The organism is Pseudomonas sp. RW407 (assembly GCF_003176655.1).
Lineage (GTDB): Bacteria > Pseudomonadota > Gammaproteobacteria > Pseudomonadales > Pseudomonadaceae > Pseudomonas > Pseudomonas delhiensis.
In genome coordinates this window covers 97,268-151,809 of the sequence record NZ_QGSL01000107.1, presented here as the reverse complement: position 1 = coordinate 151,809, position 54,542 = coordinate 97,268, and the positions used below count along the sequence as shown (strand labels likewise).

The 54,542-nt window shown below is 63.9% G+C and carries 61 protein-coding genes and 3 tRNA genes; 10 read left to right on the top strand and 54 right to left on the bottom strand.

Annotated features, from left to right (window positions below):
• Window positions 1-410: 410 nt before the first annotated feature.
• The 8 genes from DK254_RS24695 to gcl all read right to left on the bottom strand — a co-directional run bounded on the left by DK254_RS24695 (window position 411) and on the right by gcl (window position 11,121).
• Window positions 411-1,409: a sulfate ABC transporter substrate-binding protein gene (locus DK254_RS24695; protein ID WP_109935941.1), complete on the bottom strand. Its 999-nt coding sequence runs from the start codon at window positions 1,407-1,409 to the stop codon at window positions 411-413.
• A 118-nt stretch (window positions 1,410-1,527) separates the two neighbouring features.
• Window positions 1,528-2,778: a serine/threonine transporter SstT gene (gene sstT / locus DK254_RS24690; protein WP_109935940.1), complete on the bottom strand. Its 1,251-nt coding sequence runs from the start codon at window positions 2,776-2,778 to the stop codon at window positions 1,528-1,530.
• A 237-nt stretch (window positions 2,779-3,015) separates the two neighbouring features.
• Window positions 3,016-3,894 (bottom strand): urea transporter, encoded by an 879-nt coding sequence (locus tag DK254_RS24685; RefSeq protein WP_109935939.1) that lies wholly within the window; start codon window positions 3,892-3,894, stop codon window positions 3,016-3,018.
• A gap of 484 nt (window positions 3,895-4,378) precedes the next feature.
• Entirely contained in the window at window positions 4,379-5,809 is a 1,431-nt protein-coding gene (pyk, locus tag DK254_RS24680; protein WP_109935938.1) for a pyruvate kinase, read from the bottom strand.
• On the bottom strand, window positions 5,806-7,083 hold the full coding sequence (locus DK254_RS24675; protein WP_109935937.1) for a glycerate kinase: 1,278 nt from the start codon (window positions 7,081-7,083) through the stop codon (window positions 5,806-5,808). The genes pyk and DK254_RS24675 overlap by 4 nt, the downstream gene beginning before the upstream one ends.
• Before the next feature lie 343 nt (window positions 7,084-7,426).
• Window positions 7,427-8,317: a 2-hydroxy-3-oxopropionate reductase gene (locus DK254_RS24670; RefSeq protein WP_109935936.1), complete on the bottom strand. Its 891-nt coding sequence runs from the start codon at window positions 8,315-8,317 to the stop codon at window positions 7,427-7,429.
• Window positions 8,318-8,435: 118 nt separating this feature from the next.
• Window positions 8,436-9,218, bottom strand: a complete 783-nt coding sequence (hyi, locus tag DK254_RS24665; protein ID WP_109935935.1) for a hydroxypyruvate isomerase — start codon at window positions 9,216-9,218, stop codon at window positions 8,436-8,438.
• A 127-nt stretch (window positions 9,219-9,345) separates the two neighbouring features.
• Complete coding sequence (gene gcl / locus DK254_RS24660) at window positions 9,346-11,121, bottom strand: glyoxylate carboligase (RefSeq protein WP_109935934.1); 1,776 nt, start codon at window positions 11,119-11,121, stop codon at window positions 9,346-9,348.
• 109 nt (window positions 11,122-11,230) lie between these two features.
• Between gcl and DK254_RS24655 the strand changes: the two genes are divergently transcribed.
• Together DK254_RS24655 and DK254_RS24650 are read left to right on the top strand one after the other, a co-directional pair.
• Entirely contained in the window at window positions 11,231-12,145 is a 915-nt protein-coding gene (locus DK254_RS24655; protein ID WP_109935933.1) for a LysR family transcriptional regulator, read from the top strand.
• Window positions 12,146-12,331: 186 nt separating this feature from the next.
• Window positions 12,332-12,763: a heme-binding protein gene (locus tag DK254_RS24650; RefSeq protein WP_089394834.1), complete on the top strand. Its 432-nt coding sequence runs from the start codon at window positions 12,332-12,334 to the stop codon at window positions 12,761-12,763.
• A gap of 229 nt (window positions 12,764-12,992) precedes the next feature.
• Here the strand turns inward: DK254_RS24650 and DK254_RS24645 are convergent, their stop codons facing one another.
• Window positions 12,993-13,646 carry a TetR/AcrR family transcriptional regulator gene (locus tag DK254_RS24645; RefSeq protein WP_089394746.1) on the bottom strand — a complete coding sequence of 218 codons (654 nt, stop codon included), beginning with the start codon at window positions 13,644-13,646 and terminating at the stop codon, window positions 12,993-12,995.
• Between the two features lie 179 nt (window positions 13,647-13,825).
• Between DK254_RS24645 and moaA the strand changes: the two genes are divergently transcribed.
• The 5 genes from moaA to DK254_RS24620 all read left to right on the top strand — a co-directional run bounded on the left by moaA (window position 13,826) and on the right by DK254_RS24620 (window position 17,916).
• Complete coding sequence (moaA, locus tag DK254_RS24640) at window positions 13,826-14,821, top strand: GTP 3',8-cyclase MoaA (protein WP_109935932.1); 996 nt, start codon at window positions 13,826-13,828, stop codon at window positions 14,819-14,821.
• A gap of 85 nt (window positions 14,822-14,906) precedes the next feature.
• Window positions 14,907-15,425 carry a hypothetical protein gene (locus DK254_RS24635; RefSeq protein ID WP_146219644.1) on the top strand — a complete coding sequence of 173 codons (519 nt, stop codon included), beginning with the start codon at window positions 14,907-14,909 and terminating at the stop codon, window positions 15,423-15,425.
• Between the two features lie 151 nt (window positions 15,426-15,576).
• Window positions 15,577-15,972 (top strand): PA2779 family protein, encoded by a 396-nt coding sequence (locus DK254_RS24630; RefSeq protein WP_074980392.1) that lies wholly within the window; start codon window positions 15,577-15,579, stop codon window positions 15,970-15,972.
• Complete coding sequence (locus DK254_RS24625; protein ID WP_109935930.1) at window positions 15,969-16,925, top strand: PA2778 family cysteine peptidase; 957 nt, start codon at window positions 15,969-15,971, stop codon at window positions 16,923-16,925. Before DK254_RS24630 ends, DK254_RS24625 begins: the two co-directional genes overlap by 4 nt.
• Before the next feature lie 76 nt (window positions 16,926-17,001).
• Window positions 17,002-17,916 (top strand): formate/nitrite transporter family protein, encoded by a 915-nt coding sequence (locus tag DK254_RS24620; protein ID WP_109935929.1) that lies wholly within the window; start codon window positions 17,002-17,004, stop codon window positions 17,914-17,916.
• Between the two features lie 26 nt (window positions 17,917-17,942).
• Here the strand turns inward: DK254_RS24620 and DK254_RS24615 are convergent, their stop codons facing one another.
• Window positions 17,943-19,226 (bottom strand): FAD-binding oxidoreductase, encoded by a 1,284-nt coding sequence (locus DK254_RS24615; RefSeq protein ID WP_109935928.1) that lies wholly within the window; start codon window positions 19,224-19,226, stop codon window positions 17,943-17,945.
• Between the two features lie 184 nt (window positions 19,227-19,410).
• On the opposite strand from DK254_RS24615, the gene DK254_RS24610 reads away from it, so the two are divergent.
• Both DK254_RS24610 and DK254_RS24605 read left to right on the top strand, forming a co-directional pair.
• Window positions 19,411-19,487 (top strand) — tRNA-Val (locus DK254_RS24610).
• A 56-nt stretch (window positions 19,488-19,543) separates the two neighbouring features.
• Window positions 19,544-19,620 (top strand) — tRNA-Val (locus tag DK254_RS24605).
• 345 nt (window positions 19,621-19,965) lie between these two features.
• On the opposite strand, the gene DK254_RS34420 is transcribed toward DK254_RS24605, so the two are convergent.
• A complete protein-coding gene (locus DK254_RS34420) occupies window positions 19,966-20,115 on the bottom strand; it encodes a hypothetical protein (protein ID WP_177412111.1) in 150 nt (49 codons plus the stop codon).
• Window positions 20,116-20,326: 211 nt separating this feature from the next.
• Here DK254_RS34420 and DK254_RS24600 point away from each other — a divergent pair, with 211 nt between their 5' ends.
• Window positions 20,327-20,857, top strand: a complete 531-nt coding sequence (locus DK254_RS24600) for a DUF4946 domain-containing protein (protein ID WP_109935927.1) — start codon at window positions 20,327-20,329, stop codon at window positions 20,855-20,857.
• Between the two features lie 223 nt (window positions 20,858-21,080).
• On the opposite strand, the gene katG is transcribed toward DK254_RS24600, so the two are convergent.
• The 43 genes from katG to DK254_RS24385 all read right to left on the bottom strand — a co-directional run bounded on the left by katG (window position 21,081) and on the right by DK254_RS24385 (window position 54,434).
• Window positions 21,081-23,225, bottom strand: a complete 2,145-nt coding sequence (katG, locus tag DK254_RS24595; RefSeq protein ID WP_177412110.1) for a catalase/peroxidase HPI — start codon at window positions 23,223-23,225, stop codon at window positions 21,081-21,083.
• Window positions 23,226-23,484: 259 nt separating this feature from the next.
• Entirely contained in the window at window positions 23,485-23,949 is a 465-nt protein-coding gene (bfr, locus tag DK254_RS24590; protein WP_109935925.1) for a bacterioferritin, read from the bottom strand.
• Window positions 23,950-24,152: 203 nt separating this feature from the next.
• Window positions 24,153-24,542 (bottom strand): 50S ribosomal protein L17, encoded by a 390-nt coding sequence (gene rplQ, locus DK254_RS24585; protein ID WP_089393437.1) that lies wholly within the window; start codon window positions 24,540-24,542, stop codon window positions 24,153-24,155.
• A gap of 43 nt (window positions 24,543-24,585) precedes the next feature.
• Window positions 24,586-25,587, bottom strand: a complete 1,002-nt coding sequence (rpoA, locus tag DK254_RS24580; protein WP_009617182.1) for a DNA-directed RNA polymerase subunit alpha — start codon at window positions 25,585-25,587, stop codon at window positions 24,586-24,588.
• Between the two features lie 22 nt (window positions 25,588-25,609).
• Window positions 25,610-26,230: a 30S ribosomal protein S4 gene (gene rpsD / locus DK254_RS24575; RefSeq protein WP_109935924.1), complete on the bottom strand. Its 621-nt coding sequence runs from the start codon at window positions 26,228-26,230 to the stop codon at window positions 25,610-25,612.
• 16 nt (window positions 26,231-26,246) lie between these two features.
• Complete coding sequence (rpsK, locus tag DK254_RS24570) at window positions 26,247-26,636, bottom strand: 30S ribosomal protein S11 (RefSeq protein WP_003093689.1); 390 nt, start codon at window positions 26,634-26,636, stop codon at window positions 26,247-26,249.
• A gap of 18 nt (window positions 26,637-26,654) precedes the next feature.
• A complete protein-coding gene (rpsM, locus tag DK254_RS24565) occupies window positions 26,655-27,011 on the bottom strand; it encodes a 30S ribosomal protein S13 (protein ID WP_074985975.1) in 357 nt (118 codons plus the stop codon).
• 130 nt (window positions 27,012-27,141) lie between these two features.
• Window positions 27,142-27,258, bottom strand: a complete 117-nt coding sequence (gene rpmJ / locus DK254_RS24560) for a 50S ribosomal protein L36 (RefSeq protein ID WP_002555468.1) — start codon at window positions 27,256-27,258, stop codon at window positions 27,142-27,144.
• A gap of 29 nt (window positions 27,259-27,287) precedes the next feature.
• Entirely contained in the window at window positions 27,288-28,622 is a 1,335-nt protein-coding gene (secY, locus tag DK254_RS24555) for a preprotein translocase subunit SecY (protein ID WP_009617177.1), read from the bottom strand.
• Window positions 28,623-29,057 carry a 50S ribosomal protein L15 gene (gene rplO, locus DK254_RS24550; protein ID WP_009617175.1) on the bottom strand — a complete coding sequence of 145 codons (435 nt, stop codon included), beginning with the start codon at window positions 29,055-29,057 and terminating at the stop codon, window positions 28,623-28,625. It lies immediately after the preceding gene.
• Window positions 29,058-29,060: 3 nt separating this feature from the next.
• The gene (gene rpmD, locus DK254_RS24545; protein ID WP_009617174.1) at window positions 29,061-29,237 is read right to left on the bottom strand and encodes a 50S ribosomal protein L30; all 177 of its coding nucleotides are present in this window, start codon (window positions 29,235-29,237) and stop codon (window positions 29,061-29,063) included.
• A 2-nt stretch (window positions 29,238-29,239) separates the two neighbouring features.
• Window positions 29,240-29,740, bottom strand: a complete 501-nt coding sequence (rpsE, locus tag DK254_RS24540) for a 30S ribosomal protein S5 (RefSeq protein ID WP_009617173.1) — start codon at window positions 29,738-29,740, stop codon at window positions 29,240-29,242.
• 3 nt (window positions 29,741-29,743) lie between these two features.
• Window positions 29,744-30,094 carry a 50S ribosomal protein L18 gene (rplR, locus tag DK254_RS24535; RefSeq protein ID WP_109935923.1) on the bottom strand — a complete coding sequence of 117 codons (351 nt, stop codon included), beginning with the start codon at window positions 30,092-30,094 and terminating at the stop codon, window positions 29,744-29,746.
• A 10-nt stretch (window positions 30,095-30,104) separates the two neighbouring features.
• Window positions 30,105-30,638, bottom strand: coding sequence for a 50S ribosomal protein L6 (rplF, locus tag DK254_RS24530; RefSeq protein WP_109935922.1), 534 nt, complete (start codon window positions 30,636-30,638; stop codon window positions 30,105-30,107).
• Window positions 30,639-30,649: 11 nt separating this feature from the next.
• Window positions 30,650-31,042 carry a 30S ribosomal protein S8 gene (gene rpsH / locus DK254_RS24525; RefSeq protein WP_109935921.1) on the bottom strand — a complete coding sequence of 131 codons (393 nt, stop codon included), beginning with the start codon at window positions 31,040-31,042 and terminating at the stop codon, window positions 30,650-30,652.
• Between the two features lie 186 nt (window positions 31,043-31,228).
• A complete protein-coding gene (gene rpsN / locus DK254_RS24520; RefSeq protein ID WP_009617169.1) occupies window positions 31,229-31,534 on the bottom strand; it encodes a 30S ribosomal protein S14 in 306 nt (101 codons plus the stop codon).
• 13 nt (window positions 31,535-31,547) lie between these two features.
• Window positions 31,548-32,087, bottom strand: a complete 540-nt coding sequence (gene rplE, locus DK254_RS24515; RefSeq protein ID WP_089393439.1) for a 50S ribosomal protein L5 — start codon at window positions 32,085-32,087, stop codon at window positions 31,548-31,550.
• Window positions 32,088-32,104: 17 nt separating this feature from the next.
• Window positions 32,105-32,419, bottom strand: coding sequence for a 50S ribosomal protein L24 (rplX, locus tag DK254_RS24510; protein WP_009617167.1), 315 nt, complete (start codon window positions 32,417-32,419; stop codon window positions 32,105-32,107).
• A gap of 12 nt (window positions 32,420-32,431) precedes the next feature.
• The gene (gene rplN / locus DK254_RS24505) at window positions 32,432-32,800 is read right to left on the bottom strand and encodes a 50S ribosomal protein L14 (RefSeq protein ID WP_003093714.1); all 369 of its coding nucleotides are present in this window, start codon (window positions 32,798-32,800) and stop codon (window positions 32,432-32,434) included.
• 16 nt (window positions 32,801-32,816) lie between these two features.
• Window positions 32,817-33,083: a 30S ribosomal protein S17 gene (rpsQ, locus tag DK254_RS24500; protein WP_009617165.1), complete on the bottom strand. Its 267-nt coding sequence runs from the start codon at window positions 33,081-33,083 to the stop codon at window positions 32,817-32,819.
• Between the two features lie 2 nt (window positions 33,084-33,085).
• Window positions 33,086-33,277, bottom strand: a complete 192-nt coding sequence (rpmC, locus tag DK254_RS24495) for a 50S ribosomal protein L29 (RefSeq protein ID WP_009617164.1) — start codon at window positions 33,275-33,277, stop codon at window positions 33,086-33,088.
• Window positions 33,277-33,690, bottom strand: a complete 414-nt coding sequence (gene rplP, locus DK254_RS24490; protein WP_009617163.1) for a 50S ribosomal protein L16 — start codon at window positions 33,688-33,690, stop codon at window positions 33,277-33,279. The genes rpmC and rplP overlap by 1 nt, the downstream gene beginning before the upstream one ends.
• 11 nt (window positions 33,691-33,701) lie before the next feature.
• Window positions 33,702-34,388, bottom strand: coding sequence for a 30S ribosomal protein S3 (rpsC, locus tag DK254_RS24485; protein ID WP_009617162.1), 687 nt, complete (start codon window positions 34,386-34,388; stop codon window positions 33,702-33,704).
• A 13-nt stretch (window positions 34,389-34,401) separates the two neighbouring features.
• On the bottom strand, window positions 34,402-34,734 hold the full coding sequence (gene rplV / locus DK254_RS24480; RefSeq protein ID WP_003103908.1) for a 50S ribosomal protein L22: 333 nt from the start codon (window positions 34,732-34,734) through the stop codon (window positions 34,402-34,404).
• 12 nt (window positions 34,735-34,746) lie between these two features.
• Window positions 34,747-35,022, bottom strand: coding sequence for a 30S ribosomal protein S19 (gene rpsS / locus DK254_RS24475; RefSeq protein ID WP_003093734.1), 276 nt, complete (start codon window positions 35,020-35,022; stop codon window positions 34,747-34,749).
• A 16-nt stretch (window positions 35,023-35,038) separates the two neighbouring features.
• Window positions 35,039-35,860 (bottom strand): 50S ribosomal protein L2, encoded by an 822-nt coding sequence (gene rplB / locus DK254_RS24470; protein WP_089393441.1) that lies wholly within the window; start codon window positions 35,858-35,860, stop codon window positions 35,039-35,041.
• 11 nt (window positions 35,861-35,871) lie between these two features.
• Complete coding sequence (gene rplW, locus DK254_RS24465; RefSeq protein WP_009617150.1) at window positions 35,872-36,171, bottom strand: 50S ribosomal protein L23; 300 nt, start codon at window positions 36,169-36,171, stop codon at window positions 35,872-35,874.
• The gene (gene rplD, locus DK254_RS24460; RefSeq protein WP_009617148.1) at window positions 36,168-36,770 is read right to left on the bottom strand and encodes a 50S ribosomal protein L4; all 603 of its coding nucleotides are present in this window, start codon (window positions 36,768-36,770) and stop codon (window positions 36,168-36,170) included. Before rplD ends, rplW begins: the two co-directional genes overlap by 4 nt.
• A 14-nt stretch (window positions 36,771-36,784) precedes the next feature.
• Entirely contained in the window at window positions 36,785-37,420 is a 636-nt protein-coding gene (gene rplC / locus DK254_RS24455) for a 50S ribosomal protein L3 (protein ID WP_089393442.1), read from the bottom strand.
• A gap of 82 nt (window positions 37,421-37,502) precedes the next feature.
• Entirely contained in the window at window positions 37,503-37,814 is a 312-nt protein-coding gene (gene rpsJ, locus DK254_RS24450; RefSeq protein ID WP_003243886.1) for a 30S ribosomal protein S10, read from the bottom strand.
• A gap of 158 nt (window positions 37,815-37,972) precedes the next feature.
• On the bottom strand, window positions 37,973-39,166 hold the full coding sequence (tuf, locus tag DK254_RS24445; RefSeq protein ID WP_109935920.1) for an elongation factor Tu: 1,194 nt from the start codon (window positions 39,164-39,166) through the stop codon (window positions 37,973-37,975).
• Window positions 39,167-39,195: 29 nt separating this feature from the next.
• Window positions 39,196-41,325, bottom strand: a complete 2,130-nt coding sequence (gene fusA, locus DK254_RS24440) for an elongation factor G (RefSeq protein WP_089393443.1) — start codon at window positions 41,323-41,325, stop codon at window positions 39,196-39,198.
• Between the two features lie 30 nt (window positions 41,326-41,355).
• Entirely contained in the window at window positions 41,356-41,826 is a 471-nt protein-coding gene (rpsG, locus tag DK254_RS24435; RefSeq protein ID WP_009617132.1) for a 30S ribosomal protein S7, read from the bottom strand.
• A 100-nt stretch (window positions 41,827-41,926) separates the two neighbouring features.
• The gene (gene rpsL, locus DK254_RS24430) at window positions 41,927-42,298 is read right to left on the bottom strand and encodes a 30S ribosomal protein S12 (protein WP_009617130.1); all 372 of its coding nucleotides are present in this window, start codon (window positions 42,296-42,298) and stop codon (window positions 41,927-41,929) included.
• Window positions 42,299-42,448: 150 nt separating this feature from the next.
• Window positions 42,449-46,648: a DNA-directed RNA polymerase subunit beta' gene (rpoC, locus tag DK254_RS24425; protein WP_109935919.1), complete on the bottom strand. Its 4,200-nt coding sequence runs from the start codon at window positions 46,646-46,648 to the stop codon at window positions 42,449-42,451.
• A 61-nt stretch (window positions 46,649-46,709) separates the two neighbouring features.
• Window positions 46,710-50,783: a DNA-directed RNA polymerase subunit beta gene (gene rpoB, locus DK254_RS24420; protein WP_109935918.1), complete on the bottom strand. Its 4,074-nt coding sequence runs from the start codon at window positions 50,781-50,783 to the stop codon at window positions 46,710-46,712.
• A gap of 220 nt (window positions 50,784-51,003) precedes the next feature.
• The gene (rplL, locus tag DK254_RS24415) at window positions 51,004-51,372 is read right to left on the bottom strand and encodes a 50S ribosomal protein L7/L12 (protein WP_109935917.1); all 369 of its coding nucleotides are present in this window, start codon (window positions 51,370-51,372) and stop codon (window positions 51,004-51,006) included.
• A 77-nt stretch (window positions 51,373-51,449) separates the two neighbouring features.
• A complete protein-coding gene (gene rplJ, locus DK254_RS24410) occupies window positions 51,450-51,950 on the bottom strand; it encodes a 50S ribosomal protein L10 (RefSeq protein WP_089393446.1) in 501 nt (166 codons plus the stop codon).
• A 204-nt stretch (window positions 51,951-52,154) separates the two neighbouring features.
• On the bottom strand, window positions 52,155-52,850 hold the full coding sequence (gene rplA, locus DK254_RS24405; protein WP_074986520.1) for a 50S ribosomal protein L1: 696 nt from the start codon (window positions 52,848-52,850) through the stop codon (window positions 52,155-52,157).
• A complete protein-coding gene (rplK, locus tag DK254_RS24400) occupies window positions 52,850-53,281 on the bottom strand; it encodes a 50S ribosomal protein L11 (RefSeq protein WP_095941591.1) in 432 nt (143 codons plus the stop codon). The genes rplA and rplK overlap by 1 nt, the downstream gene beginning before the upstream one ends.
• A 119-nt stretch (window positions 53,282-53,400) precedes the next feature.
• Window positions 53,401-53,934, bottom strand: coding sequence for a transcription termination/antitermination protein NusG (nusG, locus tag DK254_RS24395; RefSeq protein ID WP_074986525.1), 534 nt, complete (start codon window positions 53,932-53,934; stop codon window positions 53,401-53,403).
• 9 nt (window positions 53,935-53,943) lie between these two features.
• Complete coding sequence (gene secE, locus DK254_RS24390; protein WP_089393448.1) at window positions 53,944-54,312, bottom strand: preprotein translocase subunit SecE; 369 nt, start codon at window positions 54,310-54,312, stop codon at window positions 53,944-53,946.
• A gap of 46 nt (window positions 54,313-54,358) precedes the next feature.
• Window positions 54,359-54,434: transfer RNA gene (locus DK254_RS24385), tRNA-Trp, on the bottom strand.
• Between the last annotated feature and the right edge of the window lie 108 nt (window positions 54,435-54,542).

Below are 54,542 nucleotides of genomic sequence, written 5' to 3'. Positions count from 1 at the left end.
CGCGCAGGGCGCGCTCCTACAGGGGGAATGGCGTGGGTGGGGCGGCGTAGGAGCGGATCTCATCCGCGAATCGCACCGGGACGCCCGGCTATCGCGGACAAAGTGCTCCTACGATCGTGCTTCCCTGGAGCTGTAGGAGCGGGCCCTGCCCGCGATTTCGCGCGCAGGGCGCGCTCTACAGGGGAATGGCGTGGGTGGGGCGGCGTAGGAGCGGATCTCATCCGCGAATCGCACCGGGACGCCCGGCTATCGCGGACAAAGTCCGCTCCTACGATCGTGCTTCCCTGGAACCGTAGGAGCGGGCCCTGCCCGCGATTTCGCGTGCAGGGCACGCTCCTACAGGGGAATGGTGCGGGTGGGGCGGCGTAGGAGCGGATCTCATCCGCGATTCGCGCCCGTGGGGCGCTACATCAGTTCGGGGTGTAGATCTGGTCGAAGATCCCGCCATCGGCGAAGTGGGTCTTCTGCACGGTCCGCCAGTCACCGAAGGTCTTCTCCACCGAGAAGAAGTCCACCTTCGGGAAGCGGTCGGCGTACTTGGCCAGGATCGCCGGGTTGCGCGGGCGCAGGTAGTTGTCGGCGGCGATGGTCTGGCCCTCGTCGGACCACAGGTACTTCAGGTAGGCCTCGGCCTGGGCGCGGGTGCCTTTCTTCTCGACCACCTTGTCGACCACCGCCACCGGCGGCTCGGCCTCGGCGGATACGCTCGGGTAGACCACCTCGAAGCCGCCGCGGCCGAATTCGCGGGCGATCATCTCGGCTTCGTTCTCGAAGGTCACCAGCACGTCGCCGATCTGGTTCTGCATGAAGGTGGTGGTGGCCGCGCGGCCGCCGGTGTCCAGCACCGGGACGTGCTTGAACAGCTGGCCGACGAATTCCCTGGCCTTGGCTTCATCGCCGCCGTGCTTGAGCGAGTAGCCCCAGGCGGAGAGGTAGGTGTAGCGGCCGTTGCCCGAGGTCTTCGGGTTCGGCACCACCACCTGCACGCCGTCCTTGAGCAGGTCCGGCCAGTCGTGCAGGCCCTTGGGGTTGCCCTTGCGCACGATGAACACGGTGGCCGAGGTGAAGGGCGCGCTGTTGTTCGGCAGGCGGGTGGCCCAGTCCTTGGGCACCAGCCCGCCGTTGTCGGCCAGGGCGTCGATGTCGGTGGCCTGGTTCATGGTGATGACGTCGGCCGGCAGGCCGTCGATCACCGAACGGGCCTGCTTGCTGGAGCCGCCGTGGGACATCTGGATGGTGATCTTCTCGCCTTTCTCCGCTTCCCAGTGCTTCTGGAAGGCGGGGTTGTACTCCTTGTAGAAGTCGCGCATCACGTCGTAGGAGACGTTGAGCAGCGGCTGCGCGGCCTGGGCGGCGCTGCCCAGGGCCATTCCGGCGGCCAGCAGGGAGGCGGCGAAGAGTCGTTTCACGGGCGGTTCCTTCTCGGCAGTGTTGAATTGCCGATTATGCCCGTGGGTTATATGCCGCTTAAATACCCAAAGGCTATTTGCTTATGCAAGGACGCGCCCGTGGGGCGCGTCCAAGACTTCAGCGTTTCTCGCCCAGGCCGGCCTCGCTCGCAACGGGCTCCTCGGCCAGGCAGGCAGCGGCGGTGAAGAGCACGTCGGTGGAGGAGTTCAGCGCGGTTTCCGCCGAGTCCTGCAGGATGCTGATGACGAAGCCCACCGCCACCACCTGCATGGCCACCTCGCCGGAGATGCCGAACAGCCCGCAGGCCAGCGGGATCAGCAGCAGCGAGCCGCCGGCCACGCCCGAGGCGCCGCAGGCGCACAGCGCCGAGACCACGCACAGCAGCAGGGCGCTGGGCAGGTCCACGGCGATGCCCAGGGTATTGGCCGCGGCCAGGGCCAGCACGCTGATGGTGATGGCCGCGCCGGCCATGTTGATGGTGGCGCCCAGGGGGATGGACACCGAGTAGGTGTCCTCGTGCAGGCCCAGGCGTTCGCATAGCTGCAGGTTGACCGGGATGTTGGCCGCCGAGCTGCGGGTGAAGAAGGCGGTCACGCCGCTTTCGCGCAGGCAGGTGAAGACCAGCGGGTAGGGGTTGCGGCGCACTTTCCAGAACACGATGGCCGGGTTCACCACCAGCGCCACGAAGAGCATGCAGCCCAGCAGCACGGCCAGCAGGTGCAGGTAGCCGAGCAGGGCGTCGAGACCGGCCTCGGCGAAGGTGCTGGCCACCAGGCCGAAGATGCCCAGCGGGGCGAAGGCGATCACCACGCGGACGATCAGGGTGACGCCGCCGGCCAGGTCGTCGAGCAGGTCGCGGGTGCTCTGGCGGGCATGGCGCAGGGCCAGGCCGAGGCCCACGGCCCAGCCGAGGATGCCGATGAAGTTGGCCTCCAGCAGCGCCTGCAGCGGGTTGCTGGCGACGCTGAACAGCAGGGTGCGCAGCACCTCGCCGATGCCGCCGGGCGGCGCCGCCTCGGCGGCGGCCGCGGTGTTCAGCACCAGGGACGAGGGGAAGGCGAAGCTGGCGGCCACCGCCACCACGGCCGCGGCGAAGGTGCCGACCAGGTAGAGCAGCAGGATCGGGCGGATGTGCGTGCGCTGGCCGACCTGGTGGTTGGCGATGGAGGCGCACACCAGCACCAGGACCAGCACCGGCGCCACGGCCTTGAGCGCCGCGATGAACAGCTTGCCGAGCAGGCCGACGGCCTGCGCCGCGTCGGGCGAGACCAGGGCCAGGGCGATGCCGGCGAGCATGCCGACGAAGATGCGCATCACCAGGCTGCTGCGCTGGATGCGTTGGAAGAGGGTGGGAGAGGGAAGCGTCATGACCTTACCGCTGCTTGCAAATGGAAACGCGAACCCGGCGGGCCGCGGAAGGGCGCGGATTATGCCGTCACGGGCGGGAAAATGCGTGGCGGCCGTCGGAAACCCGGCCCACGCCCCGCCAGCATGGCGGCGCGAAGCCGGGCCGGCCTTGACCTATGCCGGCCCGGAGGGGATTGCCCTGTGGCATGGCGTCACGGCCGCGGGGCTTCGCCAGCCCGCGCGCCTGGCCAATCCGCCTCAGTTGCCGGCCAGCGGTGCGCGGCGCGAGGTTGGGCGCAGCAGGCGTTCGCCCAGCAGCACCAGCAGGCAGGCGAAGATGAAGGGGGCGGTCATGAAGGGGATGCCCAGGGCGACCATGGCCCGTTGCAGCAGCAGCGCCAGCACGGCGCCGGCCAGCGGGGCGAGGGGGGCAGGGCCGCGCAGGGCCAGGGCGAGGGCGGCCAGGGCGCTGTTCATGCCGAGCAGGCCGCTCTGCACGGCGTCCTGGGGGAGGCCGGCGAACACCGCCACCGGCAGCACCAGCACCGCGCCGAACAGCGCCCAGGTGGCGGCGCGCGGCGCGCCCAGCAGCAGGCCGAGGAAGATCAGCGCGCCGGCCAGCGGGGCGTCGAGGAAGATCACCTGGCCGAAGGCCCGCGCGGTGGCTTCGAGGAAGACCGGCAACGGCAGGTCTGCCAGCCCGGCCAGGGGCGCGGCGGGCTGCAGCGGGAGCACCGGCAGGGCCCAGCCGAGCAGGACGAAGGCCAGGGTGTAGGGCGGCAGGCCGTGGCGCCGGCGCGAGGCGCGCAGCAGCAGGCGCTGCAGCGCCACGCTGGCGAGGCTGGCGAGCAGCACCAGGGCCACCAGCAGCGGCGACCAGGCGAACTTCAGCGGCAGCAGCAGGCCGATCAGCACGGCGTTGTAGCCGTACAGGCCGTCTTCGATATCCGCCTGGCGGCAGCGCAGCAGGCGGGCGAACGCCGGGCCGGCGGTGGCGCCGAGCAGGGCGCCGGGCAGCAGGGTGGGGGCGCAGGCGCCGATCAGGGCCAGGCAGAGCAGGCCGAACAGCGGCGCGGGTTGCAGGAACACCTGGCTGAAGCCGCGCAGCCAGAGGGTCAGTAGCGGTAGTGGGCGCATCGGGGGCCTGGGCAGTTGAAGGGGCAGTCCGGGGCTTCTCCGGTTCCGCGTCGGCGGCCGTGCCTTCCATCGGGGGAGGGCATCGCGGGAAGCTCCGTGGGTATCAGCGGGCGCATTCTGCCATGGCACCATTTTGGGGCGTGAATAAAAAAGAGGCCGGTCCCCGGGATCGCCGGAGGGTGGCCTCGAATCTCCATAGCCTGCGTGGGGCTGCGAGGGTGGCTATGGCCGACAGAACTGCTGGCCGTTCAAGGCCAATCCCGGACGGACGGGGTCGCGGCCCCGTTTTCCCGGCCCCGTCCGTCCGGGAGTGACGCGGTGTGGAGCCATGCCTGGGCGTGGCTCCGGAACTCTTTTTCCCTCACCCCAGCCCTCTCCCGGAGGGAGAGGGGGCGGTTCGGCGTGGCCGGTGACTCCGGCGCTGCGCTTTCTGCCGTTCAGCTCCCTCTCCCGCTTGCGGGAAAGGGTTGGGGAGAGGGGCTCTTCAGACCGACAACGCCGGCGCCACCGTCTCGATCCGCAGCATGTTGGTACTCCCCGGCTGCCCGAACGGCAGCCCCGCCGTCACCACCACGGTGTCGCCGCGCTGGGCCATGCGTTGGGCCAGGGCGATCTCCAGGGCGGTGGCGCAGATCTCGTCGACGTGGGCCAGTTGCTCGTTGACCACCGAGTACACGCCCCAGGCCACGCTCAGCCGCCGCGCCGCCTTGAGGTTGGGCGTCAGGCTGAGGATCGGCGCCTTGGGCCGCTCGCGCGAGGCGCGCAGGGTGGAGGCGCCGGACTCGGTGTAGTTGACCAGCACCGCCACCGGCAGGATGCGGCTGATGCGGCGGATGGCGCAGCTGATGGCGTCGGACACGGTGGCGTCCGGTTCCGGGCGGTTGAGTTCCAGCTGGCCCTGGTAGTCCGGCTCGGCTTCCACCTGGCGGATGATCTTGGCCATCATCTCCACCGCTTCCAGCGGGTACTGGCCGGAAGCGGTCTCGGCGCTGAGCATCACGCAGTCGGCGCCTTCGCTGACCGCGGTGGCCACGTCGGTGACCTCGGCGCGCGTCGGCGCCGGGGCGAAGCGCATGGATTCGAGCATCTGCGTGGCCACCACCACCGGCCGGCCGAGCTGGCGGCAGACCTGGATGATGCGCTTCTGGATGCCCGGCACGTTCTGCGCCGGCACTTCCACGCCGAGGTCGCCGCGGGCCACCATGATGGCGTCGGCCAGGCGGGCGATCTCCTCGATGCTCTGCACCGCCGAGGGCTTCTCGATCTTGGCCATGATGAAGGCCTTGTCGCCGATCAGCGCGCGGGCTTCCTCTATATCCTCGGGGCGTTGCACGAAGGACAGCGCCACCCAGTCCGCGCCCAGTTCCAGGCCGAACGCCAGGTCGCGGCGGTCCTTGGCGGTCAGCGGGCTGAGCTTGAGCACCGCCTCGGGCACGTTGACGCCCTTGCGGTCGGACAGCTCGCCGCTGTTGAGCACGCGGGTCTCGATGGCGTCGCCGTGGTTGTTCAGCACCTGCAGGCGGATACGGCCGTCGTCCAGCAACAGGCTCATGCCCGGCTCCAGGGCCTGGATGATCTCCGGGTGCGGCAGCATCACGCGGCGCTCGTCGCCCGGGGCGTCATTCAGGTCGAGGGTGAAGCTCTGGCCCTTCTGCAGGGCCACCGCGCCGCCTTCGAAACGGCCGACGCGCAGCTTCGGCCCCTGCAGGTCCATGAGGATGCCGATGGGCATGCCCAGTTCGGCCTCCACCTCGCGCACCCACTGGTAGCGCTGGGCGTGGTCGGCGTGCTCGCCGTGGCTGAAGTTCAGGCGGAACAGGTTGGCGCCGGCCTCCACCAGGGCACGCACGTCCTCGCGGCCCTTGATGGCCGGGCCGAGGGTGGCGAGGATCTTGACCTTCTTGTCGTTGTTCATTGCTCGGCACTCTCGAGGACCAGGATGGCGCGGAAGTCGTTGACGTTGGTGCGGGTCGGCCTGGTGACCACCAGGTCGCCCAGTTCGGCGAAGAAGCCGTAGCCGTTGTTGTCGTCCAGCTCGTGCAGCGGGTTCAGCCCGGCGGCCAGGGCGCGCTTGTAGCTGCACGGGCTCATCAGGGCGCCGGCGTTGTTCTCCATGCCGTCGATGCCGTCGGTGTCGCCGGCCAGCGCCCAGATGCCCGGCTCGCCCTTGAGCGCGGCGGTGAGGCTGAGCAGGAACTCGGCGTTGCGCCCGCCGCGGCCCTTGCCGCGCACGGTCACGGTGGTCTCGCCGCCGGAGAGGACCAGGCAGGGCGCGGCCAGCGGCTGGCCGTGCTTGCGCACCTGGCGGGCGATGCCGGCGTGGACCTTGGCCACGTCGCGCGACTCGCCCTCCAGGTCGCCGAGGATCAGTACCTCCAGGCCGGCGGCGCGGGCCTTGGCGGCAGCCGCGTCGAGCGCCTGCTGCGGCGTGGCGATGAGGGTGAAGTAGCTGCGCGACAGGCAGTCATCGCCGGGCTTGACCGTCTCCGAGCGCGGGTCTTCCAGCCAGGCGCGGATGTGCGCCGGAGTGTCGATGCCGTAGCGCTTGAGGATGGCCAGGGCGTCGGCGGAAGTGGTCGGGTCGCCCACGGTGGGGCCGGAGGCGATCACCGTGGCCTCGTCGCCGGGCACGTCGGAAATCGCGTAGGTGTACACGCTGGCCGGCCAGCAGGCGCGGGCCAGGCGGCCGCCCTTGATCGCCGAGAGGTGCTTGCGCACGCAGTTCATCTCGTCGATGGCGGCGCCGGACTTGAGCAGGGCCTTGTTCAGGGCGCGCTTGTCGTCCAGGGAGATGCCCTCGGCGGGCAGGGCGAGCAGCGCCGAGCCGCCGCCGGAGAGCAGGAAGATCACCCGGTCGTCTTCGCTGAGGTCACTGACCAGTTCCAGCACGCGGCGGGCGACGCGCTCGCCGGCGTCGTCCGGCACCGGGTGCGCGGCTTCCACCACTTCGATGCGCTGGCAGTTGGCTCCGTAGCCGTAGGGGGCGACCACCAGGCCGTCCACCTGCTCGTCCTTCCAGTGCGCCTCGACCACTTCGGCCATGGCCCCGGCGGCCTTGCCGGCGCCGATGACGATGGTGCGCCCGCCATGCACCCGCGGCAGGTGGCGGGCCAGCGTCTGCGCCGGGTGGGCGGCGGCGATGGCAGTGTCGAACAGCTCGCGCAGCAGGGCGCGTGGGTCGAGGCTCATCTGGGGCTCCTCAGGTTTCTTGTCGTTGTTCTTTCATTGCGGCATTGCGCAGGCGCCTGGGGGCAAGCGCCTGGGCGATGCCTTCGAAGCGCCCGGCCGGCGAGGCCGTGTTCACGCCGGCCGGGGTTCGAAAGCGAGTCGCTGGGCCCCCGCGTTCGCGGGGGTGACGTTCATGCTTCAACTCTGCTTCATCACTCCCATAACGAAGCCGAGTGTGTTCCCGTCATTCCCGCGAACGCGGGAAACCAGTGACTGGCCCGTAGCATGGGTTGAGCTTGCGAAACCCATGCTGCATGAATCGATGGGTATCGCTGCGCTCAACGCCATCCTAGGGTCCGATTTCTCAGTCCTTGCGGATCGAGAAGTTGGCCATGTGCTCCAGGCCCTTGATCAACCCGGAGTGGTCCCAGTTGCTGCCGCCCAGGGCCGCGCAGGTGCTGAACACCTGCTGGGCGTTGGCGGTGTTGGGCAGGTTCAGGCCCAGTTCGCGGGCGCCGGCCAGGGCCAGGTTGAGGTCCTTCTGGTGCAGGCTGATGCGGAAGCCCGGGTCGAAGGTGCCCTTGACCATGCGCTCGCCGTGCACCTCGAGGATGCGCGAGGAGGCGAAGCCGCCCATCAGCGCCTCGCGCACCTTGGCCGGGTCGGCGCCGTTGCGCGCGGCGAACAGCAGGGCCTCGGCCACCGCCTGGATGTTCAGCGCGACGATGATCTGGTTGGCCACCTTGGCGGTCTGGCCGTCGCCGTTGCCACCGACGCGGGTGATGTTCTTGCCCATGGCCTGGAGCAGCGGCAGGGCGCGTTCGAAGGTGTTCGGGCAGCCGCCGACCATGATGCTGAGGGTCGCCGCCTTGGCGCCGACCTCGCCGCCGGACACCGGGGCGTCCAGGTACTGCGCGCCGGTGGCCTTGATCTTCTCGGCGAAGGCCTTGGTGGCGGTGGGCGAGATGGAGCTCATGTCGATCACCACCTTGTTCGGGCCGACGCCTTCGGCGATGCCGTCCTGGCGGAACAGCACGTCCTCGACCTGCGGGGTGTCGGGCACCATGACGATGATGAACTCGGCTTCCTGGGCCACTTCCTTCGGGTTGGCCAGGGCCACGGCGCCGGCTTCGACCAGCGCGGTCGGGGCCTTGTCGTGGTGGGTGGAGAGGAACAGCTGGTGGCCGGCTTTCTGCAGGTTCTGCGCCATGGGCAGGCCCATGATGCCGGTGCCGATGAATCCGATCTTGGCCATGAGGGTGTCTCCTGGTTTCTCGTAGGGGTTTATTGGGCCCCCGCGTTCGCGGGGGTGACGGTGGGAAGATTCGTTTTTCCCGTCATTCCCGCGAACGCGGGAACCCAGTAAAAAATCGTCAGATCGCGTTATGGCTCTTCAGCCAGCCCAGCCCCGCCTCGGTGGTGGTGGCCGGCTTGTACTCGCAGCCGATCCAGCCCTGGTAGCCGATGCGGTCGAGGTGGCCGAACAGGAAGCGGTAGTTGATCTCGCCGGTGCCCGGTTCGTGGCGGCCGGGGTTGTCGGCCAGCTGGATGTGGTTGATGGCCGCCAGGTTCTTCTCCATGGTCCGGGCTAGGTCACCTTCCATGATCTGCATGTGGTAGATGTCGTACTGCAGGAACAGGTTGGGGCTGCCCACCTTCTCGCGGACGTCCAGCGCCTGCTTGGTGGTCTGCAGGTAGAAGCCGGGGATGTCGAGGGTGTTGATCATCTCCATGACCAGCTTGATGCCCGCGGCCTCGAGCTTCTCGGCGGCGTACTCCAGGTTGTTCAGGAAGGTGTTCTCGATGGTCGCGCAGTCGTACCCCTGCGGGCGGATGCCGGCCAGGCAGTTGACCTGCTTGTTGCCCAGCACCTTGGCGTAGGCGATGGCCTTGTCGACGCCGGCGCGGAATTCCTCGACGCGGTCGGGGTGGCAGGCGATGCCGCGTTCGCCCTTGCCCCAGTCGCCGGCGGGCAGGTTGAACAGCACCTGCTCCAGGCCGTTCTCCTGCAGCTTGGCCTTGATGACCTCGGCCTCGAAGTCATAGGGGAAGAGGTATTCGACGCCGCTGAAACCGGCCTTGGCGGCGGCTTCGAAGCGGTCGAGGAAGTCCACCTCGGTGAAGAGCATGGACAGGTTGGCGCAGAAACGGGGCATGTCGGGGCCTCCTGGTGGTGAAACACGTATTTCCGTAAGGGTGGGCCCCGCCGTGCACAGGTTGTGGTTATCCCTGCCACGGCTCCCCTGCACGCGGGGCCCGGTACTTCGTCAGTCGAGCAGCGGCTCAATCCAATAGAGAGACGGCGGTGGGCGCGTCGGCGCGGGACTGGGCCAGTTCCTCGAACTCGTTGATGGCGTCGATCTCGGTGCCCATGGCGATGTTGGTCACGCGCTCCAGGATCACTTCCACCACCACCGGCACGCGGTGCTGCTGCATCAGTTCGCGGGCCTGGGCGAAGGCGGCGCCGATCTGGTTCGGGTCGAACACGCGGATCGCCTTGCAGCCCAAGCCTTCCACCACGGCGACGTGGTCCACGCCGTAGCCGTTGAGTTCCGGCGCGTTGACGTTGTCGAACGCCAGCTGCACGCAGTAGTCGATCTCGAAGCCGCGCTGGGCCTGGCGGATCAGCCCCAGGTAGGAGTTGTTCACCAGCACGTGGATGTACGGCAGGTTGAACTGCGCGCCGGCGGCCAGCTCCTCGATCATGAACTGGAAGTCGTAGTCGCCGGACAGCGCCACCACCTGGCGGCTGGGGTCGGCCTTGACCACGCCCAGGGCCGCGGGGATGGTCCAGCCCAGCGGGCCGGCCTGGCCGCAGTTGATCCAGTGGCGCGGCTTGTAGACGTGGAGGAACTGCGCGCCGGCGATCTGCGACAGGCCGATGGTGCTGACGTAGCAGGTGTCCTTGCCGAAGAACTCGTTCATTTCCTCGTACACGCGCTGCGGCTTGACCGGCACGTTGTCGAAGTGGGTCTTGCGCTGCAGGGTGCGCTTGCGCTCGCGGCAGGCCTCGACCCAGGCCATGCGCTCCTTCAGCCTGCCCGCGGCCTTCCACTCGCGGGCCACTTCGAGGAACACGTCCAGGGCGGCGCCGGCGTCGGAGACGATGCCCAGGTCCGGGGTGAACACACGGCCGATCTGGGTCGGTTCGATGTCCACGTGGATGAACTTGCGCCCGGCGGTGTAGACGTCGACGGAACCGGTGTGGCGGTTGGCCCAGCGGTTGCCGATGCCGAACACCAGGTCGGACTCCAGCAGGGTGGCGTTGCCGTAGCGGTGCGAAGTCTGCAGGCCGCACATGCCGGCCATCAGCGGGTGGTCGTCGGGAATCGTGCCCCAGCCCATCAGGGTCGGGATCACCGGCACGCCGAGCAGTTCGGCGAATTCCACCAGCTTGTGCGAGGCGTCGGCGTTGATGATGCCGCCGCCGGCGACCAGCAGCGGGCGCTCGGCATCGTTGAGCAGGGCCAGGGCCTTCTCGGCCTGGGCGCGGGTGGCGCTCGGGCGGTGCACCGGCAGCGGCTCGTAGGCGTCGATGTCGAACTCGATCTCGGCCATCTGCACGTCGAACGGCAGGTCGATCAGCACCGGGCCGGGGCGGCCGCTGCGCATTTCGTAGAAGGCCTTCTGGAAGACGTAGGGCACCTGGCCCGGCTCCAGCACGGTGGTGGCCCACTTGGTCACCGGCTTGACGATGCTGGTGATGTCCACCGCCTGGAAGTCTTCCTTGTGCAGGCGGGCACGCGGCGCCTGGCCGGTGATGCAGAGGATCGGGATGGAGTCGGCGGAGGCCGAGTACAGGCCGGTGACCATGTCGGTGCCGGCCGGGCCCGAGGTGCCGATGCACACGCCGATGTTGCCGGCGCTGGTGCGGGTGTAGCCTTCGGCCATGTGCGAGGCGCCCTCGACGTGGCGGGCCAGCACGTGGTCGATGCCGCCGAGCTTCTTCATCGCCGCGTACATGGGGTTGATGGCCGCGCCCGGTACGCCGAAGGCGGTATCCACGCCTTCGCGGCGCATGACCAGGACGGCCGCCTCGATCGCTCTCATTTTGGCCATGACCTTTCCTCTTGAGTCGGTGGTTTTCTTGTTGGGGGCAAGGATGCCGGCTGTGCCAAGGTGACGGAATTGATGGATACTTTAGTTCTGTCGATATCTGGAGTATCGAATGGACCGCTATACCCTCATCCGCAGTTTCGTCCTGGTGGCGGACAACGGCAGCTTCGCCTCGGCGGCGCTCAGCGAAGGCGTGACCCCGGTGGTCATGGGCCGGCGCCTGGACGCCCTGGAGCGGCACCTGGGCGTGAAGCTGATGCACCGCTCGACCCGCGGCCTGCAGCTGACCGACCTGGGCGAGCAGTACCTGGAGCGCGCGCGCAGCCTGCTCAAGGACTTCGACGAGGCCGATGCCAGCGTCACCCGCGGCGGCAACTCGGTGCGCGGGCACCTGGTGGTGTCGGCCCCGGCGGCGTTTGGCCGGCGCCACATCGCGCCCCACGCGCCGGCGTTCCTGGCGCGCTACCCGGACCTGAAGCTGTCGTTCAACTTCACCGACAGCCTGGTGGACCTGGTGCGCCAGGGCTACGACATGGGCATCCGCATCGGCGAGGTCACCGACCCCAACTACGTGGCGGTCAAGCTGTTCCCCAACCGCCGGGTGGTCTGCGGCGCGCCTTCGTACTTCGAGCTGCACGGCGTGCCGCGGCTGCTGGAGGACCTGGCGCGGCACAACTGCCTGGCCTTCAACCTGCAGGGCGGCCAGCAGCGCGGCTGGACCTTCCTGCGCGACGGCCGGCAGGTGGCGGTGCGGGTCTCCGGCAACCTCGACTGCAACGACGGCGAGCTGCTCTACGACTGGGTCAAGCAGGGCCTGGGCATCGGCTGGCGCTCCACCTGGGAGATCCAGGCCGAGCTCAAGGCCGGCGAGCTGGTGACGGTGCTCGACGAGTACGAGATCCCGGCCTACGACATCCAGGCGGTGTACCCGCAACAGCGCTACCTGCCGGCCAAGGTGCGCTTCTTCATCGACTACCTGAAGGACATCTACAACACCCCGGGGTACTGGGAAACCCGGCATCCTTGAGCGGTTTATTCGATACTGGCGTTGTATTTTTCTTGGTTTGTTATTGTGTACAAAATGTCGCAGTATTGTATTTATTCGTTGCGTCCGGGGCTTCCTTCGGCTATTCCATCAAGGGCTTTGCCATGCCGCGTCCTTCCACGGGAGGGCGTGGGTGAACGTCTTATCCCTTTCCGCGAGGAACCCCTCATGAGCGAAATCAACCTCGACACCGCCCTGGCCATCACCCGCAGCGCCCTGGCCGCCGGCCGCGAACTCTCCACCGCGCCGCTGACCGTGGCGGTGCTCGACGCCGGCGGCCACCTGGTGGCCCTGCAGCGCGAGGACGGCGCCAGCCTGCTGCGCCCGCAGGTGGCCATCGGCAAGGCCTGGGGCGCGGTGGCCCTGGGCAAGTCGTCGCGCGCCCTGGCCGCCGACGCCCAGCAGCGCCCGTCGTTCATCGCCGCGGTGAACACCCTGGCCCAGGGCAACGTGGTGCCGGCGCCGGGCGGCGTGCTGATCCGCGACCGGGACAACCGCGTGCTCGGCGCCATCGGCATCAGCGGCGATGCCTCGGACATCGACGAGCAATGCGCCATCCGCGGCATCCAGGCCGCCGGCCTGGTGGCCGACGCGGGGTAGGGAGCAACACAGCTTTTCGTAGGAGCGAGCTTGCTCGCGAACCAACCCCCGCAGCGAGGCTGTTCGCGAGCAAGCTCGCTCCTACAAAGGCTGTCGAGAAGGACGTAGGGCGAATAACCGTTCGCGGTTATCCGCCGATACACCCAGGCCATGAATAGCGCCGAGGTTGAACCCGGAGTGGCCTGGGGCCAAGGTCAAACGGCGGATAACGCCGTAGGCGTTATGCGCCCTACAGCGGCAACGGCCGCATGCGGCCGCTGGCCTTGGCCGGCTCGCCGGCGTCCGGCGCGGTGCCGCGCAGCACCAGGCGGGTGATGGTCTCGGCGGCGGCCTCGAAGTCGGCGTCGCTGAGGCTGTCCTTGCCGGTGACCATGGAGATCTGCCAGTCGAAGTCGGCGTAGGTCTGGGTCGCCGCCCAGATGGTGAACAGCAGGTGGTGCGGGTCCACCGGGGCCAGCAGGCCGCGGTCGATCCAGCTCTGCAGGCAGGCGATGTTGCGCTGGGCCTGGGCGTTCAGCTCGTCCAGGTACTCCCTGGGCAGGTGCGGCGCGCCGTGCATCAGCTCGCTGGCGAACACCTTGGAGGCGTGCGGCAGCTCCTGGGAGATGCGCACCTTGGAGCGGATGTAGGCCTTGAGCGCCTCGGCCGGCTCGTCGTCCTCGCGGAACGGCGCGGAGGCCTGCAGCAGCGGCTCCACCACGCTTTCCAGCACGCTGCGGTAGAGGTTTTCCTTGGACTGGAAGTAGTAGTAGACGTTGGGCTTGGGCAGCCCGGCGCGCGCCGCTATGTCGCTGGTCTTGGTGGCGGCGAAGCCCTTTTCGGCGAACTCTTCGCTGGCGGCGCGGAGGATCAGGCGTCGGTTGCGTTCGCGAATGCTGGTCATGGTCTGCTGGGTCTTCTTGTGCGCGGTTGCCCATGGCTGGGCCGGCGATGGTAGCACCGGCCTCGCGGGCCCCTCAAGCAAGGGCCCTGTGCTGAAAGTTGACCCGTGGTTCAGCTTTTCTGTAGAGTCTGCGGACCCCGGCGTCGCCACGGCGCCCGGCCTTCCACGAGAGCGTCGCCATGTCCGACAGCCAACTGGTCGACCCCTTCGGCCGCCGCATCACCTACCTGCGCCTGTCGGTGACCGACCGTTGCGACTTCCGCTGCACCTACTGCATGGGCGAAGACATGCAGTTCCTGCCGCGCGACCAGGTGCTGAGCCTGGAAGAGCTCTATACGGTAGCCGACGCCTTCATCGCCCTGGGCGTGCGGCGCATCCGCATCACCGGCGGCGAGCCGCTGGTACGCAAGGGCCTGACCTCGCTGCTGGCGCGCCTGGGCGCGCGCCCCGAGCTGGAGGACCTGGCGATCACCAGCAACGGTTCGCAACTGGCCGGCCGCGCGGCCGAGCTGCGCGCCGCCGGCGTACGCCGGCTGAACATCAGCCTGGATTCGCTGCGCCGCGAGCGCTTCGCCGCCTTCACCCGCAGCGACCGCCTGCCCCAGGTGCTGGCGGGGATAGACGCGGCGCGGGCGGCGGGCTTCGAGCGCATCAAGCTTAACTGCGTGGTGCAGAAGGGGCGCAACGACGACGAGGTCTGCGAACTGGTGGAATACGCGCTCGCCCGAGCCCTGGACATCAGTTTCATCGAGGAGATGCCGCTGGGCAGCATCAGTAGCCACGACCGCGCGCAGACCCTCTGCAGCAGCGACGAGGTGCGCGCCCGCCTGGCCGAACGCTGGCAACTGACGCCCAGCCTGGAGCGCAGCGGCGGCCCCTCGCGCTACTACCGCGTCGACGGCCTGCCCAGCCGCATCGGCTTCATCTCGCCGCACAGCCACAACTTCTGCGGCGACTGCAACCGCGTGCGCGTCACCGCGGAGGGCAAGCTGGTGCTCTGCCTCGGCCATGAAGGCGCGCTGGACCTGCGCCAGCTGCTGCGCAGCCACCCCGGCGACGGCGCCCGGCTGCGCGCGGCGCTGGTCGAGGCGCTGCAGCTCAAGCCGCAGCGGCATCACTTCGACGCCGCCGAGCAGGTCCAGGTGCTGCGCTTCATGAGCATGACCGGCGGCTGAGGAGCAGGGACGATGCCCCGACAGGGCTTTCCGTCGGCCAGGGGCTTTCCCTAGAATCACGCGGCCGATGTGCTGCGAGGCCGATGTGAGCGAGAGTCAACTGCGAATTCCACTGGGCGACTGCTGTCTGGTCTGCGACGGTTTCCGCCAGCGGGTGGCGGGGCGGCCGTCGCTGGAAGTCGACGGCGACCTGCTCTGGGCGCTGGAGCACAGCAGCTGGCAGCCGCTGGCGGTGACGCTGGAGCCCCTGGCCGGCGGCGCCAGGGTCCGCCCGTTGCCGCTGGCGCGCCAGGCCGCCTTCGACGCGCAGCAGGCGCTGGACTGGCGCGACGACGAGGTCAGGATCGCCTGCCTGCCCGCCGTGCGCGACGCCCGGGCGCTGCGCGATTGGTGTCGGGCGCGCTGGCCGGAAGCCACCTTCGGCCCGCAGGCCTTCGATGCCCAGGCATACGCCTGGGGCCACCTGTTGCGCCTGGACTGCCGGCGAGCCGGGCTGGCCGTGGCCGGCCACGAGCACTTTCTGCTGCCCCATGCCTACCCTTGCGTGTACCTCGGCCACCTGGCCCTGGACTGGCGACGCTTGCGCTTCGAACCAAACGCCTGACGCCGTGATCTGAACAGAAGGCGCCTCGTTCGGCGGCAGCTTTTGCCCGCCTGCGGTGCCCGGGCTTTGCTTGTGCAACCGTGCTTGGCCGCGCGGAACCTCCGGCCTTCCCCGGCGGTCTGCTAGCGCGTCAAAGTGGAGGAGACCCAGAATGACAATCACAAAGCGGGTGAAGCGGCTGGCGGCCGTGCTGGTGCTGGCGCAGTTGGGCGTGGTCGCCGAGGTGCCCCTGGCGCAGGCGGCGATGGTGGGCACCGGTGAGGTGTTGCAGGCGCAACAGCAGCACGTCGACCGCGAGCAGTTGCTGCGCATGCTCGATGACCAGGGCGTACAGAAGAAGCTGCAGTCCATGGGCGTGGAGCGCAGCCAGGTCGAGCAGCGCATCAAGAGCCTGTCCAACGAGGAGCTGGCGCAGTTCAACCAGCAGCTGGACCAGGCGCCGGCCGGTGGCATCATCGGCATCATCATCCTGTTCCTGCTGATCTTCATCATCACCGACATGCTCTGCATCACGCATATCTTCACCTTCGTGCGGTGCCAGCGTTGAGGCGTGCCGCCGCTGCCGTGGCCCTGGCGGCGCTGCTGCTCGGCGGCTGCGCCACGGCGCCGCGGCTGCCGGCGGAGGTCGACGCGCTGCCACGGCGCGTCGAGCTGGCCGAGGTGCAGTTCTTTCCCCAGCAGCAATACCAGTGCGGGCCGGCGGCGCTCGCCACCGTGCTCAACCAGCGCGGTGTGCGGGTGACGCCGAACCAGTTGAAGGAGCGGGTGTTCCTGCCGCAGCGCCAGGGCAGCCTGCAGGTCGAGCTGGTGGCCGCGGCGCGCGAGCGCGGCCTGCTGGTCTACCCGCTGCGCCCGCGCCTGGAGGACGTGCTCAAGGAAGTGGCCGCCGGCAACCCGGTGCTGGTGCTGCAGAACAACGGCCTGGACTGGTTGCCGATGTGGCACTACGCCGTGGTGGTCGGCTATGACCGCGACCGCCACGAGCTGGTGCTGCGCTCCGGCATCACCCAGCGCCTGGTGATCGACTTCACCGCGTTCGACGTCACCTGGCGGCGCAGCGGGCGCTGGGCGGTGCTGACGCTGCCGGCCGACCGGCTGCCGGCCAGCGTCGAACCGACACGGTGGCTGCGCGCGGCCCACGACCTGGAGGAAACCGGGCAACAGGCCCTGGCCGACCAGGCCTACCGCACCGCCACCCGGGCCTGGCCGCAGGAGCCGCTGGGCTGGTTCGCCCTGGCCAACGCCCGCTACGCCGCCGGCGACCTGGGCGGGGCCGAAACGGCGCTGCGCCACAGCGTGGCCGCCCGGCCGGACTTCGCCGCCGCCTGGTACAACCTGGCCAACGTCATGGCCGAGCGCGGCTGCGGCGAGCAGGCCCGCGCCCCGGCGAGCTGCGCGCACCAGCTGGCGCCGACGGATGCGCGCTTCCTCCAGGCGCCCCGGGCGGCGCCGGTGGCTTCCGGGCAATGCAGCGCCGCGCCCGCCTGCCCCGCACTTTGAGGCGCCGCGTGCATTTTCTTTGAACCGCTGCGCTTGGCCGCCGGCCTAAATGGCATTCCTCCAGGAGGTGCAGGCCATGGCCAGCGACAAGCAGCACCCGGCGGGCGATGGCGCCGGGAAGGTCCGCCCCGGTTCGGCCAGGGCTGGCGAGAAGGGCGATACCGCGGACGATCTTTCCGCCGAGGAGCGCCGCAAGGTCGAGAAGGCCCAGCCGCCCCGGGCGCTGGTGCTCCACGAGGTGATCCGCCTGCAGGGCAACCACGAGCTGGAGCGCACCCTGGCGGCGCTCTGGTGGTCGGCCCTGGCCGCCGGGCTGACCATCGGCCTGTCGCTGATGGCCATGGGGCTGTTCCGCGCCAGGCTGCCGGAGCACGACAGCGCGGCCATTGTCACCAGCCTCGGCTACCCGGTGGGGTTCCTCGCCATCATCCTCGCCCGCCAGCAGCTGTTCACCGAGAACACCCTGACCGCGGTGCTGCCGCTGATGAGCGAGCCGACCCTGCGCAAGGCCGGGCAGTTGCTGCGCCTGTGGGGCGTGGTGCTGCTGGGCAACGTCGTCGGCGCGCTGCTGTTCGCTTACGCCATGCTGCACCTGCCGATCTTCGATGCGAAGACCGACCAGGCCTTCCTCGAGATCGGCCGCGAGGTCATGGAGAACGACGGCTGGCAGATGTTCTCCCGCGGCATCGTCTCCGGCTGGATGATCGCCACCATGGTCTGGCTGGTGCCGGCGGCGGAGGGCGCCAAGGTGTGGATCATCATCCTGGTCACCTACCTGATGTCGCTGGGCAGCTTCAGCCACATCGTGGTCGGCACCTGCGAGGTCGGCTACCTGATGTGGGCCGGAGAGCTGGGCTGGAAGGCCTTCCTGCTGGACTTCGCGCTGCCCACCCTGGCCGGCAACATCGTCGGCGGCAGCCTGATCTTCGCCCTGATCAGCCATGCGCAGATCCGCAGCGACAGCGGCGCGCCAATGAAAACGGCGCCCTAGGGCGCCGTCGTCGTTCGCGGGGTAGGTTACACGCCCAGCTTGTCGCGCAGGTTGTAGTACCAGGCGCCGATCGCGGAGAAGGGCACCTGGAACATGCGGCCGCCCGGGAAGGGGTAGTGCGGCAGGTCGGCGAAGGCGTCGAAGCGCTCGGCCTGGCCGCGCAGGGCCTCGGCCAGCACCTTGCCGGCCAGGTGGGTGTAGGTGACGCCGTGGCCGCTGCAGCCCTGGGAATAGTAGATGTTGTCGCCGATCCGGCCGACCTGCGGCAGGCGCGACAGGGTCAGCAGGAAGTTGCCGGTCCAGGCGAAGTCGATCTTCACGTTCTTCAGCTGCGGGAAGACCTTGAGCATCTTCGGACGGATGATGGCTTCGATGTTCGACGGATCACGGGCGCCGTAGACCACGCCGCCGCCGAAGATCAGGCGCTTGTCGCTGGTCAGGCGGTAGTAGTCGAGCAGGTAGTTGCAGTCCTCGACGCAGTAGTCCTGGGGCAGCAGGCTCCTGGCCAGCTCGTCGCCCAGCGGCTCGGTGGTGATCACCTGGGTGCCGCACGGCATGGACTTGGAGGCCAGCTCCGGAACCAGGCCGCCGAGGTAGGCGTTGCCGGCGACCACCACGAACTTGGCCTTCACCCGGCCTTGCGGGGTGTGCACCACCGGGTTGGCGCCACGGTCGATCTTCACCGCCGGGGACTGCTCGTGGATCACGCCGCCGAGGGATTCCACGGCCGCGGCTTCGCCCAGGGCGAGGTTCAGCGGGTGGATGTGGCCGCCGCTCATGTCGAGCATGCCGCCGATATAGCTGTCGGTCTTCACCACTTCGCGGATGCGCTTGGCGTCCATCAGTTCCAGCTGGGTGTGGCCGAAACGCTCCCAGAGCTTCTTCTGCGACTCCAGGTGGCCCATCTGCTTGGCGCTGAGGGCGGCGAACACGCCACCGTCCTTCAGGTCGCACTGGATGTCGTACCTGGCGATGCGCTCGCGGATGATGCGGCCGCCCTCGAAGGCCATCTGGCCGAGCAGTTGCGCCTGCTTCGGGCCGACGGTGCGTTCGATGACGTCGATGTCGCGGCTGTAGCTGTTGACGATCTGGCCACCGTTGCGGCCGGACGCGCCGAAGCCGACCTTGGCGGCCTCCAGCACGGTCACCTTGAAGCCGTTCTCCAGCAGGAAGAGGGCGGTGGACAGACCGGTGTAGCCCGCGCCGATGATGCAGACGTCGGTTTCGCTCTCGCCCTTGAGCTCGGGGCGCGGCGGGACCGGATTGGCCGAGGCTGCATAGTAGGAAGTGGGATAAGAAGTGTGCGGCATATTGCACCTGTGTTTGTTATTTTTTACGAGATGGGCTGATGCTACCCGAGTCGAAATCACTCGGCTAGTGGCCGTGCAAAATTTTTTACGCGAGAACGAACATAAAAAAATTCCCTTTTTCAGGGGGTTAGCGAAAAAATGCTTGACGGCTCAACGCCTTCGCGTAAAATGCGCCCCCATCGCTAGGCACATAGCTCAGTTGGTTAGAGCACCACCTTGACATGGTGGGGGTCGTTGGTTCGAGTCCAATTGTGCCTACCAAATTCCCGCTTCGGCGGTAGCGAAAGGGCGATCGATACAAGGTCGCCTTTTTCTTTAGGCACATAGCTCAGCTGGTTAGAGCACCACCTTGACATGGTGGGGGTCGTTGGTTCGAGTCCAATTGTGCCTACCAATTCACCGCTTCGGCGGTAGCAGAAAGGGCGATCCGCGAGGGTCGCCCTTTTTGTTTGGGTGCGTTTTGGGGCTGGTCGCGGACGAAGTCTGCTCCTGTGGTTCCAGGAAGCACGGTCGTAGGAGCGGACTCCGTCCGCGATTGGATTTACCGGCCACGCCGGGCGTCCCGGTGGCACGGCCAACGGCGGATAACCGCGAGCGGTTATTCGCCCTACGTCATGGGAGGGCTTGGCGTAGGGCGGACAGAGTCCGCTCCTACGGTTCCAGGGAAGCACGGATGTAGGAGTGGACTCCGTCCTCGATTGGATTCACCGGCCGCGCGGGGCGTCCCTGCGGTGCTGCCTCAGCGGTGCTCGAAGCCGGGGCCGCCGCCATGGCCGCCACCGCCGTGTCCGCCGCCTCCCGGGCCGCCGAAGGGCGGGAAGAACGGCCAGCAGCCGGACAGCGAGACAAGGGCGAGCAGCAGGGTGACTTTGGTCAGTCTGGAAAGCATGGCGACACCTGGGTTGGAAAAACGGGCGCAAAGTAGACACGCCCGTGCCGCGGGTGTCCCGCGAAACTTGGTATCGGCAGGGTAAGGTTTGTATCGGTGTCGATGCGTTCAGCCTGTTTGGCTGATTGCCGTTCGTGCCGGGCGCCAATTGGCGGTGATCGGTATAGTTTGCCTGGCAAAAGTGCGGTGTTTCTCGGTTGTGGGAGGTGGCATGGGCGGTAGGTGGGCCGGTGTTCTCGGTGGTTTGCTGTTGGCGTGTATGGCCAGTGGACTGGCAGCGGCTTCCGGGCTGGCGGAATGGCCGGAGGGCTGGCAGGTGACGCGTTCGCCCGAGGCGCCGGACGAGGCCGCGGCGCTGCGCCGCGAGCGTGGCGTCAGGCTGGCGGCGGACGGCTCCCAGGCGCTGGTGGTGGAAATCACCCGTAGCCGCCTGGCCGAGGCGAAGGATGTGGACCTGCAGCGGGTGATCCTGCAGATGCGCAAGTCGCTGCAGGTCGACTTCCTGCGCCAGGGTTTCCAGGCGGCCTGCAGCAAGCCGCGGCAGGCCGTGCTGGGTGGGCTGGATGCTCTGGAACTGGTCTGCTCGGTCAGCCAGAACGGCAACGAGGTCCTGAAGCAGGTGGTGCAGGTGGCGCTGGGGCGGGAGGCGGCCTATTCGCTGACTTACGCTGCCCCGGCGGCGGAATATCCGCAGCGGCTCGCCGAGATGGCGGCGTTCAAGGCCGGCCTGCGCCTGGAGTGAAATCGCCGGGCATGAAAAAGCCCCGCATCGCAGGCTGTGTGAAAACCTCAGGATCGGTCCCACTGGTTAAAAAACAACCTGGATTTCGCGTTTCTACGTGGATTCTGGATTGGCTGAATAGCCAAGCCTCTTCAGATTTCACGTAGGAACGCGCTCTTCGAAGAGCCGCTCGGTTTTTCACACAGCCTGCGAAGCGGGGCTTTCTCTTTTCAGCCGACGAACATCAGGCCAGGTCGAAGCGGTCCAGGTTCATCACCTTGGTCCAGGCGGCGACGAAGTCCTTGACGAATTTCTCCTTGGCATCGCTGCTGGCGTAGACCTCGGCCAGCGCACGCAGCACCGAGTGCGAACCGAAGATCAGGTCGGCACGGGTGGCGGTCCACTTCGGTTCGCCGCCCTTGCGGGCGCGGCCTTCGAAGACTTCCGCGGAGCCGTCCACAGGCGCCCAGACGGTGCCCATGTCCAGCAGGTTGACGAAGAAGTCGTTGCTGAGCACGCCGGGCTTGTCGGTGAACACGCCGTGGGCGCTGCCATCGTAGTTGGCGCCGAGCATGCGCAGGCCGCCGACCAGCACGGTCATTTCCGGTGCGGTCAGGGTCAGCAACTGGGCCTTGTCGACCAACAGTGCCTCGGTGGAGGTACCGGGGTTGGCGCTCTTGTAGTTGCGGAAGCCGTCGGCGATGGGCTCGATCACCTCGAAGGACTCGACGTCGGTCTGGTCCTGGCGGGCGTCCACGCGGCCCGGTGCGAAGGGCACGTCGACGTTCACGCCAGCAGCCCTGGCGGCCTGCTCGACGCCCACGTTGCCGGCCAGCACTATCACGTCGGCCAGCGATGCCTTGCCGGTGCTCCTCTGGATCTCGTCGAGCTTGGCCAGCACCTTGGCCAGTTGCGGCGGGTTATTGACCTCCCAGTCCTTCTGCGGCGCCAGGCGAATGCGCGCGCCATTAGCACCACCGCGCTTGTCGCCACCGCGGAAGGTGGAGGCCGAGGCCCAGGCGGTGGACACCAGCTCGGCGGTCGACAGGCCGGACTCGGCGATCTTCGCCTTCAGTTCGGCGATGTCCGCGGCGCTCGGGTTGTGCGTGGCCGGCGGCAGCGGGTCTTGCCAGATCAGGTCTTCCTTCGGCACTTCCGGGCCGAGGTAGCGGGCCTTCGGCCCCATGTCGCGGTGGGTCAGCTTGAACCAGGCGCGGGCGAAGGCGTCGGCGAAGGCCTGCGGATCGTTGAGGAAGCGCCGCGAGATCTTGCCGAACTCGGGGTCGAAGCGCAGGGTCAGGTCGGTGGTGAGCATGGTCGGTTTGCGCTTCTTCGACGGATCGAAGGGATCGGGGATGATCTCCGGCGCGTCCTTGGCGACCCACTGGATGGCCCCGGCGGGCGAGCGGGTCTGCTCCCATTCGTACTTGAACAGGTTCTCGAAGAAGAAGTTGCTCCACTGGGTGGGGGTCTGCGTCCACACCACCTCGATGCCGGAGGTGATGGCGTCGGCACCGCTGCCGGAGCCGTAGCTGCTGGCCCAGCCGATGCCCTGCTGCTCGATGGAGGCGGCTTCGGGTGCCGCGCCCACGTTATCGGCCGGGCCGGCGCCGTGGGTCTTGCCGAGGGTATGGCCACCGGCGATCAGGGCGACGATTTCCTCGTCGTTCATCGCCATGTTGCCGAAGGTCGCACGGATGGCCGGCGCGGCCGAGAGCGGGTCGCCGCTGGCGTTCGGGCCTTCCGGGTTCACGTAGATCAGGCCCATCTCGGTGGCGGCCAGGGGGTTCTTGGCCAGGGCCTCGGGGTCGCGGTGCACCAGCCAGGCTTTCTCGTCACCCCAGTTGACGTCGGTGTCCGGCTCCCAGACATCGTCACGGCCGGCGCCGAAACCGAAGGTACGGAAACCCATGGTTTCCAGGGCCACGTTGCCGGCGAGCACCATCAGGTCGCCCCAGGAAATCTTCTGCCCATATTTCTGCTTGATCGGCCAGAGCAGGCGCCGCGCCTTGTCCAGGCTGACGTTGTCCGGCCAGGAGTTCAGCGGGGCGAAGCGTTGTTGCGCACGGCCGGCGCCGCCGCGGCCGTCGGCGATGCGGTAGGTCCCGGCGGCGTGCCAGGCCATGCGGATCATCAGGCCGCCGTAGTGGCCCCAGTCGGCCGGCCACCATTCCTGGGAGTCGGTCATCAGGTGTTTCAGGTCGGCCTTCAGGGCCGAGTAGTCGAGTTTCTTGAACTCGTCGCGATAGTTGAACTTCTCACCCAACGGGTTGGATCTTTCCGAATGCTGGTTCAGCACTTCCAGCTTCAGTTGATTCGGCCACCAGTCCTGGTTGGTGGTGCCGCCACCAGCAACATAATGGAACGGGCATTTCGCTTCATTCGACATTGCTTTCTCCTTTGTCCTCATCGGGTCGGTCTGATCGACAGCTTGCCGACGGTGGGTTAAGACTAGTACCGCTCCGCTGGAGGGACCAATTTATGAAAAGCAACGGTGCGATAGTTTTTATCTCTTACCAGAACCGCGCCTGATAGCGTCCCGAACAGCGGCAATACAGCACTGCAATCCTCCCGGCAGCGCGTAGTGGCAACAAAAAAGCCCCTGCGTCCGGCGGGCGCGAGGGGCTTCTTTCAGTGCGGGTGGAACCTCATATCTGCGACTGCAGGTAGTTCTCCAGGCCTATCTTGGCGATCAGCCCGAGTTGCTGCTCCAGCCAGTAGGCATGGTCTTCCTCGGTGTCGGCCAGTTGGGCCTTCAGGATGTCGCGGCTGACGAAATCCTTGTGCTGCTCGCAAAGGGCGATGCCCTTGGCCAGGGCTGCGCGCACCTGGCGCTCCAGCTTGAGGTCGGCCTCGAGCATCTCCGGCACGGTACGGCCCGCGTGGATATCGTCGGGGCGCATGCGCGGCGTGCCCTCCAGCAGCAGGATGCGGCGGATCAGGGCATCGGCGTGCTGGGTTTCCTCTTCCATCTCGTGGTTGAGGCGCTCGTAGAGCTTGGCGAACCCCCAGTCCTCGTACATGCGCGAGTGGATGAAGTACTGGTCACGCGCGGCCAGCTCGCCAGTCAGCAGGGTATTGAGGTAGTCGATTACTTCAGCATGGCCTTGCATCAGTCAGCTCCATGAGTCCGATGAGGAATTGAAGAGAATTGGCTCCTCGACGACCATGATCCGCGTCAAGTCGAGGATAGTCCCGACGGCGCGGCGGCGCCTCACCAGGCACGTGGACCATGGGGCCGAAGGGAACGAGATACATTTCCGGCGGGCAATAAAAAACCGGGCCTGGGCCCGGTTTTTCACGAGTGGCTTTCGCCTTACTCGGCAGCTTCAACCGCTTCGCCGCCTACAGCACGATCAACCAGCTCGACGTACGCCATGGGGGCGTTGTCGCCAGCGCGGAAACCGCACTTGAGGATGCGCAGGTAGCCGCCCGGACGGTTGGCGTAGCGCTTGCCCAGCTCGTTGAACAGCTTGCCTACGGCTTCTTTCGAACGAGTACGGTCGAAAGCCAGACGACGGTTGGCGACGCTGTCTTCCTTGGCCAGGGTGATCAGCGGCTCGGCAACGCGGCGCAGTTCCTTGGCTTTGGGCAGGGTGGTTTTGATCAGCTCGTGCTCGAACAGCGACACAGCCATGTTCTGGAACATGGCCTTGCGGTGCGAGCTGGTACGGCTCAGGTGACGACCACTTTTACGATGGCGCATGGTTCAATTCCTTTCCAAACTTTACGTTCGGTAGCTACGACGATCAGGCAGTAGCCTTGTCGTCTTTCTTAAGACTTGCCGGCGGCCAGTTGTCGAGGCGCATACCGAGGGACAGACCGCGAGAGGCCAGGACGTCCTTGATTTCGGTCAGGGACTTCTTGCCCAGGTTCGGAGTTTTCAGCAGCTCTACTTCGGTGCGCTGGATCAGGTCACCGATGTAGTAGATGTTCTCCGCCTTCAGGCAGTTGGCCGAACGAACGGTCAGCTCCAGATCATCGACCGGACGCAGCAGGATCGGATCGATCTCGTCTTCCTGCTCTTCAACGACGGGCTCGCTGTCGCCCTTGAGGTCCACGAACGCTGCCAGCTGCTGTTGCAGGATGGTAGCGGCGCGACGGATAGCCTCTTCGGGGTCCAGGGTGCCGTTGGTTTCCAGATCGAGGACCAGCTTGTCCAGGTTGGTACGCTGTTCGACACGGGCGTTCTCGACCACGTAGGCAACACGACGTACGGGGCTGAACGAGGCGTCGAGTTGCAGACGGCCGATGCTGCGGCTTTCGTCTTCATCGCTCGAGCGGGCATCAGCCGGCTCGTAGCCACGGCCACGAGCGACTTTCAGCTTCATGTTCAGCGCGCCGTTATCGGCCAGGTGGGCGATAACATGGTCACCGTTGACGATCTCGACATCATGATCCAGCTGAATATCGGCAGCGGTCACCACACCCGAGCCCTTTTTCGCCAGGGTCAGCGTCACTTCGTCACGGCCGTGCAGCTTGATGGCCAGACCTTTCAGGTTGAGCAGGATCTCGATGACATCTTCCTGCACACCTTCGATCGCCGAGTACTCGTGGAGTACGCCGTCGATCTCGGCCTCGACCACTGCGCAGCCAGGCATGGAGGACAACAGGATGCGACGCAGCGCGTTGCCCAGGGTATGGCCGAAGCCACGCTCGAGAGGCTCGAGCGTGATCTTGGCGCGGGTTTGGCTGACCACCTGCACATCGATGTGGCGGGGGGTCAGGAACTCATTTACCGAACTCTGCATGGATGCACCTATTTTCTAGCCCTTACTTGGAGTAGAGCTCGACAATCAGGTTTTCGTTGATGTCGGCGGACAGATCGGCGCGAGCCGGAACACTCTTGAAGGTACCGGACTTCTTGTCGGCGTCCACTTCGACCCATTCAACGCGGCCGCGCTGGGCGCACAGATCCAGGGCTTGGGCGATACGCAGCTGGTTCTTCGACTTCTCGCGAACAGCAACGACGTCACCGGCCTTGATCTGGTAGGACGGGATGTTGACGGTCTGACCGTTCACGCTGATGGTCTTGTGGGACACCAGCTGACGGGATTCCGAACGGGTGGAACCGAAGCCCATACGGTAGACGACGTTGTCCAGACGGCATTCCAGCAGTTGCAGCAGGTTCTCACCAGTGGAGCCCTTGCGGCGGGAAGCCTCTTGGTAGTAACCACGGAACTGACGCTCCAGAACGCCATAGATGCGGCGAACTTTCTGCTTCTCACGCAGCTGCAGACCGTAGTCGGACAGACGGCCACGGCGAGCGCCGTGCTGGCCAGGAACCTGTTCGGCCTTGCACTTGGAGTCCAGAGCGCGAGCGCCGCTCTTCAGGAACAGGTCGGTGCCTTCACGGCGAGACAGTTTGCATTTGGGACCAATGTAACGAGCCATTTCTCACTGTCTCCTATTACACGCGACGCTTTTTCGGCGGGCGGCAGCCGTTGTGCGGGATCGGGGTTACGTCGGTAATGCTGGCGATCTTGTAACCGCAGGCATTCAGCGCACGAACAGCCGATTCGCGACCCGGGCCCGGGCCTTTGACGTTGACGTCAAGGTTCTTCAGACCGTATTCCAGAGCAGCCTGGCCGGCACGCTCGGCCGCTACCTGGGCAGCGAACGGGGTGCTCTTACGCGAGCCGCGGAAACCCGAACCACCGGAAGTGGCCCAGGACAGGGCGTTGCCCTGACGGTCGGTGATGGTAACGATGGTGTTGTTGAAGGACGCGTGGATATGCGCGATCCCGTCAACCACCGTCTTTTTGACTTTCTTACGAGGACGAGCAGCAGGTTTTGCCATGACTATATTCCTAAGCGATTACTTGCGGATCGGCTTACGCGGGCCCTTGCGGGTGCGCGCGTTGGTCTTGGTACGCTGACCGCGAACCGGCAGACCGCGACGATGACGCAGACCGCGGTAGCAACCGAGGTCCATCAGACGCTTGATGTTCATGTTGATTTCGCGGCGCAGGTCACCTTCGGTGGTCAGCTTGGCCACCTCGTTGCGCAGCGAATCGATCTGCTCTTCGCTCAGTTCCTTGATCTTCACTACCGGGCTGATGCCGGTGGCAGCGCAGATGCTCTGTGCGGTGGTGCGACCGACACCATAGATGTAGGTCAGCGAGATAACAGTGTGCTTGTTATCCGGAATGTTTACGCCTGCAATACGGGCCATTCAGAAAAACTCCAATTGACAGCTACCCGGCGCCCAGGAAGCCAAGAAAGGGCGCGGATATTAGCGCTGTAATAACAAATAATCAACCCGGCAGCGCACTAGCTGCCGGGCTATAACGCGTGGTTCACACTCAGCCTTGGCGCTGCTTGTGACGCGGCTCCGCGCTGCAGATCACGCGAACGACGCCTTCGCGACGGATGATCTTGCAGTTGCGGCACAGCTTCTTAACCGATGCACGAACTTTCATCAGTGACTCCTACTAACCTTACGGGCCGGTCAGCGCAGCATGCTGCTGCCGCCATAACCCTTCAGGTTGGCTTTCTTCATGAGGGATTCGTACTGGTGAGAAACGAGGTGCGATTGTACTTGGGCCATAAAGTCCATCACAACCACGACCACGATCAGCAACGAGGTCCCGCCGAGGTAGAACGGAACGTGAGCAGCCACCACCAGGAACTGGGGCAACAGGCACACCGCCGTCATGTACAGGGCACCGAACATGGTCAAACGGGTCAGCACGCCATCGATGTAGCGAGCGGACTGTTCGCCCGGACGAATACCCGGAATAAATGCACCGGACTTCTTGAGGTTTTCCGCCACGTCCTTGGGATTGAACATCAGCGCTGTGTAGAAGAAGCAGAAGAAGATGATCCCTGCACTAAACAGCAGAATGTTCAGCGGCTGCCCCGGCGCGATCGCTTGCGCGACGTCCTGCAGCCAACCCAGGCCCTCCGACTGACCGAACCAGGCGCCCAGGGACGCCGGGAACAGCAGGATGCTGCTGGCGAAGATGGCCGGGATCACGCCCGCCATGTTCACTTTCAGCGGCAGATGGCTGGTTTGCGCGGCAAACACCTTGCGACCTTGCTGGCGCTTGGCGTAATGCACGGCGATGCGGCGCTGACCGCGCTCGATGAACACCACGAACGCGATGATCGCGACGGCCAGCAGGCCTACGGCGATCAGGGCGAAGATGTTGATGTCACCTTGGCGGGCGGACTCGAAGGACTGCCCGATAGCGCGCGGCAGGCCGGCGACGATCCCGGAGAAGATCAGCATGGAGATACCATTGCCGACGCCCCGCTCGGTGATCTGCTCGCCCAGCCACATCATGAACAGCGCACCCGCCACGAAGGTGGTGACTGCCACGAAGTAGAAGCCGAAGTCATTGGAGAAGGCCACGCCCTGGCTGCCCAGACCAACGGCCATGCCGATGGCCTGGACCAGTGCCAGGACGAGCGTTGCGTAGCGGGTGTACTGGCTGATCTTGCGACGCCCAGACTCACCCTCTTTCTTCAACTGCTCCAGCTGCGGGCTGATAGCGGTCATGAGCTGCATGATGATCGATGCCGAGATGTACGGCATGATCCCCAGTGCGAAGATGCTCATGCGCTCCAGCGCGCCGCCGGAAAACATGTTGAAGAGGCTAAGAATGGTCCCCTCGTTCTGCCGGAACAGTGCCGCCAAGCGATCGGGGTTGATGCCCGGAACCGGGATGTGCGCACCTATCCGATAGACGATGATCGCCAGGAACAGGAAACGCAGACGTGCCCAGAGCTCGGACAGACCGCCACCGTTGCTCAGCGCAGAGAGAGCACCTTGCTTAGCCATTTAGTCCTCGATTTTGCCGCCAGCTGCTTCGATAGCCGCACGAGCGCCCTTGGTGGCGCCGATGCCTTTCAGGGTGACCGCGCGGGCAACTTCACCGGACAGCACGACTTTGACGCGCTGTACGTTGCGGTTGATCACGTTGGCATCCTTCAGGGCCTGCACGGTGACGACTTCGCCTTCGACCTTGGCCAGCTCGGAGGTACGAACCTCAGCGCGATCCAGGGCTTTCAGGGACTTGAAGCCGAACTTCGGCAGACGGCGGTGCAGCGGCTGCTGGCCACCCTCGAAGCCCGGGGCGATGGTGCCGCCGGAGCGAGAGGTCTGACCTTTGTGACCACGGCCACCGGTCTTGCCCAGACCGCTACCGATGCCACGGCCCGGACGCAGCTTCTCGCGACGGGCACCCGGCGCGGAACGCAGATCGTTCAGTTGCATGGATTAACCCTCCACACGCAGCAGGTAGTAAGCCTTGTTGATCATGCCGCGGTTCTCAGGAGTGTCCTGAACTTCGACGGTATGATTGATGCGACGCAGGCCCAGGCCTTTGACGCAAGCCTTGTGATTGGCCAGACGGCCGTTCAGGCTTTTGATCAGGGTAACTTTGACAGTTGCCATGGTTAGAGAATCTCCTCGACGCTCTTGCCACGCTTGGCCGCTACCGACTCAGGGGACTGCATGTTCTTCAGGCCCTTGAAGGTGGCGTATACCACGTTGACCGGGTTGGTCGAACCGTAGCACTTGGCCAGAACGTTCTGCACACCGGCCACTTCCAGGACGGCACGCATGGCGCCGCCGGCGATGATGCCGGTACCTTCGGAAGCCGGCTGCATGTACACCTTGGAGGCGCCATGGGCGGACTTGGTCGGGTACTGCAGGGTGGTGCCGTTCAGATCCACCTGGATCATGTTGCGGCGAGCAGCTTCCATGGCCTTCTGGATGGCGGCCGGCACTTCACGCGCCTTGCCACGACCGAAGCCAACACGGCCTTTGCCATCGCCAACCACGGTCAGCGCGGTGAAGGCGAAGATACGGCCACCTTTTACGGTTTTGGCGACGCGGTTAACTTGAACCAGCTTCTCGATGTAGCCTTCGTCGCGCTTTTGATCGTTGTTTGCCATAACTTAGAACTCCAGACCGCCTTCGCGAGCGGCATCAGCCAGGGCCTTGATACGGCCGTGGTACTTGAAGCCAGAACGGTCGAACGCCACCTGAGTGACGCCGGCAGCCTTGGCGCGTTCGGCGACCAGTTGACCAACTTTCTTGGCTGCGTCGACGTTGCCGGTGGCACCTTCGCGCAGTTCCTTGTCCAGGGTCGAGGCGCTGGCCAGGACCTTGCCGCCGTCGGCCGCGATGACCTGGGCGTAAATGTGCTGGGAGGAGCGGTACACGCAAAGGCGTACGGTTTCCAGCTCGCGCATCTTCAGGCGTGCCTTGCGAGCGCGACGCAGACGGGTTTCTTTCTTGACGCTCATTTGCTATGCCCTACTTCTTCTTGGCTTCTTTACGAAGTACGACTTCGTCGGAATACCGCACACCCTTGCCTTTGTAAGGCTCCGGCGGACGGAAGTCGCGAATTTCCGCGGCGACCTGGCCGACCAGCTGCTTGTCGATGCCCTTGATCAGGATATCGGTCTGGCTGGGGGTTTCAGCGATGATGCCGGCGGGCAGTTCGTAATCAACCGGGTGGGAGAAGCCGAGAGCCAGGGACAGCACTTGGCCTTTGGCCTGCGCTTTGTAACCAACGCCGACCAGCTGGAGCTTGCGCTCGAAGCCCTGGCTGACGCCGATCACCATGTTGTTGACCAGGGCGCGGGTGGTACCGGCCATGGCGCGGGTCTGCTGGTCGCCGTTACGGGCGGCGAAACGCAGCTCACCGTTGTCCTGGATGACTTCTACGGACGGATGGACCTTCAGCTCGAGGGAGCCTTTGGAGCCCTTGACCGAGAGTTCCTGGCCAGCCAGCTTGATTTCGACACCGGCGGGCAGCTTGACGGGGTTCTTAGCAACGCGAGACATGCTGATTCCCCTTAGAACACAGTGCAGAGCACTTCGCCACCGACGCCTGCGGCACGGGCGGCACGGTCAGTCATCACACCCTTGTTGGTGGAGACGATCGATACACCCAGACCGCCGCGAACTTTCGGCAGCTGATCTACGGACTTGTACTGGCGGAGGCCAGGACGGCTGATGCGCTTCACTTCTTCGATGACAGGCTTGCCTTCGAAGTACTTCAGCTCGATGGAAAGCTGAGGCTTGGCCTCGGCGCTGACTTGGAAGTCCGCAATGTAACCTTCGTCCTTGAGGACTTTGGCTACAGCCGCCTTCAGCTTGGAAGACGGCATGCTCACGACGGTCTTTTCAGCCATCTGGGCATTACGGATGCGAGTTAGCATGTCTGCTAACGGGTCCTGCATACTCATGGGCTTAATGCTCCTGATACAAAAGATAAGCCTTAACGAAACTCACCCACAAAAGACCAGGCGAGATAAACCCCTGGCTCGGGGGAGCCGGGTATTCTAGAGATCGCTCAAAAACGAATCAAGCCCCACGAGGGGGCTTGATTCGTTAAGCGATCAACGGAGCCGTTGCCGGCTCCGCTTGCCGACTTACCAGCTGGCTTTCACCAGGCCCGGTACGTCGCCGCGCATGGCGGCTTCACGCAGCTTGTTACGGCTCAGGCCGAACTTGCGGTAGAAGCCGTGCGGACGACCGGTCAGGCGGCAACGGTTACGCAGGCGGCTGGCGCTCGCGTCACGCGGTTGCTTCTGCAGGGCGACCTGCGCATTCCAACGCTCTTCCTGGGAGGAGTTCGGATTAGCGATGATCGCTTTCAGCTCGGCACGCTTCTGGGCGTACTTGGCTACCGTGCGCTGACGCTTCAGCTCACGGTTTTTCATGCTCTCTTTGGCCATGGTCCTACTCCAATCAGTTGCGGAACGGGAAGTTGAAGGCGCGCAGCAGAGCGCGACCTTCATCATCCGTACGGGCGGTGGTGGTCAGAGTGATGTCCATGCCGCGCAGAGCATCGATCTTGTCGTAATCGATTTCCGGGAAGATGATCTGCTCTTTCACGCCCATGCTGTAGTTGCCGCGGCCATCGAAGGACTTGGCATTCAGGCCGCGGAAGTCACGCACGCGCGGCAGCGAGATGGCGAGCAGGCGGTCCAGGAATTCGTACATGCGGTCGCCACGCAGGGTGACCTTCACGCCGATCGGCCAGCCTTCACGGATCTTGAAGCCGGCGATGGACTTACGAGCGTAAGTCACGACCGGCTTTTGGCCTGCGATCTTTTCCAGATCGGCCACGGCGCTCTCGATGACTTTCTTGTCACCGACAGCTTCGCCAAGACCCATGTTCAGGGTGATTTTGGTAACGCGCGGAACTTCCATCACGTTCGCCAGCTGAAGCTCTTGCTTCAGCTTGGGCGCGATTTCCTTCCGGTACAGTTCTTTCAATCGTGCCATGGTATCTACCTACTCCCTCAAGCCTGGACCGGTTTCTGGGTCGACTTGAAGACACGAACCTTCTTACCGTCTTCTACCTTGAAGCCAACGCGGTCAGCCTTGCTGGTTTCCGGGTTGAAGATGGCGACGTTGGAGACGTGCAGAGGCGCCTCCTTCTCGACGATCCCGCCTTGCTGGTTGAGCATGGGGTTGGGCTTGGTGTGGCGCTTGATCAGGTTCACGCCGCCAACGACCAGACGGTCGTCAGCGAGAACTTTCAGCACCTTGCCACGCTTGCCCTTGTCCTTGCCGGCAATGACGATGACTTCGTCGTCACGACGAATTTTTTGCATGACGGCTACTCCTTACAGCACTTCAGGGGCGAGCGAGACGATCTTCATGAACTTCTCGGTACGAAGTTCACGAGTCACGGGCCCGAAGATACGGGTGCCGATCGGCTCCTGCTTGTTGTTCAGCAGGACGGCGGCGTTACCGTCGAAGCGGATGATGGAGCCGTCGGTGCGACGAACGCCGTGCTTGGTGCGAACGACCACGGCAGTCATGACCTGGCCTTTCTTCACCTTGCCGCGCGGAATCGCTTCCTTGACGGTGACTTTGATGATGTCGCCAATGCCGGCGTAGCGACGGTGGGAACCGCCGAGCACCTTGATGCACATTACGCGACGCGCGCCGCTGTTGTCAGCGACATCGAGCATGGATTGAGTCTGAATCATTATCTATCTCCGACCCTTAGACTTCCACCGCGCGCTCGACGATATCAACCAGGGTCCAGGCCTTGGTCTTGGCCAGCGGACGGGTTTCGCGAATGGTGACCAGGTCACCAATGCGGCACTGATTGGTTTCGTCGTGGGCGTGCAGCTTGGTCGAACGCTTCACGTATTTGCCGTAGATCGGGTGCTTGACGCGACGCTCGATCAGAACGGTGACGGTCTTGTCCATCTTGTCGCTGACGACGCGGCCGGTCAGCGTACGGACGGTTTTCTGAGCTTCAGCCATGTTCACTTACCTGCTTGCTGATTGAGCACAGTTTTGACGCGAGCGATGTCGCGCTTCACCTGCGAGAGCAGGTGGGACTGCGCCAACTGGCCAGTTGCCTTCTGCATGCGCAGATTGAACTGGTCGCGCAGCAGGCCGAGCAGTTGCTCGTTCAGCTGCTCCACGGATTTCTCACGAAGTTCATTCGCTTTCATCACATCACCGTCCGCTTAACAAAGGAGGTGGCGAGCGGCAGCTTTGCAGCAGCCAGGGCGAATGCCTCACGCGCCAGCTCTTCGGATACACCCTCGATCTCGTACAGGACCTTGCCCGGTTGAATCTGGGCTACCCAGTACTCGACGCCGCCCTTACCTTTACCCATACGTACTTCCAGGGGCTTCTTGGTAACCGGCTTGTCGGGGAATACGCGGATCCAGATCTTGCCGCCACGTTTTACGTGACGGGTCAGCGCACGACGTGCGGACTCGATCTGACGCGCGGTGAGACGGCCACGGCTGGTCGCCTTGAGAGCGAACTCGCCGAAGCTGACTTTGCTACCGCGATGAGCCAGGCCACGGTTGTGACCGGTCATTTGCTTGCGGAACTTCGTACGCTTAGGTTGCAGCATTTGCGTACTCCTTACTTAGCAGCTTTTTTACGAGGAGCGGGCGCTACCGGCTTGAGCTCTTCCTGGCGGCCACCAATGACCTCACCCTTGAAGATCCAAACCTTGACACCGATCACACCGTAGGTGGTGTGCGCTTCGTAGGTTGCATAGTCGATATCGGCGCGCAGGGTGTGCAGGGGCACACGACCTTCGCGATACCATTCGGTACGAGCAATTTCAGCGCCGCCCAAACGACCGCTCACCTGGATCTTGATGCCCTTGGCACCAATACGCATGGCGTTCTGTACGGCGCGCTTCATGGCGCGACGGAACATGACGCGGCGTTCCAGCTGCTGAGCTACGCTCTGCGCAACCAGCATGCTATCGAGTTCCGGCTTGCGGATTTCCTCGATGTTGATGTGCACGGGCACACCCATTTGCTTGGTCAGGTCCTGACGCAGCTTCTCGACATCCTCACCTTTCTTGCCGATCACGATACCTGGACGGGCGGTGTGGATGGTGATGCGTGCGGTTTGAGCCGGGCGATGGATATCGATACGGCTTACGGACGCGCTTTTTAGTTTGTCTTGGAGGTACTCACGAACCTTCAGGTCGGCGAACAGATAATCGGCGTAAGTGCGCTTATCTGCGTACCAAACGGAGGTGTGCTCCTTGACGATACCCAGGCGGATGCCATTGGGATGTACTTTCTGACCCATCTGATCGACTCCGTTACTTGTCCGCAACCTTGACAGTGATATGGCAAGACCGCTTGACGATGCGATCAGCACGGCCTTTGGCGCGCGGCATGATGCGCTTGAGCGAACGACCTTCGTTGACGAAGACGGTGGAGACCTTCAGGTCGTCCACATCAGCGCCTTCGTTGTGCTCAGCGTTGGCAACAGCCGACTCCAGCACTTTCTTCATGATCTCGGCGGCTTTCTTACTGCTGAAAGCCAGGAGGTTGAGCGCTTCGCCCACCTTCTTCCCGCGGATCTGGTCGGCGACCAAGCGGGCTTTCTGGGCGGAGATACGAGCGCCCGACAGCTTAGCGGCTACTTCCATCTTCCTTACCCCTTAACGCTTGGCTTTCTTGTCCGCAGCATGCCCACGATAAGTGCGGGTAGCAGCGAACTCGCCGAGTTTGTGACCGACCATGTCTTCGTTGACCAGGACCGGCACGTGTTGACGGCCGTTGTGGACAGCGATGGTCAGACCAACCATATGCGGCAGAATCATCGAACGACGCGACCAGGTCTTGATCGGCTTACGGTCGTTCTTTTCCACCGCCACTTCGACCTTCTTCAGCAGGTGAAGATCGATAAAAGGACCTTTTTTCAGAGAACGCGGCACTGTCGTATCCCTCTATTTACTTGCGGCGACGGACGATCATGTTATCGGTACGCTTGTTCGCGCGAGTCTTCTTACCCTTGGTCTGAAGACCCCACGGCGATACCGGATGACGACCAGCAGAGGTACGACCTTCACCACCACCATGCGGGTGGTCGACCGGGTTCATGGCGACACCACGAACGGTCGGGCGAATGCCGCGCCAGCGCTTGGCACCGGCCTTGCCCAGCGAACGCAGGCTGTGCTCGGAGTTCGAGACTTCACCCAGGGTCGCACGGCAGTCAGCCAGGACTTTGCGCATTTCACCGGAACGCAGACGCACGGTTACGTAAGCGCCTTCACGGGCTACCAGCTGGGCCGAGGCGCCAGCGGAGCGAACCAGCTGGGCGCCTTTGCCCGGCTTCAGCTCGATACCGTGGATGGTGCTACCAACCGGGATGTTGCGCAGCGGCATGTTGTTGCCAGCCCTGATCGGAGCGCCGATACCGGAGATCAGTTGATCGCCAGCCACCACGCCTTTGGGGGCGATGATGTAACGACGCTCGCCGTCCGCGTATTTCAGCAGAGCGATGTGAGCGGTACGGTTCGGATCGTATTCCACGCGCTCGACGATGGCAGGGATGCCATCCTTGTTGCGGCGGAAGTCGACCAGACGGTAGTGCTGCTTGTGACCACCGCCGATGTGGCGGGTGGTGATACGACCGTTGTTGTTACGGCCGCCCGACTTGGACTTCTTCTCGACCAGGCCAGCGAACGGAGCACCCTTGTGCAGGTTCTGGTTCACGACCTTGACGACGAAGCGACGACCAGCGGAAGTCGGTTTGCATTTAACGATTGCCATGATGCACCCCTTTACTCAGCGCCAGCTGCGAAATCGAGATCTTGGCCGGGCTGAAGGGCGATGTACGCCTTCTTCCAGTCGTTACGCTTGCCCAGGCCGCGAACGGTACGCTTGGTCTTGCCCTGAACGTTCAGGGTGGTGACGCGACGTACTTTCACGCCGAACAGGCTTTCGACGGCCTTCTTGATTTCCAGCTTGGTTGCATCAGTGGCAACCTTGAAAACGAATTGGCTCTTGCCGTCCGCAAGCCCGGTGGCTTTCTCGGAAACATGCGGGCCCAGCAGCACTTTGAATACGCGTTCCTGGTTCATGCCAGCAGCTCCTCGAACTTCTTCACGGCGGACACGGTGACGAGCACCTTGTCGTAGGCGATCAGGCTGACCGGGTCGGAACCCTGGACGTCGCGTACATCGACGTGCGCCAGGTTGCGCGCAGCCAGGTACAGGTTTTCATCAACGCCATCGGTGACGATCAGCACGTCTTTCAGGCCCAGGCCGTCCAGCTTGCTGACCAGACCCTTGGTTTTCGGTGCATCGACGGCGAAGTCGGCAACGACAACCAGGCGGTCCAGACGGACCAGCTCGGAGAGGATGGAGCGCAGGGCTGCGCGGTACATCTTCTTGTTGAGCTTCTGGGAGTGATCCTGCGGTTTGGCGGCGAAAGTGGTGCCGCCCCCACGCCAGATGGGGCTGCGGATGGTGCCAGCGCGAGCACGACCGGTGCCCTTCTGACGCCACGGCTTCTTGCCGCCACCAGAAACTTCGGAACGAGTCTTCTGAGCACGGGTGCCCTGACGACCGCCAGCCATGTAGGCGACGACAGCCTGGTGAACCAGAGTCTCGTTGAATTCGCTGCCAAAGGTACGCTCGGAGACTTCGATAGCCTGAGCGCCGTTCACATTAAGTTGCATCTCAGCTTCCCCTCTTAACCGCGAGCCTTGGCTGCCGGACGCACGAACACGTCACCACCGGTAGCGCCGGGAACGGCACCCTTGACCAGCAGCAGATTACGTTCGGCATCGACACGCACGACCTCAAGGGATTGAACGGTTACGCGCTCAGCACCCATGTGACCGGACATTTTCTTGCCCTTGAACACTCGACCAGGAGTCTGGCACTGGCCGATCGAACCCGGGACGCGGTGGGAAACGGAGTTACCGTGGGTATTGTCCTGACCACGGAAGTTCCAGCGCTTGATGGTACCGGCGTAGCCTTTACCCTTGGACTCGCCGGTAACGTCTACCAGCTGGCCCGCCTGGAACAGATCGACGGAGATGGAATCGCCTGCCTTGAACTCCTCTTCGCCCAGACGGAATTCCCACACGCCGCGACCGGCGGCGACATTCGCCTTGGCAAAGTGACCGGCCTGAGCCTTGGTCACGCGAGAAGCACGACGCTCGCCAGCAGTTACCTGCACAGCGCGATAGCCATCGGTCTCTTCGTTCTTGAACTGGGTGACGCGATTCGGCTCGACCTCAATGACCGTGACCGGAATGGAGACACCATCTTCGGTGAAAATGCGGGTCATGCCGCACTTACGACCGACAACACCAATTGTCATCTTAAGAACCTCTTTAGTGTACGGGGCTTTCACCCGCTATGGCCGCCCATTTCAGAGCGTTACACGACCAATGCCGAAGGCATTAGCCGAGGCTGATCTGTACTTCGACGCCAGCAGCAAGGTCGAGCTTCATCAGCGCGTCGACGGTCTTGTCGGTCGGCTGAACGATGTCGAGCACACGCTTGTGGGTACGAATTTCGTACTGGTCACGAGCGTCCTTGTTGACGTGCGGGGAAATCAGCACGGTGTAACGTTCCTTGCGGGTCGGCAGAGGAATCGGACCACGCACCTGAGCGCCAGTACGTTTCGCGGTTTCCACGATTTCCTGGGTAGATTGGTCGATCAGGCGATGGTCAAAAGCCTTCAACCGAATACGGATTTGTTGATTTTGCATTTGACCTCAGACTCCAAGTTGCCATTCCCAACGGGCGGACTCCGCCCGTTAAAAGGAGGCGCAATTGTACGGATGCCCCTGGAGGGTGTCAATATTTAACCAATCCAACGAAAAAGGGGCCCCGAAGGGCCCCTTTTCCTCATGCGCTAGATCAAGGATTACTCGATGATCTTGGCAACCACGCCGGCACCAACGGTACGGCCGCCTTCGCGGATCGCGAAGCGCAGGCCGTCTTCCATGGCGATCGGGGCGATCAGGGTGACGGTCATCTTGACGTTGTCACCCGGCATTACCATCTCGACGCCTTCCGGCAGTTCGCAGTTGCCGGTCACGTCGGTGGTACGGAAGTAGAACTGCGGACGGTAGCCCTTGAAGAACGGGGTGTGACGACCACCTTCTTCCTTGGACAGCACGTACACTTCGCACTCGAACTTGGTGTGCGGCTTGATGGTGCCCGGCTTGGCCAGAACCTGGCCACGCTCTACGTCTTCACGCTTGGTGCCGCGCAGCAGCACGCCGACGTTCTCGCCAGCACGACCTTCGTCGAGCAGCTTGCGGAACATTTCAACGCCGGTGCAGGTGGTCTTGGTGGTCGGACGGATGCCGACGATTTCCACTTCTTCCTGGACCTTGACGATGCCGCGCTCGACACGACCGGTCACCACGGTGCCGCGGCCGGAGATCGAGAACACGTCTTCGATCGGCATCAGGAACGGCTGGTCGATGGCACGAACCGGCTCGGGGATGTAGGAGTCCAGGGTTTCTACCAGCTTGCGCACGGCGGAAACGCCCATCTCGTTGTCGTCCTGGCCGTTCAGGGCCATCAGCGCGGAGCCAACGACGATCGGGGTGTCATCGCCCGGGAAGTCGTAGGTGTTCAGCAGGTCGCGAACTTCCATCTCGACCAGTTCCAGCAGCTCGGCGTCGTCGACCATGTCGGCCTTGTTCAGGAACACGACGATGTAGGGAACGCCTACCTGGCGGGACAGCAGGATGTGCTCGCGGGTCTGCGGCATGGGGCCGTCGGCAGCCGAGCAAACCAGGATCGCGCCGTCCATCTGGGCAGCACCGGTGATCATGTTCTTCACGTAGTCGGCGTGGCCCGGGCAGTCTACGTGAGCGTAGTGGCGTACCGGCGAGTCGTATTCGACGTGCGAAGTGTTGATGGTGATACCACGGGCTTTCTCTTCCGGCGCGTTGTCGATCTGGTCGAAGGCGCGAGCGGAGCCACCCCAGGTCTCGGAGCAGACCTTGGTCAGAGCAGCGGTCAGAGTGGTCTTACCGTGGTCAACGTGACCGATGGTGCCGACGTTGACGTGCGGTTTGTTACGTTCAAATTTTTCCTTAGCCACGACAGTAACCTCTTACTTAAAGGGCTGAATCAAGCTTGTTTTTTAACCAGCGCTTCGACGATGTTCGACGGAGCTTCGGCGTATTTGGAGAATTCCATGGAGTAGCTCGCGCGACCCTGGGACATGGAACGTACGTCGGTCGCATAACCGAACATCTCGCCCAGCGGAACCTCGGCACGGATAACCTTACCGGAAACCGAGTCTTCCATCCCCTGAATCAGACCGCGACGACGGTTCAGGTCGCCCATCACGTCGCCCATGTAGTCCTCAGGAGTCACCACTTCCACCTTCATGATCGGCTCGAGCACCTTGCCGCCGCCCTTCTGGGCCAGCTGCTTGGTCGCCATGGAAGCAGCGATCTTGAACGCCATCTCGTTGGAGTCGACGTCGTGGTAGGAGCCATCGAACACGGTGGCCTTCAGGCCGATGAGCGGATAGCCGGCGACGACGCCGTTCTTCATCTGCTCTTCGATGCCCTTCTGGATCGCCGGGATGTATTCCTTCGGAACCACACCACCCACGACTTCGCTGGTGAACACCAGACCTTCGGTGATGTTGCCCTTCTCGTCCACATCCGGAGTCGAGAAGCGGATCCAGCAGTGACCGAACTGACCGCGACCACCGGACTGACGAACGAACTTGCCTTCGATCTCGACGTTGTCCTTGGAGATGGTTTCGCGGTAGGAAACCTGCGGCTTGCCGATGTTGGCCTCGACGCCGAACTCGCGCTTCATGCGGTCGACGAGGATGTCCAGGTGCAGCTCACCCATGCCGGAGATGATGGTCTGGCCGGTTTCTTCGTCGGTCTTGACGCGGAACGACGGGTCTTCCTGGGCCAGCTTGCCGAGGGCGATGCCCATCTTCTCCTGGTCAGCCTTGGTCTTCGGCTCTACAGCTACCGAGATGACCGGCTCCGGGAAGTCCATGCGCTCGAGGATGATCGGCTTCTCGATGTCGCACAGGGTGTCACCGGTGGTGACGTCCTTCATGCCGATCAGAGCCGCGATGTCGCCAGCGCGCACTTCCTTGATCTCGTCACGCTGGTTGGCGTGCATCTGCACCATACGACCAACGCGCTCTTTCTTGCCCTTCACGGAGTTGATGACCGACTGGCCGGACTCCAGGACGCCCGAGTAGACGCGGACGAAGGTCAGGGTACCGACGAACGGGTCGGTAGCGATCTTGAACGCCAGGGCGGAGAACGGAGCGTTGTCGTCAGCCGGACGCTCGTCGTGGATTTCGTTGTCATCAGTGCTGTCCGGGTGGACGCCCTGGATGGCCGGAATCTCGGTCGGAGCAGGCAGGAAGTCGATGACGGCGTCCAGAACCAGGGGCACGCCCTTGTTCTTGAAGGACGAACCGCAGACCGCCGGAACGATTTCGCAGGCGATGGTACGCTGGCGCAGGCCGGCCTTGATCTCTTCGATCGACAGCTCACCTTCTTCCAGGTACTTGTTCATCAGCTCTTCGTTGGCCTCGGCAGCAGCCTCGACCATGTTGTTGCGCCATTCGTTGGCCAGGTCCAGCAGCTCGGCGGGAATCTCTTCCTCGCGGTAGCTGGTGCCCTTGTCGTCTTCGTTCCAGTAGATGGCCTTCATCTTCATCAGGTCGATCTGACCCTGGAAGTCATCTTCTGCACCGATGGCCAGTTGAACCGGAACCGGGGTGTGCCCCAGGCGGTTCTTGATCTGACCGACGACGCGCAGGAAGTTGGCACCGGCGCGGTCCATCTTGTTCACGTAGACGATACGCGGAACGCCGTACTTGTTGGCCTGACGCCATACGGTTTCGGACTGCGGCTCAACGCCGGAGGTGCCGCAGAACACCACGACAGCACCGTCCAGCACGCGCAGGGAACGCTCCACCTCGATGGTGAAGTCCACGTGGCCGGGGGTGTCGATGACGTTTACGCGGTATTTGTCGTACTGGCCGCGCGAACCTTCCCAGAAGGTCGTGATCGCAGCGGAGGTGATGGTGATGCCACGCTCCTGCTCCTGCACCATCCAGTCGGTGGTAGCAGCGCCGTCGTGTACCTCACCCATCTTGTGGCTGAGACCTGTGTAGAACAGGATCCGCTCGGTAGTGGTGGTCTTGCCCGCGTCGACGTGGGCGCAGATACCAATGTTCCGGTAGCGGTTAATTGCTGTGGTACGAGCCATAAAGCCCTCGCAAAAGAATGGAAGCCGCGATTAGAAGCGGTAGTGGGAGAAGGCCTTGTTGGCTTCAGCCATACGGTGCACGTCTTCACGCTTCTTGACGGCGGCGCCTTTGCCTTCGGCGGCATCCAGCAGTTCGCCGGCGAGGCGCAGGGCCATGGACTTCTCGCCGCGCTTGCGCGCGTAGTCCACCAGCCAGCGCATGGCCAGGGCATTACGACGGGACGGACGTACTTCGACCGGAACCTGGTAGGTAGCACCGCCGACACGGCGGGACTTCACTTCGACCAGCGGAGCGATGGCGTCGAGAGCTTTCTCGAAGAGTTCCAGGGGGTCACCTTTACTGCGCTCTTTGACCTTGTCCAGAGCACCGTAAACGATACGCTCGGCAACGGCTTTCTTGCCGCTTTCCATCACGTGGTTCATGAACTTGGCCAGAATCTGGCTTCCGTATTTCGGATCGGCCAGGATCTCACGTTTGGCCGCTACACGACGTCTTGGCATTGATAAGCCCTCAAACGGTCTTCAGGTTAGCCCGGGACTGCAACACTTTGGTTACGCGCCCGACCTTACTCTTATCGACTCAGCAAATAGGAAAAAACGATTACTTCGGACGCTTGGCGCCGTACTTGGAACGACCCTGCTTACGATCCTTGACACCCGAGGTGTCCAGCGAACCGCGCACGGTGTGGTAACGCACACCCGGAAGGTCCTTTACACGACCGCCACGGATCAGCACTACGCTGTGCTCTTGCAGGTTGTGACCTTCACCACCGATGTACGAAGTGACTTCGTAGCCGTTGGTCAGACGCACACGGCACACTTTACGCAGTGCCGAGTTCGGCTTTTTCGGCGTGGTGGTGTATACGCGGGTGCATACGCCACGACGTTGCGGGCAGTTCTGCAGCGCCGGCACGTCGCTCTTGTCGACCATGCGCTTGCGCGGCTTACGCACCAGCTGGTTGATAGTTGCCATCTATAGCTCCACTGATTGTCTTACGACACTTAAACGAAATGGCAGAGCAAGCGCCCTGCCAATTTTCGGGGTACAAAATACTAAAGAGCTTCCAGCACCCCGTCAAGACAAAGCCCCGGCTGTCAAGACAGCCGGGGCTTCGGTCAAGGCTTAGTTGCCACTCAGGTTGAGCGCTTCGGCCAGTGCTGCTTCGGCTTCGCTGGCGCTCACACGCTGCGGTTTGCCGAGTTCGCGCTGACGCTTGCGCTCGCTGTGGTAGGCCAGGCCGGTACCGGCCGGGATCAGGCGACCGACCACCACGTTTTCCTTCAGGCCGCGCAGGAAGTCGCGCTTGCCGGTGACCGCCGCCTCGGTGAGGACGCGGGTGGTCTCCTGGAAGGAGGCCGCGGAGATGAACGACTCGGTCGACAGAGAGGCCTTGGTGATACCCAGCAGAACGCGCTCGTACTTGGCCGGGAACTTGTCCACGGTGGCCAGCACTTCGTTCTCTTCCAGCACCTGGACCAGTTCGACCTGGTCGCCCTTGATGAAGGAGGAGTCACCCGACTCGGCCACTTCGACCTTGCGCAGCATCTGCCGCAGGATGGTCTCGATGTGCTTGTCGTTGATCTTCACGCCCTGCAGGCGGTACACGTCCTGGATCTCGTTGACGATGTACTTGGCCAGCGAGCTGACGCCGAGCAGACGCAGGATGTCGTGCGGGTTGCTCGGGCCGTCGGAGATCACTTCGCCACGGCTGACCTGTTCACCTTCGAACACGTTCAGGTGACGCCACTTCGGAATCAGCTCCTCGTACGGATCGGTACCGTCGGTGGGCGTGATGACCAGGCGGCGCTTGCCCTTGGTTTCCTTGCCGAAGGAGATGGTGCCGCTGATTTCCGCCAGGATCGAAGGCTCTTTCGGACGACGCGCCTCGAACAGGTCGGCAACGCGCGGCAGACCACCGGTGATGTCGCGGGTCTTCGACGTTTCCTGCGGGATACGCGCGATAACGTCACCGACACGCACCTTGGCACCGTCGTTCAGGTTGACCAGGGCGTTGGCCGGCAGGAAGTACTGGGCCGGTACGTCGGTACCCGGCAGCAGCAGGTCCTTGCCCGCGGCGTCGATCAGTTTCACGGCCGGACGGATGTCCTTGCCCGAAGCCGGGCGATCCTTCGGATCCATCACCTCGATGTTGGTCAGGCCGGTGAGTTCGTCGGTCTGGCGCTTGACGGTGATGTTCTCTTCCATGCCGGCGAAGGCAACGGTACCGTCCATCTCGGTGACGATCGGGTGGGTGTGCGGGTCCCACTTGGCGACGATGGCGCCCGGGTCGACCTTGTCGCCTTCCTTGACCGAAATCACCGCACCGTACGGCAGCTTGTAGCGCTCGCGCTCGCGACCGAAGTCGTCGGCCACGGCCAGTTCGCCGGAACGCGATACCGCCACCAGCGCGCCGTCGGCACGCTCGACGTGCTTCAGGTTGTGCAGGCGGATGGTGCCGCCGTTCTTGACCTGGACGTTGTCCACGGCGGAGGTCCGGCTGGCCGCACCACCGATGTGGAAGGTACGCATGGTCAGCTGGGTACCCGGCTCACCGATGGACTGGGCGGCGATGACGCCGACCGCTTCACCGATGTTGACGCGGTGGCCACGGGCCAGATCGCGGCCGTAGCACATGGCGCAGATGCCATGGCGGGTTTCGCAGGTGATCGGCGAACGCACCACGACTTCGTCGACGCTCATCTGCTCGAGGAAATCGACCCACTTCTCGTCGATCAGGGTGCCGGCCGGCACGATGACGTCATCGCCACCGGGCTTGAACACGTCACGCGCGATCACGCGGCCGAGCACGCGCTCGCCCAGCGGCTCGACGACGTCGCCGCCTTCGATGTGCGGGGACATGACCAGGCCATGCTCGGTGCCGCAATCGATCTCGGTCACTACCAGGTCCTGGGCCACGTCGACGAGACGACGGGTCAGGTAACCGGAGTTCGCGGTCTTCAGTGCGGTATCCGCCAGACCTTTACGAGCACCGTGAGTGGAGATGAAGTACTGGAGTACGTTCAGGCCTTCACGGAAGTTCGCGGTGATCGGGGTCTCGATGATCGAGCCGTCCGGCTTGGCCATCAGGCCGCGCATGCCGGCCAGCTGACGGATCTGGGCCGCGGAACCCCGCGCACCGGAGTCCGCCATCATGTACATGGAGTTGAAGGACTCCTGGTCGACTTCCTTGCCCTCGCGGTCGATGACCTTCTCTTTCGAGAGGTTGGCCATCATCGCCTTGGACACTTCGTCGTTGGCCTTCGACCAGAGGTCGATCACCTTGTTGTACTTCTCGCCCTGGGTGACCAGGCCGGAGGCATACTGGCTCTCGATCTCCTTCACTTCCTCGGTGGCGGCGTTGATGATGCGCGCCTTCTCGTCCGGGATGACGAAGTCGTTCACGCCGATCGACACACCGGAGATGGTCGAGTAGGCGAAGCCGGTGTACATCAGCTGGTCGGCGAAGATGACGGTGTCCTTCAGACCCACCACGCGGTAGCAGTGGTTGATCAGCTTGGAGATCGCCTTCTTCTTCATCGGCTGGTTGACCACGTCGTACGGCAGACCTGCCGGCACGACCTGGAACAGCAGGGCACGGCCGACGGTGGAGTCGACGATGCGGGTGTTGGCGACCAGTACGCCGTCCTCACCCTTGACCTTCTCGTTGATGCGCACTTTCACGCGGGCGTGCAGGGACACCTGGCCGCTGCGGTAGGCGCGGTCGACTTCCTGCAGGTCGGCGAAGGCCATGCCCTCGCCTTTCGCGTTCACGGCTTCACGGGTCATGTAGTACAGACCCATCACCACGTCCTGCGACGGCACGATGATCGGCTCGCCGTTGGCGGGCGAGAGGATGTTGTTGGTGGACATCATCAGCGCGCGCGCTTCCAGCTGGGCCTCGAGGGTCAGCGGGACGTGGACGGCCATCTGGTCACCGTCGAAGTCGGCGTTGTAAGCCGCGCAGACCAGCGGGTGCAGCTGGATCGCCTTGCCTTCGATGAGCACCGGCTCGAACGCCTGGATGCCCAGACGGTGCAGGGTCGGTGCGCGGTTCAGCAGCACGGGGTGTTCGCGGATGACTTCGGCGAGAACGTCCCAGACCTCGGGCAGTTCGCGCTCGACCATTTTCTTCGCGGCCTTGATGGTGGTAGCCATGCCACGGGCTTCGAGCTTGCCGAAGATGAACGGCTTGAACAGCTCGAGGGCCATCTTCTTCGGCAGACCGCACTGGTGCAGGCGCAGGGTCGGGCCGACGGTGATTACCGAACGACCGGAGTAGTCCACGCGCTTGCCGAGCAGGTTCTGACGGAAGCGACCTTGCTTGCCCTTGATCATGTCGGCCAGGGACTTCAGCGGGCGCTTGTTCGAGCCGGTGATGGCGCGACCGCGGCGACCGTTGTCCAGCAGGGCGTCGACGGCTTCCTGCAGCATGCGCTTTTCGTTGCGCACGATGATGTCCGGCGCGGCCAGGTCGAGCAGGCGCTTCAGACGGTTGTTACGGTTGATCACCCGGCGGTACAGATCGTTCAGATCCGAAGTCGCGAAGCGGCCGCCATCCAGCGGAACCAGCGGACGCAGGTCCGGCGGCAGCACCGGCAGGACGGTCAGCACCATCCACTCGGGATGGTTGCCGGAGCCCTGGAAGGCTTCCATCAGCTTCAGGCGCTTGGACAGCTTCTTGATCTTGGTTTCCGAGTTGGTCTGCGGAATCTCTTCGCGCAGGCGGCCGATCTCGTGCTCCAGGTCGATCTGGTTGAGCAGCTCGCGAACCGCCTCGGCGCCCATGCGCGCGTCGAAGTCGTCACCGAACTCTTCGAGGGCTTCGAAGTACTGCTCGTCGTTCAGCAGCTGGCCCTTCTCCAGGGTGGTCATGCCCGGGTCGATCACCACGTAGCTCTCGAAATAGAGCACGCGCTCGATGTCACGCAGGGTCATGTCCAGCAGCAGGCCGATACGGGACGGCAGGGACTTCAGGAACCAGATGTGGGCGACCGGCGAGGCCAGCTCGATGTGGCCCATGCGCTCGCGGCGCACCTTGGCCAGCGCGACTTCGACGCCGCACTTCTCGCAGATCACACCGCGGTGTTTCAGGCGCTTGTACTTACCGCACAGGCACTCGTAGTCCTTCACCGGGCCGAAGATCTTGGCGCAGAACAGGCCATCGCGCTCCGGCTTGAAGGTACGGTAGTTGATGGTCTCCGGCTTCTTAACTTCGCCGAACGACCAGGAACGAATCATCTCGGGCGAGGCCAGACCAATACGGATGGCATCGAACTCCTCGATTTGACCCTGGTTTTTCAACAGATTGAGCAAGTCTTTCAAGGCCTTTCCTCCTCACGGACCCGGTGCGGCGGCTAGCCGCCGCACCGTTTATCGTCACGTGTTATTCGGTTTCCAGTTCGATATCGATGCCGAGCGAGCGGATCTCTTTGATCAGCACGTTGAAGGACTCGGGCATGCCGGCCTCCATGCGGTGATCCCCGTCCACGATGTTCTTGTACATCTTGGTACGGCCGTTCACGTCGTCCGACTTCACGGTCAGCATTTCCTGCAGGGTGTAGGCGGCGCCGTAGGCTTCCAGCGCCCAGACCTCCATCTCCCCGAAACGCTGGCCACCGAACTGCGCCTTGCCACCCAGCGGCTGCTGGGTCACCAGGCTGTAGGAGCCGGTGGAACGTGCGTGCATCTTGTCATCGACCAGGTGGTTCAGTTTGAGCATGTACATGTAGCCGACGGTGGTCGGACGCTCGAACTGGTTGCCGGTGCGGCCGTCGAACAGGCGCATCTGGCCGCTCTCCGGCAGGTCGGCCAGCTTCAGCATGGCCTTGATCTCGCGCTCCTTGGCACCGTCGAACACCGGGGTAGCCATGGGCACGCCGCCCTTGAGGTTGTTGGCCAGCGCGACGATCTCGTTATCGGACAGCTCTTCCAGGCTCTCCTGGCGACCACCGATCTCGTTGTAGATCTCGTTCAGGAACTGGCGCAGCTCGGCGATCTTGCGCTGCTCTTCGAGCATGCGGTTGATCTTCTCGCCCAGGCCCTTGGCCGCGAGGCCCAGATGGGTTTCGAGGATCTGACCGACGTTCATGCGCGAGGGTACGCCCAGCGGGTTCAGGACGATGTCCACCGGGGTGCCGTTGGCGTCGTGCGGCATGTCCTCGACCGGCATGATCACCGAGACCACACCCTTGTTACCGTGACGGCCGGCCATCTTGTCGCCCGGCTGGATGCGGCGCTTGATGGCGAGGTAGACCTTGACGATCTTCAGCACGCCCGGCGCCAGGTCGTCGCCCTGCTGCAGCTTGCGCTTCTTGTCCTCGAACTTGTCGTCGAGCATCTGACGGCGGTCGCTGAGGTAGGCCTGGGCCTTCTCCAGCTGCTCGTTCAGGGCGTCTTCGGCCATGCGCAGCTTGAACCACTGGCCGCGCTCGAGACCGTCGAGGTACTCGTCGGTGATCTCGGTGCCTTTCTTCAGCGCCGGGCCGCCATCGGCGACGGCGCCGACCAGGGCGGAGCGCAGACGCTCGAAGGTGGCGCCTTCGACGATGCGGAACTCTTCGTTGAGGTCCTTGCGGATCTCGTCGAGCTGCATCTTCTCGATGGACAGGGCACGGCTGTCGCGCTCCACGCCGTCACGGGTGAAGACCTGGACGTCGATCACGGTGCCCTTGGTGCCGGTCGGCACGCGCAGGGAGGTGTCCTTCACGTCGGACGCCTTCTCACCGAAGATCGCGCGCAGCAGCTTCTCTTCCGGCGTCAGCTGGGTCTCGCCTTTCGGGGTGACCTTGCCGACCAGGATGTCGCCAGCCTGCACTTCGGCGCCGACGTAGACGATGCCGGCTTCGTCCAGCTTGTTCAGCGCGGCCTCACCCACGTTCGGGATGTCCGCGGTGATTTCCTCTGGGCCGAGCTTGGTGTCACGGGCGACGCAGGTCAGTTCCTGGATGTGGATCGTGGTGAAACGATCTTCCTGGACCACGCGCTCGGACAGGCAGATGGAGTCTTCGAAGTTGAAGCCGTTCCAGGGCATGAACGCGACGCGCATGTTCTGGCCCAGGGCCAGTTCACCCATGTCGGTGGACGGACCGTCGGCGAGGATGTCGCCGCGGGCGATCACGTCACCCTTGCTGACCAGCGGACGCTGGTTGATGCAGGTGTTCTGGTTGGAACGGGTGTACTTGGTCAGGTTGTAGATGTCGACGCCGGCTTCGCCGGTCTCGACTTCGTCGTCCGCCACGCGCACCACGATACGGCTGGCGTCGACCGAGTCGATCACGCCACCGCGGCGAGCCACGACGCAGACACCGGAGTCACGGGCGACGTTGCGCTCCATGCCGGTACCTACCAGCGGCTTGTCGGCGCGCAGGGTCGGAACGGCCTGACGCTGCATGTTCGAACCCATGAGCGCACGGTTGGCGTCGTCGTGCTCGAGGAACGGAATCAGCGAGGCAGCGACGGAAACGACCTGCTTCGGCGAAACGTCCATCAGGGTGACGTCTTCCGGCGCCTTCACGGTGAATTCGTTCAGGTGACGTACGGCGACCAGCTCGTCGATCAGATGGCCCTGCTCGTCCAGGGTCGCGGACGCCTGGGCGATCACGTGGTCGGCCTCTTCGATAGCGGAGAGGAACACGATCTCGTCGCTGACCAGGCCTTCCTTCACCACGCGGTACGGGCTTTCCAGGAAGCCGTACTTGTTGGTGCGGGCGTAGGTCGCCAGGGAGTTGATCAGACCGATGTTCGGACCTTCAGGGGTTTCGATCGGGCACACGCGGCCGTAGTGGGTCGGGTGTACGTCACGCACCTCGAAGCCCGCGCGCTCACGGGTCAGACCGCCCGGGCCGAGTGCGGAGACACGGCGCTTGTGGGTGATCTCGGAGAGCGGGTTGTTCTGGTCCATGAACTGCGACAGCTGGCTGGAACCGAAGAACTCCTTGATCGCGGCGGCCACCGGCTTGGCGTTGATCAGGTCCTGCGGCATCAGGCCTTCGCTTTCGGCCATGGACAGGCGTTCCTTGACCGCGCGCTCGACACGCACCAGGCCCACGCGGAACTGGTTCTCGGCCATCTCGCCGACGCAGCGGACGCGACGGTTGCCCAGGTGGTCGATGTCGTCGACGATGCCCTTGCCGTTACGGATGTCGACCAGGGTACGCAGTACGTCGACGATGTCTTCCTTGCTCAGCACGCCCGGACCTTCGATCTCGCTGCGGCCGATACGGCGGTTGAACTTCATGCGGCCGACGGCGGACAGGTCGTAGCGCTCGGCGCTGAAGAACAGGTTGCCGAACAGGGTCTCGGCGGCTTCCTTGGTCGGCGGCTCGCCCGGGCGCATCATGCGGTAGATCTCGACCAGGGCTTCGAGCTGGTTGCCGGTGGAGTCGATCTTCAGGGTGTCGGAGATGAACGGGCCGCAGTCGATGTCGTTGGTGTACAGGGTTTCCAGGCACACGACCTGGGCCTTGGCGATCTTCGCCAGGACGTCGACGGACAGCTCGGTGTTGCACTCGGCGATGATCTCGCCGGTAGCCGGGTGCACGACAGCCTTGGCCACGGTACGGCCAATGAGGTAGTCGAAAGGCACTTCCAGCTCTTTGATGCCAGCCTTTTCCAGCTGGTTGATGTGACGCGCGGTGATACGGCGGCCCGCTTCGACGATGACCTTGCCGGCGGCATCCTTGATGTCGAAGCTGGCGATTTCGCCGCGCAGACGGTGCGGCACCAGCTCCAGACGCAGACCTTCGCCCTTGATGTGATAGACGTTGGTCGCGTAGAAGGCATCGAGGATTTCCTCGGTGCTATAGCCCAGCGCGCGCAGCAGGACGGACGCCGGCAGCTTGCGGCGACGGTCGATACGGACGAACACGCAGTCCTTCGGATCGAATTCGAAGTCCAGCCAGGAACCGCGGTAAGGAATGATGCGCGCGGAGTACAGCAGCTTGCCGGAGCTATGGGTCTTGCCACGGTCGTGGTCGAAGAACACACCCGGGGAACGGTGCAGCTGGGAAACGATGACGCGCTCGGTACCATTGATGATGAAGGTACCGTTCTCGGTCATCAGGGGGATTTCCCCCATGTAGACTTCCTGTTCCTTGATGTCCTTGATCGCTTTGCTCGACGACTCTTTGTCGAAGATGATCAGGCGCACTTTCACCCGCAGCGGGACGGCGAAGGTCACACCGCGCAGCACGCACTCCTTGACGTCGAAGGCCGGCTCACCCAGGCGATAACCGACGTATTCCAGGGCAGCATTGCCGGAATAGCTGATAATCGGGAAAACGGACTTGAAGGCCGCATGCAGACCGATGTCGCGGATCTGATCCTTGCTTGCACCTGCCTGCAGGAATTCGCGATAGGAATCCAGCTGGATGGCCAGCAAATACGGCACATCCATGACGTCCGGCAACTTGCTAAAGTCCTTGCGGATACGTTTTTTCTCAGTGTATGAGTAAGCCATCAGCGTTCCCCAGCTTGGTCACCTGCTTGTTTGGCCTCTCCCACGGGAGCAGCCGAAAAATCGTGCAAACCTGGCGTTTGCGCCACCCCTGAGGGTGGGAGTTTCCCGTTATGGGAGGGGACCTGCGGCACCCCACCCAGAACGGAAAAAGGCCGGTGGCAAAAGCCACCAGCCATCAGCCTGTCGCTTGACGCTCGGGCTGTAGACGCAAGGGGCGAGCTTACTTGAGCTCGACCTTGGCGCCTGCTTCTTCCAGGGCTTTCTTGGCAGCTTCGGCTTCTTCTTTCGAAGCGCCTTCCTTGACCACGCCCGGGGCGCCGTCAACGACAGCCTTGGCTTCTTTCAGGCCCAGGCCGGTCAGTTCACGAACGACCTTGATCACGTTCACTTTCTTCTCGCCGGCTTCGGTCAGGACGATGGTGAACTCGGTCTGCTCTTCGGCAGCGGCAGCGGCAACAGCCGGGCCAGCGGCAACAGCGGCAGCAGCGGTAACGCCGAACTTCTCTTCCATCGCCTTGATCAGTTCAACGATCTGCATGACGGACATTTCGGATACGGCGTTGATGATGTCTTCGTTGGTCAGAGCCATGACTCTAATTCCTGTATTGGGTGACGGCGCTCGCGCCATCGATTAAACAAAAAAGGTTTGAAAGCCTACCGGTTGCCTTAGGCAGCGGTGGCTTCTTTCTGGTCACGAATTGCCGCCAGAGTACGAGCCAGCTTGCTGGTAGCGCCTTGGATCACGCTCATCAGCTGTGCAACGGCTTCGTTGTAGGTCGGCAGGGTTGCCAGAACGTCGATCTGATTGGCTGCGAGGAATTGACCCTCGAACGCGGCCGCCTTGATCTCGAACTTGTCCTGACCCTTGGCGAACTCCTTGAAGATACGAGCGGCAGCGCCCGGATGTTCGTTGGAGAAAGCGATCAGGGTCGGGCCCTTGAACGTGTCGTTGAGCACCTCGAACTGAGTGCCTTCAACGGCGCGCTTGAGCAGGGTGTTACGTACGACTTTCACGTACACACCAGCTGCGCGGGCCTCTTTACGGAGTCCGGTCATTGCGCCGACGGTCACGCCACGGGCATCAGCCACGACAGCGGACAGACCGGCTTTGGCAGCCTCGTTGACTTCAGCGACGATGGCCTTCTTGTCTTCGAGTTTGATTGCCACGGGTTTACTCCTGGATGTTACCGATACGTCCAGCCGGAGCCGGACGGCGTTTTGGTGTCTGATCCGGTTAACGAATCGGGAGCACCATCTGCGTAGGCTTGTGGTTTAAGGCTTGCGCCGCCTACGGTCTTGGACAGCCCCCGCCAGGCAGGGACCCCAATACCTGCGGGTGATGGGCCAGGCCCACCACCCGACTTTGTCTTATCAGCCTTCCAGGGAAGCCTGATCGATCTGCAGACCCGGGCCCATGGTGGTGCTCAGGGTCACGCGCTGAACGTACACGCCCTTGGAGGAGGCGGGCTTCAGGCGCTTCAGGTCAGCCAGCAGAGCTTCGACGTTCTGCTTCAGCTTGACCGGCTCGAAATCGATCTTGCCAACGGAGGCGTGGATGATGCCGTTCTTGTCGGTACGGAAGCGAACCTGACCAGCCTTGGCGTTCTTCACGGCAGTGGCTACGTCCGGGGTCACGGTACCGACCTTCGGGTTCGGCATCAGGCCGCGCGGGCCGAGAACCTGGCCCAGTTGACCAACAACGCGCATCGCGTCCGGGGAGGCGATGACCACGTCGTAGCTCAGGTCACCGGCCTTCATCTCGGCAGCCAGCTCGTCCATACCGACCTTGTCGGCGCCTGCAGCCAGAGCGGCTTCGGCAGCCGGGCCCTGGGTGAAGACGGCAACGCGGACGCTCTTGCCGGTGCCGTTCGGCAGAACGGTGGCACCACGAACGACCTGGTCGGATTTACGCGGATCGACGCCCAGGTTGATGGCGATGTCCACGGACTCCTTGAACTTGATGGTCGACAGCTCGGCCAGCAGTTTTGCGGCGTCTTCGAAGCCGTATTGCTTGCCGGCTTCGATTTTCTCGGCGATAGCCTTTTGGCGCTTGGTCAGCTTAGCCATTACACACCCTCCACGTTGAGGCCCATGCTACGCGCGGAGCCGGCGATGGTACGCACGGCCGCATCCAGGTCAGCTGCGGTCAGATCGGCCTGCTTGGCCTTGGCGATCTCTTCCAGCTGAGCACGGGTAACGGTGCCCACTTTCTGGGTGTTCGGGCGGCTGGAACCGCTGCTGATGCCAGCAGCTTTCTTCAGCAGCACCGAAGCCGGGGTGCTCTTGGTTTCAAAGGTGAAGCTGCGGTCGCTGTAAACGGTGATGATCACCGGAGTCGGCAGACCGGGCTCCATGCCCTGGGTCTTGGCGTTGAACGCCTTGCAGAACTCCATGATGTTCACGCCGTGCTGACCCAGAGCGGGGCCGACCGGCGGCGACGGGTTGGCTTGACCAGCCTTTACCTGCAGCTTGATGTAAGCCTGAATTTTCTTAGCCATGTGCTACTCCAGTTACGGGTTCTAGCGCCACAAGGGCTCCCCGGTTGCTTTCGCGTTTATCCCAAGGACGACAAAACCCCGCAGCCTATGGCTGCGGGGTGTGGGATGCATTGTGCAAGTCAGACTTTCTCGACTTGGCTGAACTCCAGCTCTACCGGGGTAGAGCGACCGAAAATGAGCACCGCGACCTGGATCCGGCTCTTTTCGTAGTTGACCTCTTCAACCACGCCATTGAAGTCCGCGAAGGGACCGTCGATGACGCGAACGGTTTCGCCCGGCTCGAAGAGCGTCTTCGGCTTGGGCTTGTCGCCACTGTCGGCGACGCGACGCAGGATGGCCTCGGCCTCCTTGTCGGTGATCGGAGCCGGCTTGTCGGCGGTACCGCCGATGAAGCCCATGACGCGAGGAGTGTCCTTGACCAGGTGCCAGGTACCCTCGTTCATCTCCATCTGGACCAGCACATAGCCGGGGAAGAACTTGCGCTCGCTCTTGCGCTTCTGGCCGTTACGCATCTCCACGACTTCTTCCGTGGGAACCAGAATCTCGCCGAACCCGTCTTCCATGCCGGCCAGCTTGACCCGCTCGATCAGCGAGCGCATGACATGCTTCTCGTAACCCGAGTAGGCATGCACAACGTACCAACGCTTAGCCACGGAACACCCTTAACCTACGATCATGGAAACCAACCAACCCAGCAGGGAGTCGAGCCCCCACAGCAGCAGCGCCATAACCAGCACTACCGCGACCACGATCATGGTGGTCTGAGTCGTTTCTTGGCGAGTCGGCCATACGACCTTGCGAATCTCGGCACGCGCTTCTTTCGCCAGGGTGAAGAAGGCACGACCCTTGACGGTCTGCAGCGCCACGAAACCAGCGACAGCCGCCAGAACCAGGATACCGAGCACGCGATAAAGGAGCGGTTGAGCGGAGTAATACTGGTTGGCGACGACGCCGACCACGACAACCACTGCGACCAAGAGCCACTTCAAGATATCGAAACGCGACTCTTTGGCTTCTGCCTTCGCATTCATCTGCTGGGAATCCCGTTGAAGAAATGCCAAATTCCGTCGAGAAATTTGGCAGGCCAGGAGGGAATCGAACCCCCAACCTGCGGTTTTGGAGACCGCCGCTCTGCCAATTGAGCTACTGGCCTAGAACAAAGTCAGGCCGACCATTATGCCGGCCTGAGAGGGAAAGATCAATCGATTATTCGATGATCTTGGCAACCACGCCGGCGCCAACGGTACGGCCGCCTTCGCGA

Excerpts from the sequence above, each read along its gene's own strand:
- sstT (WP_109935940.1), bottom strand. The coding sequence starts at position 2,778 with ATGACGCTTCCCTCTCCCACCCTCTTCCAACGCATCCAGCGCAGCAGC.
- DK254_RS24685 (WP_109935939.1), bottom strand. The coding sequence starts at position 3,894 with ATGCGCCCACTACCGCTACTGACCCTCTGGCTGCGCGGCTTCAGCCAG.
- pyk (WP_109935938.1), bottom strand. The coding sequence starts at position 5,809 with ATGAACAACGACAAGAAGGTCAAGATCCTCGCCACCCTCGGCCCGGCC.
- DK254_RS24675 (WP_109935937.1), bottom strand. The coding sequence starts at position 7,083 with ATGAGCCTCGACCCACGCGCCCTGCTGCGCGAGCTGTTCGACACTGCC.
- DK254_RS24670 (WP_109935936.1), bottom strand. The coding sequence starts at position 8,317 with ATGGCCAAGATCGGATTCATCGGCACCGGCATCATGGGCCTGCCCATG.
- hyi (WP_109935935.1), bottom strand. The coding sequence starts at position 9,218 with ATGCCCCGTTTCTGCGCCAACCTGTCCATGCTCTTCACCGAGGTGGAC.
- gcl (WP_109935934.1), bottom strand. The coding sequence starts at position 11,121 with ATGGCCAAAATGAGAGCGATCGAGGCGGCCGTCCTGGTCATGCGCCGC.
- DK254_RS24655 (WP_109935933.1), top strand. The coding sequence starts at position 11,231 with ATGGACCGCTATACCCTCATCCGCAGTTTCGTCCTGGTGGCGGACAAC.
- DK254_RS24650 (WP_089394834.1), top strand. The coding sequence starts at position 12,332 with ATGAGCGAAATCAACCTCGACACCGCCCTGGCCATCACCCGCAGCGCC.
- DK254_RS24645 (WP_089394746.1), bottom strand. The coding sequence starts at position 13,646 with ATGACCAGCATTCGCGAACGCAACCGACGCCTGATCCTCCGCGCCGCC.
- moaA (WP_109935932.1), top strand. The coding sequence starts at position 13,826 with ATGTCCGACAGCCAACTGGTCGACCCCTTCGGCCGCCGCATCACCTAC.
- DK254_RS24630 (WP_074980392.1), top strand. The coding sequence starts at position 15,577 with ATGACAATCACAAAGCGGGTGAAGCGGCTGGCGGCCGTGCTGGTGCTG.
- DK254_RS24620 (WP_109935929.1), top strand. The coding sequence starts at position 17,002 with ATGGCCAGCGACAAGCAGCACCCGGCGGGCGATGGCGCCGGGAAGGTC.
- DK254_RS24615 (WP_109935928.1), bottom strand. The coding sequence starts at position 19,226 with ATGCCGCACACTTCTTATCCCACTTCCTACTATGCAGCCTCGGCCAAT.
- DK254_RS34420 (WP_177412111.1), bottom strand. The coding sequence starts at position 20,115 with ATGCTTTCCAGACTGACCAAAGTCACCCTGCTGCTCGCCCTTGTCTCG.
- DK254_RS24600 (WP_109935927.1), top strand. The coding sequence starts at position 20,327 with ATGGGCGGTAGGTGGGCCGGTGTTCTCGGTGGTTTGCTGTTGGCGTGT.
- katG (WP_177412110.1), bottom strand. The coding sequence starts at position 23,225 with ATGTCGAATGAAGCGAAATGCCCGTTCCATTATGTTGCTGGTGGCGGC.
- bfr (WP_109935925.1), bottom strand. The coding sequence starts at position 23,949 with ATGCAAGGCCATGCTGAAGTAATCGACTACCTCAATACCCTGCTGACT.
- rplQ (WP_089393437.1), bottom strand. The coding sequence starts at position 24,542 with ATGCGCCATCGTAAAAGTGGTCGTCACCTGAGCCGTACCAGCTCGCAC.
- rpoA (WP_009617182.1), bottom strand. The coding sequence starts at position 25,587 with ATGCAGAGTTCGGTAAATGAGTTCCTGACCCCCCGCCACATCGATGTG.
- rpsD (WP_109935924.1), bottom strand. The coding sequence starts at position 26,230 with ATGGCTCGTTACATTGGTCCCAAATGCAAACTGTCTCGCCGTGAAGGC.
- rpsK (WP_003093689.1), bottom strand. The coding sequence starts at position 26,636 with ATGGCAAAACCTGCTGCTCGTCCTCGTAAGAAAGTCAAAAAGACGGTG.
- rpsM (WP_074985975.1), bottom strand. The coding sequence starts at position 27,011 with ATGGCCCGTATTGCAGGCGTAAACATTCCGGATAACAAGCACACTGTT.
- rpmJ (WP_002555468.1), bottom strand. The coding sequence starts at position 27,258 with ATGAAAGTTCGTGCATCGGTTAAGAAGCTGTGCCGCAACTGCAAGATC.
- secY (WP_009617177.1), bottom strand. The coding sequence starts at position 28,622 with ATGGCTAAGCAAGGTGCTCTCTCTGCGCTGAGCAACGGTGGCGGTCTG.
- rplO (WP_009617175.1), bottom strand. The coding sequence starts at position 29,057 with ATGCAACTGAACGATCTGCGTTCCGCGCCGGGTGCCCGTCGCGAGAAG.
- rpmD (WP_009617174.1), bottom strand. The coding sequence starts at position 29,237 with ATGGCAACTGTCAAAGTTACCCTGATCAAAAGCCTGAACGGCCGTCTG.
- rpsE (WP_009617173.1), bottom strand. The coding sequence starts at position 29,740 with ATGGCAAACAACGATCAAAAGCGCGACGAAGGCTACATCGAGAAGCTG.
- rplR (WP_109935923.1), bottom strand. The coding sequence starts at position 30,094 with ATGAGCGTCAAGAAAGAAACCCGTCTGCGTCGCGCTCGCAAGGCACGC.
- rplF (WP_109935922.1), bottom strand. The coding sequence starts at position 30,638 with ATGTCTCGCGTTGCTAAGAACCCCGTCAAGCTGCCCGCCGGTGTCGAA.
- rpsH (WP_109935921.1), bottom strand. The coding sequence starts at position 31,042 with ATGAGTATGCAGGACCCGTTAGCAGACATGCTAACTCGCATCCGTAAT.
- rpsN (WP_009617169.1), bottom strand. The coding sequence starts at position 31,534 with ATGGCCAAAGAGAGCATGAAAAACCGTGAGCTGAAGCGTCAGCGCACG.
- rplE (WP_089393439.1), bottom strand. The coding sequence starts at position 32,087 with ATGGCACGATTGAAAGAACTGTACCGGAAGGAAATCGCGCCCAAGCTG.
- rplX (WP_009617167.1), bottom strand. The coding sequence starts at position 32,419 with ATGCAAAAAATTCGTCGTGACGACGAAGTCATCGTCATTGCCGGCAAG.
- rplN (WP_003093714.1), bottom strand. The coding sequence starts at position 32,800 with ATGATTCAGACTCAATCCATGCTCGATGTCGCTGACAACAGCGGCGCG.
- rpsQ (WP_009617165.1), bottom strand. The coding sequence starts at position 33,083 with ATGGCTGAAGCTCAGAAAACCGTCCGTACGCTGACCGGCCGCGTCGTC.
- rpmC (WP_009617164.1), bottom strand. The coding sequence starts at position 33,277 with ATGAAAGCGAATGAACTTCGTGAGAAATCCGTGGAGCAGCTGAACGAG.
- rplP (WP_009617163.1), bottom strand. The coding sequence starts at position 33,690 with ATGCTGCAACCTAAGCGTACGAAGTTCCGCAAGCAAATGACCGGTCAC.
- rpsC (WP_009617162.1), bottom strand. The coding sequence starts at position 34,388 with ATGGGTCAGAAAGTACATCCCAATGGCATCCGCCTGGGTATCGTCAAG.
- rplV (WP_003103908.1), bottom strand. The coding sequence starts at position 34,734 with ATGGAAGTAGCCGCTAAGCTGTCGGGCGCTCGTATCTCCGCCCAGAAA.
- rplB (WP_089393441.1), bottom strand. The coding sequence starts at position 35,860 with ATGGCAATCGTTAAATGCAAACCGACTTCCGCTGGTCGTCGCTTCGTC.
- rplW (WP_009617150.1), bottom strand. The coding sequence starts at position 36,171 with ATGAACCAGGAACGCGTATTCAAAGTGCTGCTGGGCCCGCATGTTTCC.
- rplD (WP_009617148.1), bottom strand. The coding sequence starts at position 36,770 with ATGCAACTTAATGTGAACGGCGCTCAGGCTATCGAAGTCTCCGAGCGT.
- rplC (WP_089393442.1), bottom strand. The coding sequence starts at position 37,420 with ATGACAATTGGTGTTGTCGGTCGTAAGTGCGGCATGACCCGCATTTTC.
- rpsJ (WP_003243886.1), bottom strand. The coding sequence starts at position 37,814 with ATGCAAAATCAACAAATCCGTATTCGGTTGAAGGCTTTTGACCATCGC.
- fusA (WP_089393443.1), bottom strand. The coding sequence starts at position 41,325 with ATGGCTCGTACCACAGCAATTAACCGCTACCGGAACATTGGTATCTGC.
- rpsG (WP_009617132.1), bottom strand. The coding sequence starts at position 41,826 with ATGCCAAGACGTCGTGTAGCGGCCAAACGTGAGATCCTGGCCGATCCG.
- rpsL (WP_009617130.1), bottom strand. The coding sequence starts at position 42,298 with ATGGCAACTATCAACCAGCTGGTGCGTAAGCCGCGCAAGCGCATGGTC.
- rpoB (WP_109935918.1), bottom strand. The coding sequence starts at position 50,783 with ATGGCTTACTCATACACTGAGAAAAAACGTATCCGCAAGGACTTTAGC.
- rplL (WP_109935917.1), bottom strand. The coding sequence starts at position 51,372 with ATGGCTCTGACCAACGAAGACATCATCAACGCCGTATCCGAAATGTCC.
- rplA (WP_074986520.1), bottom strand. The coding sequence starts at position 52,850 with ATGGCTAAGCTGACCAAGCGCCAAAAGGCTATCGCCGAGAAAATCGAA.
- rplK (WP_095941591.1), bottom strand. The coding sequence starts at position 53,281 with ATGGCTAAGAAAATTCAGGCTTACATCAAGCTGCAGGTAAAGGCTGGT.
- secE (WP_089393448.1), bottom strand. The coding sequence starts at position 54,312 with ATGAATGCGAAGGCAGAAGCCAAAGAGTCGCGTTTCGATATCTTGAAG.